This window comes from Pseudomonas sp. B21-023 (genome assembly GCF_024749165.1).
GTDB lineage: Bacteria > Pseudomonadota > Gammaproteobacteria > Pseudomonadales > Pseudomonadaceae > Aquipseudomonas.
On the sequence record NZ_CP087190.1, the window covers coordinates 4,185,269 to 4,241,266 of the forward strand.

Annotated in this window: 54 protein-coding genes, 1 tRNA gene and 1 pseudogene (1 of these 56 running past the window's edge); 20 read left to right on the forward strand and 36 right to left on the reverse strand. The window is 61.3% G+C overall.

Annotated elements, in window-relative coordinates:
• From LOY42_RS18750 to LOY42_RS18760, 3 genes are all read left to right on the forward strand, one after another.
• A protein-coding gene (locus LOY42_RS18750; RefSeq protein ID WP_258598769.1) for a TonB-dependent siderophore receptor crosses the window boundary here: on the forward strand, nt 1-2,116 show its 3' portion. Its footprint begins 14 nt before the window's first position; the window shows 2,116 of its 2,130 coding nt (coding positions 15-2,130); its start codon lies beyond the left edge, outside the window; the stop codon is at nt 2,114-2,116.
• 203 nt (nt 2,117-2,319) lie between these two features.
• Nucleotides 2,320-3,351, forward strand: a complete 1,032-nt coding sequence (locus LOY42_RS18755) for a hypothetical protein (protein WP_258598772.1) — start codon at nt 2,320-2,322, stop codon at nt 3,349-3,351.
• Between the two features lie 157 nt (nt 3,352-3,508).
• Nucleotides 3,509-5,392 (forward strand): acyltransferase family protein, encoded by a 1,884-nt coding sequence (locus tag LOY42_RS18760; RefSeq protein ID WP_258598774.1) that lies wholly within the window; start codon nt 3,509-3,511, stop codon nt 5,390-5,392.
• Nucleotides 5,393-5,506: 114 nt separating this feature from the next.
• Here the strand turns inward: LOY42_RS18760 and LOY42_RS18765 are convergent.
• Nucleotides 5,507-5,596 (reverse strand) — tRNA-Ser (locus tag LOY42_RS18765).
• Between the two features lie 290 nt (nt 5,597-5,886).
• Here LOY42_RS18765 and LOY42_RS18770 point away from each other — a divergent pair.
• The 3 genes from LOY42_RS18770 to LOY42_RS18780 all read left to right on the forward strand — a co-directional run bounded on the left by LOY42_RS18770 (nt 5,887) and on the right by LOY42_RS18780 (nt 8,534).
• Nucleotides 5,887-6,576 carry a crotonase/enoyl-CoA hydratase family protein gene (locus LOY42_RS18770; protein ID WP_110698132.1) on the forward strand — a complete coding sequence of 230 codons (690 nt, stop codon included), beginning with the start codon at nt 5,887-5,889 and terminating at the stop codon, nt 6,574-6,576.
• Between the two features lie 184 nt (nt 6,577-6,760).
• The gene (locus LOY42_RS18775) at nt 6,761-7,495 is read left to right on the forward strand and encodes a 1-acyl-sn-glycerol-3-phosphate acyltransferase (protein ID WP_139672733.1); all 735 of its coding nucleotides are present in this window, start codon (nt 6,761-6,763) and stop codon (nt 7,493-7,495) included.
• A 67-nt stretch (nt 7,496-7,562) separates the two neighbouring features.
• Nucleotides 7,563-8,534 (forward strand): magnesium and cobalt transport protein CorA, encoded by a 972-nt coding sequence (locus tag LOY42_RS18780; RefSeq protein WP_102684204.1) that lies wholly within the window; start codon nt 7,563-7,565, stop codon nt 8,532-8,534.
• A gap of 73 nt (nt 8,535-8,607) precedes the next feature.
• On the opposite strand, the gene LOY42_RS18785 is transcribed toward LOY42_RS18780, so the two are convergent.
• Nucleotides 8,608-9,342, reverse strand: a complete 735-nt coding sequence (locus LOY42_RS18785) for an amidotransferase (RefSeq protein WP_139672736.1) — start codon at nt 9,340-9,342, stop codon at nt 8,608-8,610.
• 528 nt (nt 9,343-9,870) lie between these two features.
• Between LOY42_RS18785 and LOY42_RS18790 the strand changes: the two genes are divergently transcribed.
• A complete protein-coding gene (locus tag LOY42_RS18790) occupies nt 9,871-10,674 on the forward strand; it encodes a cytochrome c (protein ID WP_139672739.1) in 804 nt (267 codons plus the stop codon).
• Nucleotides 10,675-10,694: 20 nt separating this feature from the next.
• On the opposite strand, the gene LOY42_RS18795 is transcribed toward LOY42_RS18790, so the two are convergent.
• The 4 genes from LOY42_RS18795 to LOY42_RS18810 all read right to left on the reverse strand — a co-directional run bounded on the left by LOY42_RS18795 (nt 10,695) and on the right by LOY42_RS18810 (nt 14,048).
• Entirely contained in the window at nt 10,695-11,027 is a 333-nt protein-coding gene (locus LOY42_RS18795; RefSeq protein WP_102684201.1) for a ribonuclease E inhibitor RraB, read from the reverse strand.
• Nucleotides 11,028-11,212: 185 nt separating this feature from the next.
• A complete protein-coding gene (locus tag LOY42_RS18800) occupies nt 11,213-11,449 on the reverse strand; it encodes a hypothetical protein (RefSeq protein WP_102684200.1) in 237 nt (78 codons plus the stop codon).
• A gap of 145 nt (nt 11,450-11,594) precedes the next feature.
• The gene (locus LOY42_RS18805; RefSeq protein ID WP_139672742.1) at nt 11,595-13,670 is read right to left on the reverse strand and encodes an LTA synthase family protein; all 2,076 of its coding nucleotides are present in this window, start codon (nt 13,668-13,670) and stop codon (nt 11,595-11,597) included.
• Nucleotides 13,671-13,856: 186 nt separating this feature from the next.
• Nucleotides 13,857-14,048 carry a PLDc N-terminal domain-containing protein gene (locus LOY42_RS18810; RefSeq protein ID WP_023629733.1) on the reverse strand — a complete coding sequence of 64 codons (192 nt, stop codon included), beginning with the start codon at nt 14,046-14,048 and terminating at the stop codon, nt 13,857-13,859.
• A 127-nt stretch (nt 14,049-14,175) separates the two neighbouring features.
• Between LOY42_RS18810 and LOY42_RS18815 the strand changes: the two genes are divergently transcribed.
• Nucleotides 14,176-15,114 (forward strand): ZIP family metal transporter, encoded by a 939-nt coding sequence (locus LOY42_RS18815; protein ID WP_173862452.1) that lies wholly within the window; start codon nt 14,176-14,178, stop codon nt 15,112-15,114.
• Nucleotides 15,115-15,162: 48 nt separating this feature from the next.
• Here LOY42_RS18815 and LOY42_RS18820 read toward each other — a convergent pair whose 3' ends face one another.
• Together LOY42_RS18820 and LOY42_RS18825 are read right to left on the reverse strand one after the other, a co-directional pair.
• Nucleotides 15,163-15,693: a hypothetical protein gene (locus LOY42_RS18820; protein WP_102684198.1), complete on the reverse strand. Its 531-nt coding sequence runs from the start codon at nt 15,691-15,693 to the stop codon at nt 15,163-15,165.
• Between the two features lie 59 nt (nt 15,694-15,752).
• The gene (locus LOY42_RS18825; protein WP_258598779.1) at nt 15,753-16,274 is read right to left on the reverse strand and encodes an ankyrin repeat domain-containing protein; all 522 of its coding nucleotides are present in this window, start codon (nt 16,272-16,274) and stop codon (nt 15,753-15,755) included.
• A 269-nt stretch (nt 16,275-16,543) separates the two neighbouring features.
• Here LOY42_RS18825 and LOY42_RS18830 point away from each other — a divergent pair, with 269 nt between their 5' ends.
• Nucleotides 16,544-16,816: a DUF3509 domain-containing protein gene (locus LOY42_RS18830; protein ID WP_046856587.1), complete on the forward strand. Its 273-nt coding sequence runs from the start codon at nt 16,544-16,546 to the stop codon at nt 16,814-16,816.
• A 76-nt stretch (nt 16,817-16,892) separates the two neighbouring features.
• Here the strand turns inward: LOY42_RS18830 and LOY42_RS18835 are convergent, their stop codons facing one another.
• The 3 genes from LOY42_RS18835 to aroC all read right to left on the reverse strand — a co-directional run bounded on the left by LOY42_RS18835 (nt 16,893) and on the right by aroC (nt 19,808).
• Complete coding sequence (locus LOY42_RS18835; protein WP_139672748.1) at nt 16,893-17,429, reverse strand: oxidase; 537 nt, start codon at nt 17,427-17,429, stop codon at nt 16,893-16,895.
• Nucleotides 17,429-18,583 (reverse strand): MFS transporter, encoded by a 1,155-nt coding sequence (locus LOY42_RS18840; protein ID WP_139672751.1) that lies wholly within the window; start codon nt 18,581-18,583, stop codon nt 17,429-17,431. The genes LOY42_RS18835 and LOY42_RS18840 overlap by 1 nt, the downstream gene beginning before the upstream one ends.
• Before the next feature lie 133 nt (nt 18,584-18,716).
• The gene (gene aroC / locus LOY42_RS18845) at nt 18,717-19,808 is read right to left on the reverse strand and encodes a chorismate synthase (protein WP_139672754.1); all 1,092 of its coding nucleotides are present in this window, start codon (nt 19,806-19,808) and stop codon (nt 18,717-18,719) included.
• Nucleotides 19,809-20,018: 210 nt separating this feature from the next.
• On the opposite strand from aroC, the gene LOY42_RS18850 reads away from it, so the two are divergent.
• Together LOY42_RS18850 and LOY42_RS18855 are read left to right on the forward strand one after the other, a co-directional pair.
• Complete coding sequence (locus tag LOY42_RS18850; protein WP_139672757.1) at nt 20,019-20,978, forward strand: alpha/beta hydrolase; 960 nt, start codon at nt 20,019-20,021, stop codon at nt 20,976-20,978.
• 101 nt (nt 20,979-21,079) lie between these two features.
• Nucleotides 21,080-21,862: a hypothetical protein gene (locus tag LOY42_RS18855; RefSeq protein ID WP_139672759.1), complete on the forward strand. Its 783-nt coding sequence runs from the start codon at nt 21,080-21,082 to the stop codon at nt 21,860-21,862.
• 139 nt (nt 21,863-22,001) lie between these two features.
• Here the strand turns inward: LOY42_RS18855 and prmB are convergent, their stop codons facing one another.
• On the reverse strand, nt 22,002-22,910 hold the full coding sequence (prmB, locus tag LOY42_RS18860; RefSeq protein WP_110698108.1) for a 50S ribosomal protein L3 N(5)-glutamine methyltransferase: 909 nt from the start codon (nt 22,908-22,910) through the stop codon (nt 22,002-22,004).
• A 179-nt stretch (nt 22,911-23,089) separates the two neighbouring features.
• Between prmB and LOY42_RS18865 the strand changes: the two genes are divergently transcribed.
• From LOY42_RS18865 to LOY42_RS18885, 5 genes are all read left to right on the forward strand, one after another.
• A complete protein-coding gene (locus LOY42_RS18865; protein WP_046856594.1) occupies nt 23,090-23,680 on the forward strand; it encodes a cysteine hydrolase family protein in 591 nt (196 codons plus the stop codon).
• Nucleotides 23,681-23,768: 88 nt separating this feature from the next.
• On the forward strand, nt 23,769-24,089 hold the full coding sequence (locus LOY42_RS18870) for a hypothetical protein (RefSeq protein ID WP_110698106.1): 321 nt from the start codon (nt 23,769-23,771) through the stop codon (nt 24,087-24,089).
• Between the two features lie 82 nt (nt 24,090-24,171).
• Nucleotides 24,172-24,732 (forward strand): Smr/MutS family protein, encoded by a 561-nt coding sequence (locus tag LOY42_RS18875; protein WP_023631547.1) that lies wholly within the window; start codon nt 24,172-24,174, stop codon nt 24,730-24,732.
• Nucleotides 24,733-24,801: 69 nt separating this feature from the next.
• Nucleotides 24,802-25,347, forward strand: coding sequence for a GTP cyclohydrolase I FolE (folE, locus tag LOY42_RS18880; RefSeq protein WP_023631546.1), 546 nt, complete (start codon nt 24,802-24,804; stop codon nt 25,345-25,347).
• 58 nt (nt 25,348-25,405) lie between these two features.
• Entirely contained in the window at nt 25,406-25,777 is a 372-nt protein-coding gene (locus LOY42_RS18885; RefSeq protein ID WP_258598785.1) for a glutathione S-transferase N-terminal domain-containing protein, read from the forward strand.
• Between the two features lie 94 nt (nt 25,778-25,871).
• Here the strand turns inward: LOY42_RS18885 and LOY42_RS18890 are convergent, their stop codons facing one another.
• Nucleotides 25,872-26,474 carry a glutathione S-transferase family protein gene (locus LOY42_RS18890; protein ID WP_139672769.1) on the reverse strand — a complete coding sequence of 201 codons (603 nt, stop codon included), beginning with the start codon at nt 26,472-26,474 and terminating at the stop codon, nt 25,872-25,874.
• A 144-nt stretch (nt 26,475-26,618) separates the two neighbouring features.
• On the opposite strand from LOY42_RS18890, the gene LOY42_RS18895 reads away from it, so the two are divergent.
• Complete coding sequence (locus LOY42_RS18895; RefSeq protein WP_139672772.1) at nt 26,619-27,809, forward strand: benzoate/H(+) symporter BenE family transporter; 1,191 nt, start codon at nt 26,619-26,621, stop codon at nt 27,807-27,809.
• Nucleotides 27,810-27,824: 15 nt separating this feature from the next.
• Here LOY42_RS18895 and LOY42_RS26690 read toward each other — a convergent pair whose 3' ends face one another.
• The 3 genes and pseudogenes from LOY42_RS26690 to LOY42_RS18905 form a co-directional block, all read right to left on the reverse strand.
• On the reverse strand, nt 27,825-28,697 hold the full coding sequence (locus LOY42_RS26690; RefSeq protein ID WP_372241247.1) for a methyl-accepting chemotaxis protein: 873 nt from the start codon (nt 28,695-28,697) through the stop codon (nt 27,825-27,827).
• 33 nt (nt 28,698-28,730) lie between these two features.
• A pseudogene (locus tag LOY42_RS26695) lies at nt 28,731-29,858 on the reverse strand (methyl-accepting chemotaxis protein); the annotation flags it as partial.
• 21 nt (nt 29,859-29,879) lie between these two features.
• A complete protein-coding gene (locus LOY42_RS18905; protein WP_258598788.1) occupies nt 29,880-31,277 on the reverse strand; it encodes a PLP-dependent aminotransferase family protein in 1,398 nt (465 codons plus the stop codon).
• 116 nt (nt 31,278-31,393) lie between these two features.
• On the opposite strand from LOY42_RS18905, the gene LOY42_RS18910 reads away from it, so the two are divergent.
• The gene (locus tag LOY42_RS18910) at nt 31,394-32,575 is read left to right on the forward strand and encodes an MFS transporter (RefSeq protein WP_139672778.1); all 1,182 of its coding nucleotides are present in this window, start codon (nt 31,394-31,396) and stop codon (nt 32,573-32,575) included.
• On the opposite strand, the gene LOY42_RS18915 is transcribed toward LOY42_RS18910, so the two are convergent.
• Nucleotides 32,526-33,287 carry an SDR family oxidoreductase gene (locus tag LOY42_RS18915; RefSeq protein WP_258598790.1) on the reverse strand — a complete coding sequence of 254 codons (762 nt, stop codon included), beginning with the start codon at nt 33,285-33,287 and terminating at the stop codon, nt 32,526-32,528. The genes LOY42_RS18910 and LOY42_RS18915 overlap by 50 nt on opposite strands.
• Before the next feature lie 179 nt (nt 33,288-33,466).
• On the opposite strand from LOY42_RS18915, the gene LOY42_RS18920 reads away from it, so the two are divergent.
• Nucleotides 33,467-34,468 carry an NADP-dependent oxidoreductase gene (locus tag LOY42_RS18920; RefSeq protein ID WP_258598792.1) on the forward strand — a complete coding sequence of 334 codons (1,002 nt, stop codon included), beginning with the start codon at nt 33,467-33,469 and terminating at the stop codon, nt 34,466-34,468.
• A gap of 47 nt (nt 34,469-34,515) precedes the next feature.
• On the opposite strand, the gene pyrF is transcribed toward LOY42_RS18920, so the two are convergent.
• Nucleotides 34,516-35,217, reverse strand: a complete 702-nt coding sequence (gene pyrF / locus LOY42_RS18925) for an orotidine-5'-phosphate decarboxylase (protein WP_102684183.1) — start codon at nt 35,215-35,217, stop codon at nt 34,516-34,518.
• A 182-nt stretch (nt 35,218-35,399) separates the two neighbouring features.
• Between pyrF and LOY42_RS18930 the strand changes: the two genes are divergently transcribed.
• The gene (locus tag LOY42_RS18930; RefSeq protein ID WP_258598795.1) at nt 35,400-35,567 is read left to right on the forward strand and encodes a DUF2897 family protein; all 168 of its coding nucleotides are present in this window, start codon (nt 35,400-35,402) and stop codon (nt 35,565-35,567) included.
• A 49-nt stretch (nt 35,568-35,616) separates the two neighbouring features.
• Here LOY42_RS18930 and LOY42_RS18935 read toward each other — a convergent pair whose 3' ends face one another.
• The 18 genes from LOY42_RS18935 to LOY42_RS19020 all read right to left on the reverse strand — a co-directional run bounded on the left by LOY42_RS18935 (nt 35,617) and on the right by LOY42_RS19020 (nt 55,632).
• On the reverse strand, nt 35,617-35,940 hold the full coding sequence (locus tag LOY42_RS18935) for a ComEA family DNA-binding protein (RefSeq protein WP_258598797.1): 324 nt from the start codon (nt 35,938-35,940) through the stop codon (nt 35,617-35,619).
• A 279-nt stretch (nt 35,941-36,219) separates the two neighbouring features.
• A complete protein-coding gene (locus LOY42_RS18940) occupies nt 36,220-36,582 on the reverse strand; it encodes a hypothetical protein (RefSeq protein WP_258598799.1) in 363 nt (120 codons plus the stop codon).
• A gap of 178 nt (nt 36,583-36,760) precedes the next feature.
• On the reverse strand, nt 36,761-37,063 hold the full coding sequence (locus tag LOY42_RS18945; protein ID WP_258598801.1) for a hypothetical protein: 303 nt from the start codon (nt 37,061-37,063) through the stop codon (nt 36,761-36,763).
• Between the two features lie 106 nt (nt 37,064-37,169).
• Nucleotides 37,170-37,364: a hypothetical protein gene (locus LOY42_RS18950; RefSeq protein ID WP_258598803.1), complete on the reverse strand. Its 195-nt coding sequence runs from the start codon at nt 37,362-37,364 to the stop codon at nt 37,170-37,172.
• A gap of 188 nt (nt 37,365-37,552) precedes the next feature.
• Nucleotides 37,553-39,547, reverse strand: coding sequence for a nucleoside-diphosphate sugar epimerase/dehydratase (locus tag LOY42_RS18955; RefSeq protein WP_258601276.1), 1,995 nt, complete (start codon nt 39,545-39,547; stop codon nt 37,553-37,555).
• Nucleotides 39,548-39,713: 166 nt separating this feature from the next.
• Nucleotides 39,714-40,889: a DegT/DnrJ/EryC1/StrS aminotransferase family protein gene (locus LOY42_RS18960; protein ID WP_258598805.1), complete on the reverse strand. Its 1,176-nt coding sequence runs from the start codon at nt 40,887-40,889 to the stop codon at nt 39,714-39,716.
• A 226-nt stretch (nt 40,890-41,115) separates the two neighbouring features.
• A complete protein-coding gene (locus tag LOY42_RS18965) occupies nt 41,116-41,751 on the reverse strand; it encodes an acetyltransferase (RefSeq protein WP_258598806.1) in 636 nt (211 codons plus the stop codon).
• Nucleotides 41,748-42,341 carry a sugar transferase gene (locus LOY42_RS18970; RefSeq protein ID WP_258598807.1) on the reverse strand — a complete coding sequence of 198 codons (594 nt, stop codon included), beginning with the start codon at nt 42,339-42,341 and terminating at the stop codon, nt 41,748-41,750. The genes LOY42_RS18965 and LOY42_RS18970 overlap by 4 nt, the downstream gene beginning before the upstream one ends.
• Nucleotides 42,338-43,567, reverse strand: coding sequence for a glycosyltransferase family 4 protein (locus LOY42_RS18975; protein ID WP_258598808.1), 1,230 nt, complete (start codon nt 43,565-43,567; stop codon nt 42,338-42,340). The genes LOY42_RS18970 and LOY42_RS18975 overlap by 4 nt, the downstream gene beginning before the upstream one ends.
• Before the next feature lie 16 nt (nt 43,568-43,583).
• A complete protein-coding gene (locus tag LOY42_RS18980) occupies nt 43,584-45,353 on the reverse strand; it encodes a hypothetical protein (protein ID WP_258598809.1) in 1,770 nt (589 codons plus the stop codon).
• A gap of 240 nt (nt 45,354-45,593) precedes the next feature.
• The gene (locus tag LOY42_RS18985; protein WP_258598811.1) at nt 45,594-46,718 is read right to left on the reverse strand and encodes a glycosyltransferase; all 1,125 of its coding nucleotides are present in this window, start codon (nt 46,716-46,718) and stop codon (nt 45,594-45,596) included.
• Between the two features lie 206 nt (nt 46,719-46,924).
• Entirely contained in the window at nt 46,925-48,064 is a 1,140-nt protein-coding gene (locus LOY42_RS18990) for a glycosyltransferase (RefSeq protein ID WP_258598812.1), read from the reverse strand.
• A gap of 64 nt (nt 48,065-48,128) precedes the next feature.
• Nucleotides 48,129-49,583, reverse strand: coding sequence for a hypothetical protein (locus LOY42_RS18995; RefSeq protein ID WP_258598813.1), 1,455 nt, complete (start codon nt 49,581-49,583; stop codon nt 48,129-48,131).
• 65 nt (nt 49,584-49,648) lie between these two features.
• Entirely contained in the window at nt 49,649-50,887 is a 1,239-nt protein-coding gene (locus LOY42_RS19000) for a lipopolysaccharide biosynthesis protein (RefSeq protein ID WP_258598815.1), read from the reverse strand.
• 168 nt (nt 50,888-51,055) lie between these two features.
• Nucleotides 51,056-52,447: a polysaccharide deacetylase family protein gene (locus LOY42_RS19005; RefSeq protein ID WP_258598817.1), complete on the reverse strand. Its 1,392-nt coding sequence runs from the start codon at nt 52,445-52,447 to the stop codon at nt 51,056-51,058.
• On the reverse strand, nt 52,447-53,406 hold the full coding sequence (locus LOY42_RS19010) for a GNAT family N-acetyltransferase (RefSeq protein ID WP_258598819.1): 960 nt from the start codon (nt 53,404-53,406) through the stop codon (nt 52,447-52,449). The genes LOY42_RS19005 and LOY42_RS19010 overlap by 1 nt, the downstream gene beginning before the upstream one ends.
• A gap of 196 nt (nt 53,407-53,602) precedes the next feature.
• Nucleotides 53,603-54,349, reverse strand: a complete 747-nt coding sequence (locus LOY42_RS19015) for a methionyl-tRNA formyltransferase (RefSeq protein WP_258598821.1) — start codon at nt 54,347-54,349, stop codon at nt 53,603-53,605.
• Complete coding sequence (locus LOY42_RS19020) at nt 54,346-55,632, reverse strand: oligosaccharide flippase family protein (protein ID WP_258598823.1); 1,287 nt, start codon at nt 55,630-55,632, stop codon at nt 54,346-54,348. The genes LOY42_RS19015 and LOY42_RS19020 overlap by 4 nt, the downstream gene beginning before the upstream one ends.
• Nucleotides 55,633-55,998: the final 366 nt, after the last annotated feature.

Genomic DNA, 55,998 nt, shown 5'->3' on the forward strand with positions numbered 1-55,998 from the left:
CCCCCGCCTACCCTTGGGCCTGCTCGGCCTGGGCCTTGCCCTGCACAGTGGCCATGGCCTTGCCGACGACAGTGTGGCCCTGGCCCCCGTGCGCATCTCGGATGTTCAGGACAGCGGCTACCAGGCACGCGAAGCCCAGGTCGGCGGCCTGCACAGCACACCGCTGCTCGACACCCCGGCAGCGGTCAGCGTGTTCAGCCGCCAGCTGCTGGACGACCGCCAGGTGCGCAAGCTGAGCGAGGTGCTGCAGAGCGATGCCTCGGTGGGCGAAAGCTATGCGCCGATCGGCTACTACGAAAACTTCAACGTGCGCGGCTTCGAGCTCAACGCCGCCAGCAGCTACCGGGTCAACGGCCAGACCATCGCCGGCGAGCAGAACGTGGCGCTGGAGAACAAGCAGCAGGTGGAGCTGCTCAAGGGGCTGTCCGGGTTGCAGAGCGGCGTGTCGGAGCCCGGCGGATTGGTCAACTATGTGACCAAGCGCCCGGAGGATGTACGCAGCCTCAGCGTGTCGAGCAACGAACAGGGCGAACGCTACCTGGCCACCGACATGGGCGGCTGGTTCGGCGCCGAGCGCCAGCTGGGCCTGCGGGTGAACCTTGCTCACGAGGATATCCGCTCGTATGTCGATCATGCCGACGGCAAGCGCGATTTCGCCTCCCTGGCCCTCGACTGGCAGCTCAACCCGAATGCCGTGCTGGAGCTGGATGCCGAATACCAGCACCGCGAGCAGTATTCGGTGCCGGGGTATCAACTGCTCGGCGGCACCCAACTGCCCCATGGCGTCGACCCCAAGGATCACTTGGCCTGGCAGTCGTGGGCCAAACCCGTGCAGAACGACTCGCTCAACCTGGGCGGGCGCTTCAAGTACCAGTTCAACGACAACTGGAACGGTACCTTGAGCGCCTCGCGCAGCAAGGTGGTAATCGATGACTACAGCGCATTCGCCTGGGGTTCGAGCGAAGGGTCCTACTTCGGCAGCAATGGCGACTACGACATCTACGATTTCCGCAGCCCTGACGATACCCGTCGCATCGACGATGCCCAGGCCACGCTCGACGGGCGCTTCGATGCCTTGGGCGTGAGCCATGAGCTGACCGTCGGCACCAGCGCCCAACGCCGCACGCTCGATCAGCGACCGGGCTACAACGAGTGGCGAGGTACGGGCAACATCCATACCGGTGCGCCAGCCGTGGAGCCATCGGACAAGCCCATTGGCAGCAGTGAGCGTCGCCTGGACAGCCGCCAGTACGGCCTGTTCTTCAGCGACCGCATCACCTTCAACGACAATTGGCAGACCGTGATCGGCGCACGGGAAGTGCGCCTGGACGAAAAGACCTGGGACCAGAATGGCGTTGCCGGGCGCCACACCCGACAGTACCAACTGCTGCCCAACGCAGCTTTGATCTACAAGCCGCAGCCGGACACCACCTTGTACGCCAGCTATGCGAAAGGCTTGTCCTCAGGTGGCACCGCCCCCTGGTATGCCAGCAACGCGTTCGAAATCCTCGCCCCCACCCTGTCGCGCCAGCTCGAAGTCGGCATCAAGCGTGACTGGCAGGGCATGAGTTTCAGCGCGGCCCTGTTCCAGATCCGCCAGGCCTACCAGTACGCCCGCCCCGATGAAAACCCGGCGCCGACCTACGTGCAGTCGGGCCAGCAGAAAAACACCGGCCTCGAACTCGGCGCCAGCGGCTGGGTCACCTCCAACCTGCAGATCCAGGCCAGCGCCGCGGCGATCCGCGCCCGGGTGCAGAACAGCGACACCGTCGCCTACGAAGGCCACCAGGCGATCAACGTGCCGCGCCTGCGCGCCGCGCTGCAGGCCGACTACGCCCTCCCCGTCCCCGGCCTGGCCCTGCTCGGCGGCGCCCGCTACAGCGCCAGCAAGTACGCAAGCTCAGCAGGCAATGTCGAAGTCGGCGGCTACACGGTGTTCGACATCGGCAGCCGCTACCGCACGAACATCGGCGGCTACGACACCGTGCTGCGCCTGACCGTGGACAACGTCTTCGACAAGCGCTACTGGCGCGACGTGGGCGACTACCTGGGCGACAACTACCTATTCCAGGGAGCGCCGCGAACCGCCCGCCTGTCGGCCAGTGTCAGTTTTTGAGAACCGCGCCGGACTATCAGACAAACACGGCCCCCACCTCGCGGTCGAACGGCGCAGGGGGCCTTCTCCACTGGCCGTTGCAGCCTCCAGCAGCACGAAGGTCGCTAAACCTGCTGAAAGCCGTTTGGAGGCTTTCACACGCATATGGCATTATGCCACCCACTAGGCGCGGAGCCGGATAGGGATATTGGAATTCAGTTTTTATGCAGTCGAATCATCTGTTGTACCTCCTGTACGGAAAGAAAACCGCTTATCTGCACGAGGCAAAGTTCAGCATTCTCTCCGCCCTGCGCCACCAAGCTGATCGCGAGAGTTTCAGCATTACCGTGTTCACCGACCATCCCGAAGCCTTCGAAGACTGGCCGGTTCGCACGGTTTTTCTGGACGAGGCGACACTGGCGCAGTGGATGGGGCCAGCCGGGTACGTTCATCGACGCAAGGCCATGGCGATTCGTCAGGGAATGGAACTGGCCGAAAAAACGATCTTCGTCGATACCGACACCATATTCGTGAAAGACCCGGCAATTCTCTTCGATCGCGTCAGCGATGAGCATTTCCTGATGGACCAGTTCGAGTTCTGCTGGCAACACGCGTCGCAGCGCGACGACTACACCGGACTGGTCGCAGAACTGGCGGCGAACAAGCGCTCCCCCAGCCCTTCGCTGCGTCTCTACAACAGCGGTATCTGTGGAATGACGCGCCATCACACCGGGCTGTTGGACGAGGCGATCACCCTGATCGACCAATGGTCACACTTGCATACGCAGCTGCACACCATGGAGCAGATCGCCGTTTCCTTCATGCTGGGTGACAAGCAGGTGGTCGAGGCCCGCGACTGCGTGCATCACTACTATTCACAGAAGTCCTATTACCACGCCATGGTGGGGCTGTTCTTCCAGCGTTTCGATGAACAGTTCAGCCGCGCACTGGTCGAGGTGTCGCGCGGAGTGCCCAGCCACATACCTCCTCCCAACCTGACGCACAGGGTCGGCAACAGGTTCAGGCTCATGGGTCTGAGCAGCGAGCTGCGCAAGGTCGGGCGGTACTACCTGCTCGGCCGCAAGCCAAGCACCTGCGTCTACCTGGATGCGACCCGGTATGTGTTTTGGGACAAGGCACTTGAAGCACTGAAAACAATTTCCACGCCGCAGAAACGCGACGAAGCGAACAAACTCTGGGCCCAGGACCGGGATTTCCACGCCTTTGCAGAACGTCGATCCAGAGCGGTCAATTAACGCCCATTCGCATGGCCCGACCCGCAACGCGTCGGGCCTACATTCAATCAGGCCTGTCTCATCGGGCAAAACCCGCTAACCCCCGCTTCGTCACGCCCCGTATAATCGCCAGCCGCCCGCCCCTGGCGACACCTGGCCCCCTGACGAATACCGGCCCATGCAGACGACCGTCCCCGTAATAAGAAACGACATCCAAGGCTTGCGTGCGCTCGCAGTGCTCGCCGTCATCCTGTTCCACATGAACAGCAGTTGGCTGCCAGGGGGCTTCCTCGGCGTCGACATCTTCTTCGTCATTTCCGGCTTCATCATTACTCGGCTGCTGCGCGATCAGCATGCCTCCGGCCGCTTCAGTTACCGGCAGTTCTACCTGTCCCGTGCCCGGAGAATAATACCGGCCTACCTGGCCCTGATCGTCATCAGCTCATTGGGCTTCGCCGTACTGCTGACCAAGGGCGACTTCCGTGCCTTCTTCGACAGCGCCAAAGCGGCACTGATCTTCAACAGCAACCACTATTTCGCTAGCTACTACGACTACTTCGGCCCCAAGGCCTTCGAACTGCCGCTGCTGCACACTTGGTCGCTGGCGATCGAGATGCAGTACTACCTGCTGATGCCGGTTCTGTTCCTGCTGCTGCCCGACAAATGGCGGCGACCGGTCCTGGTCGCACTGTTCGTCCTGCTCACTGCCTATGCGACGTTTCGGGGCAGACAGCAGGATTCCACCGGGCTCTATTACTCGCTGCTCGCCCGAGTACCGGAATTTCTGATCGGCAGCGTGACCGCCCTGATCCGCCCTCCAACCCAGGCGATGTGGCAGCGCCTGGCCTGTGCAGCGGGGGCTGTCCTGATGCTGGCCAGCCTTGTCCTGATACAGGAGGACACCTTCAAACCTGGGCTGCCGATGCTGCCAGCGTGCTTCGGCGCAGCCCTGGTGATCTGGGGCGCCATCAACCAGCGCGGCAACCCGTTGTGCCATCCGCTGGCCGTTGTCGTCGGCAACCTGTCCTATTCGCTGTATCTCTGGCACTGGCCAATCCTGGCGGCGCTGCGCTACATCTATGGCAGCTACGAGCTTCCCCCAGCCGCCCTGGCAAGCGCGGCCGTACTGACCCTGGCGATCAGCTGGCTCTCCTACCGCTTCATCGAAAACACCATCCGCTTCAAACGCAACCTGTCGCCATCGCTTGGCCTGACAGCCTTGATCATGATCGTTGCACTGGGGACGATCTGGTCGGCGCGCAAAGTCAACAAGGTCGTGTACCCACGCCCACCCATCGAGTTCACCCGCTACGCCGACCCGGCGCTCATTTGTCATGGCCAGATAACAGGCGACTGCATACGGGGCGCCCGGGATGGCAGCCAGGAGATCCTGGTGCTCGGTGACAGTCATGCCGCGCAGCTCAATCTGTTTTCCGATGTGGTAGGGCGCCATATCAACGCACGCCTGAAAGTCATCAGCGCCAGCAGTTGCCTGCCGATCCACGGCTTCAACCTTCAGTCTGTTCCGGAAAACGCACGCGCCGCGTGCGTAGCACAGACACAGCAGGTGGAAAAGGCGCTGGCCACGACCAGCACGGTGATGCTTGCCGGCCGCTGGGATTTGCACGCCAACGATCCGGTGTCCATCGATGCGATCGACAAGCTGTTCAGCGATGCCGCTGGTCGGCATCAGGCCGTGTATGTGCTCATGCAGATTCCCAACCTCACGGCCGACCTGCAGCGCGCTATGCGACTCAAGGCGCTCGGCCTCACCCCCGCCGTGGAGGTTGATGATAAGTGGCGACTGGCAAATATCAGGATCGGCGAAATGGCCAGGCAACATCCGAACGTCAGGGTCCTGGACTTCACTGATCTGGACCTCTGGCGCGACGCGCCCTTCCACGGGGTAACGCCGCTGTACTCGGACAGCGACCATCTGAACGAGGTCGGCTCAAGACTCTATGGCGAGGCCGCCAAGGAAAGGATACGTGAAGCACTGAAGCTGCCAGCATTGCCACAGCCCTCCACGGCGGCAGCTTCCTCCGCCCATACGCTGCGGTAGCTGCGCAAGGGTGGCGGCGCCAACAGCGCACGCCACCCTTGCCAGGGCGATACAAATTACACAGGCAAACAAAAAGCCCCCGAACCTTTCGATTCGAGGGCTTCTCGTAGAATGTGGCGGTGAAGAAGGGATTTGAACCCTTGATACGATTTCTCGTATACACACTTTCCAGGCGTGCTCCTTCGACCACTCGGACACTTCACCGTTTTCTCTTCAAGCTATTCAGCCTGTCGAGGCGCGCTAATTTAGTAGAAGAGCTTTTACTTGGCAAGCATTTTTTTCAGAATTTTCATGCGCTTAAGGCAATCGGCCGAAAACTCTGGCCAATCAGGGCAATGCTGCCATTGTGCCCAGCGCTTTTTCCCACCCGCTCAGCGCTGCCCAGATGGCGCAAGGCACGGCGGCGCGGCGCTGACCGACCAGTCAGCCTTGGTGCTTTACCTGGCCGGCGCCGCTGGGTAACGTCGTCGCCACGCCATCCAAAGGACTCTGCCATGAGCGAGCTGATTACCTACCACGCCGAAGACGGCATCGCCACCCTGACCCTGAACAACGGCAAGGTCAATGCCATCTCCCCGGATGTGATCAAAGCCTTCAATGCCGCGCTCGATCGCGCCGTCGAGGAACGCGCGGTGGTGATCATCACCGGCCAGCCGGGCATCCTCTCCGGCGGCTACGACCTCAAGGTGATGACCGCCGGCCCCAAGGAGGCCGTGGGCCTGGTCACCGCCGGCTCCACCCTGGCCCGGCGCCTGCTGTCGCACCCCTTCCCGGTGATCGTCGCCTGCCCCGGCAATGCCGTGGCCAAGGGCGCCTTCCTGCTGCTGTCGGGCGACTACCGCATCGGTGTTGAAGGCCCCTACAAGATCTGCCTGAACGAAGTGCAGATCGGCATGACCATGCACCACGCCGGTATCGAGCTGGCCCGTGACCGCCTCGGCCGTGCGGCATTCCAGCGCTCGGTGAACAATGCCGAAGTGTTCGACCCGCAGGGTGCCCGGGAAGCCGGCTTCCTCGACAAGGTGGTGCCAGCTGAAAAGCTGCACGAAACCGCCCTGGCCGCCGCCCGCGAAATGAAGAAGCTGAACATGCTGGCGCACAAGAACACCAAGCTGAAGGTGCGCAAGGGCCTGCTGGAGGCGCTGGACGAGGCGATTCTCGCGGACCAGAACCACCTGGGCTGAGTCCGTCCAGGGATTTTCCTCACAGGACTTTGTGGGAGCGGGCTTGCCCCGCGATGCGATCACCCAGTGTGACGCCATCGCCGGGCAAGCCCGCTCCCACTTGACCTCCCACGCTACAGCAACGTTTGCCCCCACCAGTGCACACCCGTACACTGCGCCGCGACTGTCCGGTGTGAGTCGTACCATGCTTTATATGCTTCGCATGCTCCTGTTGGCGCTGCACTTCCTGCTCGTGGGTGTCGTCGGCCTGGTGATCGGCCTGCTGCGCCCGTTCAATCCCGACAACAGCCGCCTGTTCGCCCGCCTGTACAGCGTACCGGCCGCCTGGTTGCTGCGCATCAAGGTCAAGGCCGAGGTCGGCCCGCTGTGGGACCAGCCCCCCGGCTGCGTGATCATCGCCAACCACCAGTCCAACTATGACCTGTTCATCCTCGGCCAGGTGGTGCCCCGGCGTACCGTGGCCATCGGCAAGAAGAGCCTGGGCTGGATCCCGCTGTTCGGCCAGTTGTTCTGGCTGGGCGGCAATGTGCTGATCGACCGCAAGAACGCCTATCAGGCACGCAAGGCCATGCAGACCACCACCCGGACCCTGCGCGACGATACTTCGATCTGGATCTTCCCCGAGGGCACGCGCAACCCCGGCGAACAGTTGCTGGCGTTCAAGAAAGGCGCTTTCCACATGGCGATCGAGGCCGGCGTGCCGATCGTACCGGTATGCGTCAGCCGCTACACCAGGCGCCTGAGCCTGAACAGCTGGCGCCAGCGCACAGTGGTCATCCGCTCGCTGGCCCCCATCGCCACTGCGGGCCTGACCCAACAGGACCTGCCCGCGCTGATCGAACAGTGCCGCAGCCAGATGCAGCATTGCATCGACCATATGGAAAGCGAGCTCACCGCGCCCTGCCCCTCTGTCCCATAGCAGACTTGCCCCGCGCCGCTACACAGCCCAAGCTGTGTAGCGTGTTCAATCGAATAAGCGGACAACCATGGGTCGAGTCGTCGCGGCGGCGGTCTACAGCGCCGGCAGGAAGGTCACCAACATCAGCCTCGACGAAGGCGCCGACTGGGCGCGCAAGCCCGGGCACTTCGTATGGATCGGCCTGGAAGAGCCCAACGCAGAGGAACTGGCCAACCTGCAGCGCCAGTTCGGCCTGCACGAGCTGGCCATCGAGGACGCCCTGGAGAAACACAGCCGGCCAAAGCTGGAAACCTTCGGCGATGCGCTGTTCATCGTCACCTATTCGCCGGTGCGGCACGAAGGCCGGCTGGAATTCATCGAAACCCACATCTTCGCCGGCAACGGCTACATCATCACCTGCCGCAACGGCCACTCAAAGTCCTACGCCCTGGTGCGCCAGCGCTGCGAGGCGCGCCCCTTGCTGCTTGAGCACGGCGAGGACTTCGTGCTCTACGCCCTGCTGGATTTCGTCACCGAAAACTACCAGCCGGTCAGTGAGGCCATCCACGGCGAGATCGAGGAGCTGGAGCAGAGCGTGCTCAGCAACTCGCTCAAGGAAGAAGACATCCAGCGCCTGCACAGCCTGCGCCGGGACATCCTGCGCCTGCGCCGCTACGTGGCGCCGATGGTGGAGGTCAGCGAAGAGCTGCAGCGCCTGAGCTTCCCGTTCATCGACAAGAACATGCGCCCGTACTTTCGCGACGTGCAGATCCACGTGACCCGGCAGATGGAAGATTTGGCCGGCATCCGCGACATCGCCAGCCAGACCATCGAGATCGGCATGCTGCTGGAGTCGTCACGGCAAAGCATCACCCAGCGCAAGTTCGCCGCCTGGGCGGCGATCCTGGCGTTTCCCACGGCGATTGCCGGGATCTACGGGATGAATTTCCAGAACATGCCAGAGCTGGGCTGGCACTACGGCTACTTTGCCGTGCTGGGGGTGATCGGCCTTGGGTGTTCGGGGCTGTATTTCAGTTTCAAGCGCTCGGGGTGGCTTTAGGATCGCCGGGAGCGCTTTCAACCCTGTGGGAGCCGGCTTGCCGGCGAAAAGGCCGCAAAGCGGCCTCGCTTGATCAGGCAATGCTATCCCCGGCCTTCACCGACTGCTGGACGAAGCGCAGCATCCACTCGCCCACCAGATCCCCCTGGTGCTCGGTGGCAAGGCTGGCCACCGCCTTGGCATAGACCTCGTCGCCCAACGAGGCCTGGCGCGCGTCGAGCAGCGCCCGGGAATAGTCGTGGACGAACTCCGGGTGCCCCTGGAAGCACAGCACCTGGTCACGGATATGGTAGGCGGCGTTGGGGCAGAAATCGCTTGAGGCGATCACCGTGGCCCCTTCGGGCAGCTCGGTGACCTGGTCCTGGTGGCTGATCAGCAGGGTCAGCTCGGACACCTGCGGGTCCATCCACGGCGCATGGGCCGCCAGGCTGTAGCGGTGGATGCCCACGCCCCAGCCCTTGTCGGCGCGCTCGGCCTTGCCGCCGAGGGTCAACGCCAACAATTGGTGACCGAAACACACCCCCAGCAACTTCTCGCCCCGCTCATACAGCTTGAGCAGGTAGGCCTTGAGCGTCTGGATCCACGGATCATCGCCGAACGAGTCGGCCTTGCTGCCGGTCACCAGGTAGGCATCGAAAGTCCGCTCAGCCGGCGGATAGTCGCCGTTCATCACGTTGTACACATCAAACTCGGCGGCGATCGGCTGGCGTGAAAACAGCTGCTCGAACATCCTTCCGTAGCCCTGGTACTGCGCGATCAACTCCGGCCGCAGGACATCGGTTTCAAGGATGCAGATGCGTAACGACATAGCGGTAGTCCTGAACGACATGTGGGTGGGATTTGCTGTAGAGACTGACGCGAAAGGGCTACACAAGCAAGTAGGATGTCCAGACGAACGGTAGGCCCTGTAACCCTTGGTAACCCTTGCCGCGCACTCGTCTAGCGTCAGCGTGCCAGCGGGGTGGCCAGTGGCCTTAAAGCCATGAGGAATCGACATGATTTTTTTTAGAGCAAAGGGTTCTGAAACAGGGATGACGCGGGCCCTAGTGTTGGTTGTATATCCACAAACACGCGGCAAGCAGTGAGGGCGTTCGATCACGCCACTGCGATCGACCCGAAGCCAGACAAGGAAGCCAAGGGTTATTCAGGAATAACAACAAGAAGGCGGTCCGCCATGTTCAGACAATCCAAAGTACGCCAAGCCGGGCTCATACTCTTCGCCACGACCCTGCTGCTGATCCTGCCCAACCTCACCCGGTTGTTCGGTTGATCGCGGCAGTGGCCTTTTCCGACCGTGCATGGGTAACCTGCCGACCTTGATGGTTGGAGATCACCCATGCGCCTGTGCCTTACCCTGCTCTGCTTGCTGATTCCCCTGCCAGCAGCGGCCGCGCAACTGACCCTCGAACTGGGTAACGGCAGCCGGCACTGGCAGAGCGAGCAACTGCTCAACCATCCCCAAGCGCGGGACGTCACTATTGAACAGGACGTTGCCTACAAGCGCACCATGCATTACCGCGCCGTACCGCTGGCGGCGTTGCTCGAGGGCGTGAAACCGACCGCCCACCTGCAGGCGGTGGCCCTCGACGGTTTCGCAGCAGAAATGCCTGCCGGCCCGCTGTTGCAGCCAGGCCCGGCACAAGCCTGGCTGGCCATCGAGGACAACGCCCAGCCTTGGCCGCCACTCGGCCAAGGCAAGCCGGGAGCCGGGCCGTTCTATCTGGTGTGGACCCAACCCGAGGCGGGCGGCATCCGCCCAGAGCAATGGCCGTTCCAGATCGCCAGGATTCGCAGCCTGGCACCGGTCGAGGCGCGCTTCCCCGCCCTGTTGCCCGCCCCAGCGCTGCCCGATGCGGATCCGGTGCGCCAGGGTTTTGCCCTGTTCCAGCAGAATTGCCTGGCCTGCCACCGCCTCAATGGCGCTGGCGATGCGCACCTGGGCCCGGACCTGAACCTGCCGCACAACCCCACCGAATACTTTCAGCCGGCATTCCTGCGCCAATACATTCGCGATCCGCAGAGCCTGCGGCACTGGCCGCAGGCCAAGATGCCCGGGTTCTCCACCCAGGTGCTGAGCGATCAGGAACTCGATGCATTGCTGGCATACCTGAAACATATGGCCGGGCGCAAACAACGGTAGGGTGCACGGGGCCGCATTGCCTAGGCAATCGGCCGTTCCTGCTTGACGCCCCACCCCTCGACCTCGCCGCCATGGGGTGACACGAGCCGTTCGAAGGCCTGCTCGAAAGCGCCGATGCCGCCATGGGTGGCGTACATCACCTTGCTCAGCTCAAGGTGCCAGGCACCATCATCGCGCTCGCTCACCTGGGCGCTGAGCGACTCGCCACGGAACTGCACCGCCGCCCGGCGCGCGGCGGCCTCGTCGGGAAACACGGCATAGAACTCGATGGGATGGATGCGGGTGAAATCGAAACCGCCAGCTTTCATCTGGCGCAGGACATTGCTGCTGACGTCGTCGTATTGGCTGCTCATGAAACGTCCTCCTGCAAAGCAATGGATAGACTTTCAGTGCACAAGGCACCTGCCTGGCAAGCGTGCCATGCCTGGCAATTCGAGCTGATGCAAGACGCGAGTGGAATCGACGCGGACCCGCAGATTTGGCCGGCGCCTGTCTCCAGCGTAGTGCCTGTGCAGGCACTGCGCCAGAGCGAGGCGGCTCAGGGTAGCTGGCGAATGGTGGTGATGGTCACGCCGCTCTGCTCCTTGAGCCAGCGTGCCGTGGGGGAAAAGCTGCGGTCCTGGAAGTCATTGAGGTCAAGCTCATCCATAAGCGGGAACAAACTCGAACGGATGGCGCGTGCGGCGTCTTCCTCGCTGGGGCATTGCTCGGCGTTGAGCAGCAGCGTCTTAAGCTCGCCCTTCTGGTCGGCAAAGCTGACTTCCCATGCTTTCATCGATCAGCCCTCGCTGGCACAACGGTGAATTGAACTGCGTACTAGCTTGACCATCGCACAGCGGCAAATGTTCAGCCGCATGCATGAAACCGCATGAAAAAAGCCCGCCGGTCAACGGCGGGCTTCCTGAGACCACTGGGCGCTGCTACTTCGGCGTGCCGTGGACGACACCGGCGGTATTGTCCAGCAGGCTCTTGGTTGCCGTCTGGATGTAGGCCTCGAGTTTCTTGAGCATTTCCGGCTGGTCGGGGCTGTCGATCAGCTCGGCCTTGAACTCGCGGCCCAGCTGGTAGCGGTACATCCGCGGGGTCATGTCCTTGGACTCGATGAGGATGCGGTCGCCCTGCACCAGGCCGACGATCTGCTCGCTGCCCGACGGTTTGATCATGCCCACGCCCTGGTCGCCCTCAGGCAGGTTGAGCAGGTCGCGCCCCCAGCACTGATGGCGGGCCTGGCCACCGAGACGGCCCATGATGGTCGGCACGATGTCGACCTGGGTGCCCACGGTATGGTTGACCGCGCCGAACTTCTCCTGGATGCCTGGGGCGATCAGCAGCAGCGGCACGTTGAAGCGGCCCAGGTCCAGCTCGGTGACCTGCTGGTGGTTGCCGAAGCCGTGGTCGCCGACGATGACGAACAGGGTGTCCTTGAAGTACGGCTCCTTGCGCGCCTTCTCGAAGAACTGGCCCAGCGCCCAGTCGGAGTAGCGCATGGCGGTCAGGTGCTCGTCCAGGCGGCCCTGCCCGGTGACCTTCTCCACCGGCAGGTCCTTGGGCAAGGCGTACGGGGTGTGGTTGGAGAGGGTCTGCAGCAGCGCGTAGATCGGCTTCTTGCCGTCATGCTTGGCCAGCTCTTCGTTGCCGCGGTCGAACATGTCCTGGTCGGACACGCCCCAGGTCGGGTCGGAGAACACCGGGTCGACGAAGTCGTTGCGGCCGATGAAGGTGGTCATGCCCTGGTTGCCGAAGAATCCGGACTGGTTGTCCCAGGCGAAGTCGCCGTTGTAGACGTAGACGTCGTCATAGTCGCGGGCACTGAGCAGCGCCGGCAGGCCGGACAGCTTGTGGCCGCCTTCCGGGGTCTGCATCAGGTATTCGAAGCCCGGCAGGTTGGGGAAGCAGGCCATGGTGGCGAACATGCCCTGGTGGGTATGGGTGCCGTTGGAGAAGAAGCGGTCGAACAGCAGGCCCTCCTTGGCCAGCTTGTCGAAGTACGGGGTGATATTGTTCGGGCTGCCCAGGGCACCGACCGAGTGGCCGGCGAAGCTTTCCATGAGGATCACCACGACGTTCTTGACCCCCAGCGTGTTCGCCGCGGGCGGCACGAAGTCACGGCGGATCGCGGCCTCGTCGGCATCGACCAGGGTGTCGTTGGCGGTCAGCAGCTGCTCGCGCACGGTCTGGGTGGCCAGCGGTTGGTCAAGTACGGGCTTCCAGATATTGGAGCGGTCCTCGCCAAAGCGGCTCTTGGCGGCATCGATCAGGGTCAGGGTGCCGTTCAGGCCCAGTTGGTTGACGAAGTTGGAGTCGGTGGTGAAGGCATCACCCCAGCGCATCGGCGGGCCCTGGCGCAGGGTGCCGCGAGCGGCGACCACGGCCACCAGCAGGACCACCATGAACACCGCCAGGCGACCGTACCAGGGCGCCAGCTTGCGGCTGCCCGATAGCTGGGCGCTGCCGTTGCCGCGGGTCAACCGGTCGATGCCCTTGAACAGCAGGCTCAGCAGCCAGGTGCCGACCAGCCAGGCCAGCAGGTAGCGGACCACCGGGAAACCGTACCAGAGCATGCTCATGACGGTCTTGGGGTCTTCCTTGATGTACTGGAACACCAGGCCGTTCAGGCGCTGGTGGAACTCGCGGTAGAAGTCCATCTCCATCAGGCCGAGGAACATCACCACGCTCGAGGCGATGGTCAGCCAGAAGCGGAACAGGCCACGCCGGGCCATCAGCCAGGGGCTGAGCAGCGCCAGCAGCAACGGAATGCTGATGTACACCACCACGCGCAGGTCGAAGCGCAAGCCGTTGAAGAAGCCTTCGGCGACGGTGGAGTACGGCGTGTCGCCGATCATGTCGCTGTTGTAGGCCAACAGCGCCAGGCGCACCAGGCTGAGCATCAGCATGATCACCAGGCCACTGAGCAACGTGTAGGCCAGGTGGGATTTCAGGGTCGGCGAGAACGAGCCTCGCACGCCCTGTTGCTTCAAGGCGTCCGTGTTAGCCATGAATGGAGAGGTCCTAGGATTGCGGTTTGCGGGAAGGCGAAAGCGCCAATAGCCTGGTGGTCTGGACCTCGTGGGCAAGGTGAGACCAAGGCCGCATTGTGCGGCGCGGATTTTCAGAAATCGAGTGTGAAAATTTTGTCGAGAGTAGCCTGCCCTTACAAAGTTACACAGTTGGGACGTGAGGTTTCAGATCCGCACATTGCCCCGCGGCCCGGCGATCGCCCAGATGATCAGCCCCAGCACTGGCAATAGCAGGATCAGCAGGATCCAGAGCACCTTGATCCCTACCTCGGCGCCGCTCTTGAGCACATTGAGAATGGCCCAGATGTCCAGGGCCAGGATGATCAGGCCGACCAGGCTGTTGAAGGTAGACCCCATGGTGCCGCTCCTGCACGGTGTGTGTGCTGCAGAGCATAGCTGGCTATGGCCCCTATAGAAGGGAATCCTTGGTCGGGAATGCCGGTCAGTGGATAGACTGCTGTTATCCACTGCCCTAGAGGTTCGCATGCCCCCCGCCCACACTCAAAGCGCCGCCCCTGACTCCCTGCTCAGCGCCTGGCGGCAACAGGCCCTGCAGACACCCTGGCTCAGCGCCGGCCTGGTGCTGAGCCTGCTGGCCATCAGCGCATTGCTGCTGGCCAGCATCTGGAACGCGGTCAACGGCGACCATGCCGATCACCTGCACCTGGCACTGCTCGGCGGCCTGTCCGGTTTCGGCGCCACCGCTCTGGGCGCGGTGCTGGCGGTGATCCTGCGTGATGTCAGCGCGCGCACGCAGGACGTCATGCTCGGCTTCGCCGCCGGCATGATGCTCGCCGCCAGTTCGTTTTCGCTGATCCTCCCCGGCCTGGACGCCGCCCGCGAGATCACCGGTAACGGCCCGGCGGCGGCCTTCACCGTGGTGCTGGGCATGGGCCTTGGGGTGCTGCTGATGCTGGGCCTGGACCGGTTCACTCCGCACGAGCATGAAAGCACCGGCCCCTGCGGCCCGCAGGCCGAGCGGGTGAGCCGGGTGTGGCTGTTCGTGCTGGCGATCACCCTGCACAACCTGCCCGAGGGCATGGCCATCGGCGTGAGTTTCGCCAATGGCGACATGGCCATCGGCCTGCCGCTGACCAGCGCCATCGCCATCCAGGATATCCCCGAAGGCCTGGCCGTGGCCCTGGCCCTGCGCGCCACGGGGCTGTCGAACTTCAAGGCGATGATGGTGGCGATCGGCTCGGGATTGATGGAGCCGCTGGGCGCGGTGATCGGCCTGGGCATTTCCACCGGCTTCGCCCTGGCCTACCCGATCAGCATGGGCCTGGCGGCGGGGGCGATGATCTTCGTGGTGTCCCACGAGGTGATCCCGGAAACCCACCGCAACGGGCACCAGACCGCGGCGACGCTGGGGTTGATGGGCGGTTTCGCGGTGATGATGTTCCTCGATACCGCGCTGGGTTGACGGGCCGGTCGCGGAGCCCTTTCCTACGGGCTCCGCGACGGCAGCGGCTCAGATGTGCACTGCCACCTTCAGCGCTTCCAGCGCCGGCTCCACCTTGATACCAACGGCCTCGCCCAGCTCCAGCACACGGGCCAGGTCGTGCTGCCCGACCATGATCATCTGCAGCTCATCGTCGAGCAATTGGCTGAAGTTCAGCAGCACGTAGCCACCGGCTTCCTTGTTCAGCGCGCCCATCTGCACCTGGATGCGGTTGAGCGCAGTCAGCGCCTCGGTGCGCGCCAGCTGCTTCGGTTTGAGGGTGAACGGCACGCTCTTGTCGAACGAGTCGCTGATCTGCTGGAACAGGTCCTGGTAGCTGTCGGCCTGGAACAGCACGGTATCGGGCAGACTGCCGACCACCACCCATTCACCCAGCGGGAACGGGAAGCTGTCGTCGTAGTTGATGTCCGGATTGGCGGCGAGGAAGGCGGCGGGGTCGGCGTAGGCCTCGGCGGCCTCGGCGGCGATGCGCTCGATGTCCTCATCGCGCATGCAACCGGCGCCGATGAGGCTGATGAATTCGAGCAACTGGTCTTTCATGGGGGGGCCTGCGGTTGACGTGAAAGGCGCCAAGGATAGCCGCAAAAGCCCCCGGGCAGTTAGCCGGCCAATGCTTCGAGCCGTGCCGCGCTATTCACCGCACCCATGGTGCGGGCTGCCATCAGCGCAGTGGCGCCGGCGGCATCGCGGTGCGCGGGGTCGGCACCCTGGGCCAATAGATAGTCGATGATCTCCAGGCGGTTGAACATCGCCGCCAGCATCAATGCGCTACGGCCGTCCGCGGCAACGGCATCCACCGGTACGCCGTATTCCAGCAACAGGCGGATCATCGTCAGGTCGCCCTTGAAGGCGGCGCCGGCGATGGGCAACTGGCCGTTGTCATTGGCGATCAGCGGGTCGGCACCATGGGCCAGCAGCACCTGCACGGCGTCATGGTGACCGTGGTAGCTGGCCAGCATCAGCAAGGTGTCGCCCTTGTGGTTGCGCAGGTTGGCGGGCAGGCCGTTATCGAGCAGGCGGCCGAGCATTGTCGCGTCGCCGCGACGGGCGCGCTCGAAGACCTCCTCGGCGAAGGCTGCGGTTTCTTCTGGGGTCATGGTGGCGGGCTGGTGATCGGACATCGGGAACCTCCTGGCATCTGGCAATGGGCCAAGTTTCCATCAGGCAGCAGCGACAGGTCCAAGGTTCAGATTCTATCGGCGACAGAGAGCCAGGCTATGACCCGTGCAAAATGCACTGTGCAAAATGCACGGGCGTGCAGAATGCAATGGAGGCGCCTCCAAAAATAAACATAACCTATTGTTTTTAAAGGATTTTATTTTCATAACAGGCTGGCACGGTCACTGCAATCTTCAACTCAAGTCTGCCAGTACAACAGTCAGGAGTTGATATGGACCTCATCCAGCAAAAATTCGCCTCGCTCTTCGCCGCCTACCAGGTTGCCACCCAGCCACGCCCCGACGGCGGCGTGCTGCTGACCCTGCGCGCCAGCGACGGCGTGGTGACCCGCCGGGTGCTGTCCTACGCGCAGCTGCACAGTGCCGAGCAACTGTCGTGGGCCATCAGCGCCATCCGCCGCGACCTTGCCGAACAAGCCAGCGAGCTGCCGGTGATCTCCATGCTGCAGAGCCAGCAGCGCTTCGCCCTGCCGACCTACCGCTAAGCGCGCAACCTGTTCGCGGGGCAGCCTTTGTTCACCCTCGGAGGGTGTGTGAGCAAAAGCTGCCCCGCGAATCCGTTCAGAGCTCGTCGAAACCGGCAAATTGCCGCGCCATGGCGTCTCCGGTGAAGCGTGGCGGCACACCCTGCTCGCTGCCGAACAGCCGCAGGGCCAGGCAGAATGGGCTGGCCCCCAGGTCCAGCCAGCGGCGCGTGCCGGCCGGCACCAGCAGCACGTCGTCCTTCTCGCACAGCACGGCATACACCGCGCCGCCCAGGCGCAGGGTGACCTGTGCACGCCCGCTGATCATCGCGAACACTTCATCGCTGTCATGCACATGTTCATCACGCAGGTCGGCCTGGCTCAGGTCGGCGCCATCGCGGCTGAGCACGCCAAATACCACGCTGCCATGCTTGGTCATCAGTTGATCGAGCGGCCCACGGCACGCCGCGACCACTTCATCCTGGCTGCTGCCCGGGCGCAGGCGCGCGCCGGACTGCCAGCGGCCGAAGCGCACGCCCTGCTCGGCCAGGGTCGCGGCGATGTCGTCGTGGTGGGTCAGCACCTTGTGCGGCAGGTCCGGACTGGACAGGTCGAATACGCTGAGGATGCTCATCAGGGGTGGTTCCTGCTTTCTTTGAGTCGGAAGGCAATGATAACGGCTGCCGCGAGCGCCGCGACGCTGGCCATACCAAAGGTGAAGTGTGGGCCCAGCAGTTTCCAGCTGTAGCCCGAGTACAGGGCACCCAAGGCACCGCCGGTACCTGACAGCGCCGCATACAATGCCTGGCCCTGACCCTGCTGGCGAGCGCCGAAGCTGGCCTGGACAAAAGCGATGGCCGCTGCATGGAAACAGCCGAAGGTGGCCGCATGCAATACCTGGGCGAACACCAGAACCGCCGGGATTTCGGCCAGGTTGCCCAGCAACAGCCAGCGCAGCGCGGCCAGCAGGAAGCTGGCCAGTAGTACCTTGCGCACCGAACAGCGGGCAAAGATCCGGCTCATGACCAAGAACACCAACACTTCAGCCACCACGCCAAGCGCCCACAACAAGCCGATGGCGCCGCGGCTGTAGCCCAGGTGCTCCAGGTGCAGGGTGAGAAAGGTATAGTACGGGCCGTGGCTGAGCTGCATGAGGGCCACGCACACATAGAAGGCCAGGACCCCAGGCGCCCGCACTTGCCTGAGAAAGCCCCCTGCCCCGCGCTGCTCGGCCTGCTCGACGGGTTGCGCATTGGGCACCCAGAGGCTGGCAACGACGATACCGGCCATGATCGCCACCAGCGCCAGCGGGTAGATGTCCAGGCTCAGCCATTCGAACAGGCGCCCAAGCCCCACCACGGCGAGGATGAAGCCGATCGAGCCCCATAGCCGTACCTGGCTGTAACGTGCAGTCTGGCCGTGCAGGTGGGCCAGGGTGATCACTTCGAACTGGGGCAGTACCGCATGCCAGAAGAAGGCGTGCAACGCCATGACCAGCGCCAGCCAGGCGTAGCTCTTGCCGAAGAAGATCAGCGAGAAGGTCGCCAGGGTCGACAGCGCGCCCAGGCGCACGATCAGCAGGCGCTGGCCGCTGCGGTCACCGAGCCAGCCCCACAGGTTGGGGGCCACGCAGCGCATGAGCATGGGGATGGCCACCAGCTCGCCGATGCGCGCCGGGGAGAAGCCCAGGTGGTCGAAGTACAGGGCCAGGAACGGCGCGGTGGAGCCGAGCAGGGCGAAGTAGAAGAGGTAGAAGCTGGAGAGGCGCCAGTAGGGGATGGAGGACATCGTTCGGCCCTTGGTGATGACCTGTTCCTGCCCTATCGCCGGCAAGCCGGCTCCCACAGGATTACCGCAGGCTTGAGCCCTGCAGCGGACCTGTGGGAGCCGGCTTGCCGGCGATAGGGCCAGCGCAGGCGGATCAGAGCTGGCCCAGTACCGGGGTGCCCACCTTCACTTCGGCATTCTGCGCCCGGTGGCGCAGCAGGTGATCCATCAAGGCGATGGCCATCATCGCCTCGGCGATCGGCGTGGCGCGGATGCCGACGCAAGGATCGTGACGGCCCTTGGTGATCACCTCCACCGGATTACCGTCGACGTCGATCGAACGGCCCGGGGTGGTGATGCTCGAGGTTGGCTTGAGCGCCAGGTGGGCGACGATCGGCTGGCCCGAGGAAATACCGCCGAGAATGCCGCCGGCGTTGTTGCTGAGGAAGCCCTCGGGCGTCAGCTCGTCACGGTGCTCGCTGCCGCGCTGGGCGACACTGGCGAAACCGGCGCCGATCTCCACGCCCTTGACCGCGTTGATGCTCATCAGGGCATGGGCAAGCTCGGCGTCCAGGCGGTCGAAGATCGGCTCGCCCAGGCCCGGCATCACGCCTTCGGCGACCACGGTGATCTTCGCCCCCACCGAATCCTGGTCGCGGCGCAGCTGGTCCATGTAGGCCTCGAGCTCCGGCACCTTGTCCGGATCGGGGCTGAAGAAGGCGTTTTGCTCCACCGAGTCCCAGGTCTTGAACGGGATTTCGATCGGCCCGAGCTGGCTCATGTAGCCGCGCACGCGGATGCCCTGGGTGGCCAGGTACTTCTTGGCGATGGCGCCGGCCGCCACGCGCATGGCGGTTTCGCGCGCCGAGCTGCGGCCACCGCCACGGTAGTCGCGGATGCCGTACTTGTGGTGGTAGGTGTAGTCGGCGTGGGCCGGGCGGAACAGGTCCTTGATCGCCGAGTAGTCCTTGGACTTCTGATCAGTGTTGCGGATCAGCAGGCCGATCGAGCAGCCGGTGGTACGACCTTCGAACACGCCGGAGAGGATCTCCACTTCGTCCGGCTCCTGGCGCTGGGTGGTGTGCCGGCTGGTGCCGGGCTTGCGCCGGTCGAGGTCGTGCTGCAGGTCGGCAAGGGAGATTTCCAGGCCTGGCGGGCAGCCGTCGACAATGGCGACCAACGCCGGGCCATGGCTTTCGCCTGCGGTGGTGACAGTGAACAGCTTGCCGTAGGTATTGCCGGACATGGACGCTCCGCGAATCAGCCTGAAGTGAACGAAAGCGGCAGTATACGGAAAACCGCGTGGCTGTGGTTGCCTGTGGGCCCCATCGCGGGGCAAGCACGCTTCCACAAATCAACACGACTGCGTGGGAGCGGGCTTGCCCCGCGATGGGGTCCGCGAACCTTCAGGATGACCCACGGTCGAATCAGCAACGTCCCACGTAGTACCCCGCCCATGAAGTCGCGCCTCGCCGCCCTGCTCCTGCTGTTTTGCACAAGCCTCGCCCAGGCCGCCCCCACCGTGCTGCAACGCCCCATCGACCTGGACACCGGCCAGGGCGTGCTGCACGGCAGCCTGCTGCTGCCGCAGCAGGCCACGCCGCCCCCGGTGGTGCTGATCATCGCCGGCTCCGGCCCTACCGACCGGGATGGCAACAACCCAGCCTCCGGACGCCTCGACAACCTCAAGCGCCTGGCCTTGCTGCTGGCCGGCGAACACATTGCCAGCGTGCGCTTCGACAAGCGCGGCGTGGCCGCCAGCCAGCCGGCCACCCCCGATGAACGTGACCTCAGCGTCGAGCGCTATGTCGCCGACGTGGTGGCCTGGGGCCGCGCGCTCAAGCAGGACCCACGCTTCGGCCCGCTGATCCTGGTCGGCCACAGCGAAGGCGCACTGATCGCCAGCCTCGCCGCGGAGCAGGCCGGCGCCAGCGCGGTGATCACCCTGGCCGGCAGCGGTAGGCCGGTGGCCGACGTGCTGCGCGAGCAGCTGGCCCAGCGCCTGCCGCCGGCGCAATTGCCCGCTGGCGTGGCGCTGATCGACCGGTTGCAGGCCGGACAGACCAGCCTCGACGTTCCCGCGCCGCTGCGCCAGGTGTTCCGCCCCAGCGTGCAGCCGTACCTGATCACCTTGCTGCACCAGGACCCGGCGGCGGCCTTCGCCCGGCTCAAGGTGCCGGCGCTGATCGTCCAGGGGCGCAACGACATCCAGGTAGAGGTGGCCGATGCCGAGCGCCTCAAGGCAGCCAAACCCGACGCGCAACTGGCGTTGATCGACGGCATGAACCACGTGCTGCGCATCAGCCCCCGGGACATGAGCCAGCAGCGTGACAGCTACCGCAACCCCGAGCTGCCGCTGGCGCGTGAGCTGGGCGAGCGCATCGTCCTGTTCATCCAAGGGTTGCCGCAGGCCTGAGACCTGCCCTCAGGTATTGCCCAGGCCTGCCGATAACGCGGCTGAGAAGGCAGTGATCCGCGGCCCACGCGCCCGGCCGCCGTGCACCTGAGGAACCCCTGATGACCGATGCCCCCGCCGCCGAGGCGACCGAAGAACAAGCGCCGGAAAGCGCCCCGCAGCCCTGGGCGGACCTTGCCGCCGAGCACTTCCAGCTGCTGCGCCTGGCGCCGATGCCGACCGACCGCAACAGCGGCGCCCGCCCGCTGCGCTTCGTCCAGTTCGGCTACGCCGAGCGCCACGACAAGGCCCACAGCCTGTTGCGCATGGAAATCCGTCTGCCTGGGCAGAAGGTGCGCAAGGAACAGAACCAGCTGGACATCCGTGTCGACCATGAGCTGCGCACGGTGCGCATCGGCGACCCGGCCGGCCTGCAGCTCGAGCCCCTCAACCGTGGTGTTGGCCGCTACCTGCTGGCGCAGGCGGTGCAATGGCTGCAGCACCGCTGCTCGCACTACCAGATCGAAGGCATGAGCCTGCCGAACAAGGACGCCCTGAACGAAGACACCCGTCTGCGCCGCGACCATGTGCTGCGCAGTGTTGGCCTGGAGGTGGAATACACCGATGGGCAGCTGCTCAAGGGGCGCCTGGTGGAAACGCCGGTGGGCCAGCTCAAGGGCGGCTGGAACACCGAGAAGGTGCAGCGCGTGGACAACCTCGAGGCCGCCGGCATGCTGCAACAGGCCGAGCAGAACCTGATGGAGAAGGAAGCGCAGTTGCGCGAGCGTGACGAACGCGTGGCCAAGTACCGCCGCGAAGACAGCGGGCTGCGCTTTACCATCACCTGCCTGGTGGCCTTCGCTGTGTTCCAGGCCGGTTTGCTGATCTGGATCGCCACCCGCTGACAGCCTGGGGCCGCCAAGCGGCCCATCGCCGGCAAGCCGGCTCCCACCCCGACCGGGCCGCCTTCAGGCCAAGCGCCATCCTGTGGGAGCCGGCTTGCCGGCGATGGGCTGCGCAGCAGCCCTGGCTACTCAAGAAGGGTCAGACCCGCGCCTTGAACAGCTCCTGATGCTGCCGGCACTGCTCGGCCGTCAGCATGAACACCCCGTGCCCACCGCGCTCGAACTCCAGCCAGGCGAAGTCCACCTCGGGATAGAGCGACTCGACGTGCACCTGGCTGTTGCCCACCTCGACAATCATCAGGCCCTTGTCGGTCAGGTGGTCGGCAGCCTCGGCCAGCATCCGCCGCACCAGGTCCAGGCCATCGTTGCCGCAGGCCAGGCCCAGTTCGGGCTCGTGGTGATACTCGGCCGGCATGTCGCCGAAGTCCTCGGCATCGACATACGGCGGGTTGGACAGGATCAGGTCGAAGCGCTGCCCCGGCAGCCCGGCGAAGCCATCGCCCTGCACGGTGTACACACGCTCCTCCAGGCCATGGCGCTCGATGTTCTGGTTGGCCACCGCCAGCGCGTCGAACGACAGGTCGGCCAGTACCACCTCGGCGCCCTGGAACACATCGGCGGCCACGATGCCGATGCAGCCGGAGCCGGTGCACAGGTCGAGGATGCGCGCAGGCTCGGCGGCCAGCCAAGGCTCGAAGCGTTTCTCGATCAGCTCGCCGATGGGCGAACGCGGTACCAGCACGCGTTCGTCGACGATGAACGACATGCCGCAGAACCAAGCCTCACCCAGCAGGTAGGCGGTCGGCACGCGTTCTTCGATGCGGCGCTTGAGCAAGTGCTGCAGGCGTACCCGCTCATCATCCTCGAGTGCGCAGTCCAGATAGCTGTCGGCCACCTCCCAGGGCAGGTGCACCGCGCCGAGCACCAGCAGGCGGGCCTCGTCCCAGGCATTGTCGGCGCCGTGGCCGAAGAACAGTTCATGCTCATGGAAGCGGCTGACCGCCCAGCGGATATGGTCGCGCAGGGTGCGCAGGCGGGATGTGATCACGGGGTACTCCTTTTCAGACAGGACAAAAGTCTAACAGCCCACACCGCACAAATGTTCCCTCCGATGGCCGAATGGATAGCCACAAGCCAGTAACCATGCCGCCTGCGCTGTCAACCATTCACATTGGCGCCAAGGCAAGGGAGAATAGGTACACAAAAGCCCTACCCAAGGAGCCCTTGATGTCCGTTCCAACCACGATGTTCCGCCTCACTGGCCGCGACTACCCGCCGGCCAAGCTGAGCCAAGCCAGCCTGATCGTCATCGATGCGCAGAAGGAGTACCTGAGCGGTCCGCTGGCGCTGTCGGGCATGGACGAGGCCGTGGCGAACATTGCCAGGTTGCTCGACGCCGCCCGCAAGGCCGGCCGCCCGATCATCCATGTCCGCCACCTCGGCACCGTTGGCGGTCGCTTCGACCCGCAGGGCCCGGCCGGCGAGTTCATTCCTGGGCTGGAGCCGCGCGAAGGCGAGGTGGTGATCGAGAAGCGCATGCCCAACGCCTTCAAGAACACCAAGCTGCACGAGACCCTGCAGGCCTTCGGCCCGCTGGACCTGATCGTCTGCGGTTTCATGAGCCATTCCAGCGTCAGCACCACCGTGCGCCGTGCCAAGGACTATGGTTATCGCTGCACCCTGGTCGAAGATGCTTCGGCGACTCGTGACCTGGCCCTGAAGGACACCGTGATCCCCGCCGCGCAGATCCACCAGTGCGAGATGGCCGTGATGGCCGACAACTTCGCCTGTGTCGCCCCCACCGCCAGCCTGGTCTGAACCACGACCGCCCGGCGGACGGGCGGAACCCCAAGGTGACCCGCAGGTCGAAATCCGGATCAGCACCACCCGATCCTGAGGAATTCGAATGAAGCTCAAAGGCAGTTTCGATGCCAAGCGCCTGCGCCAGCGCGAGCCGAGCAACTGGGGCGCGCGTATCGCCGCGGCACTCTCGGTGCTGCTGGCCACCCTGGGCATCCTGCTGGCCATGGCCGGCTTCGCCGGCTTGCTGGGCAACTACGCCGCCCTGGCCGAACTCAATGCCAACCGGCCATTGTCGGCGGTCCTGACCATTGTCGGCCTGACCCTGCTGTACTTCGGCGTGCGCCTGTGGCGGCGCAGCCGTATCCGCCTGCGCCGCGGGCGCGAACTGAACCTGTCGCCGCACCTGATGAAGAAGCACGACTGACGCGTCTCGTACCGTGGCCAGGGGGAGCGGGCTTGCCCCGCGATGACAGTCGCGTAAACTACGCCGCCCACGTGGAGGCACCATGCAAGACGACGACTTTTCCCTCTTCCGCAGCCAAGTGCAGGGCGTCAAGCCAATCAAGCACGATCGCGCCGAAGTCGGCAAACCCAAGGCCGACCGCAAGCAGCTGGCAGGCCTGCGCCAGGCGGCGACCATCCGCAGCGACCAGACGCTGGTGATCGACGGCCTGTCCGACCAGTTCGTCATCGATGTCGGCGCCGAGGATGAGCTGATGTGGCGGCGTGACGGCGTGCAGGAAACCCAGCTGCGCAAGCTCAAGCTCGGCCAGATCGCCTTCGAGGGCAGCCTTGACCTGCACGGCATGAGCGTCGAGAAGGCCCGCGAGACGCTGTGGGCCTTCATCGCCGAAGCGACCAAGCTGGAAGTGCGCTGCGTGCGGGTCACCCACGGCAAGGCCGCGCGCCTGGACGGCAAGCGCCCGATGATCAAGAGCCACGTCAACACCTGGCTACGCCAGCACCCGCAGGTGCTCGGTTTTACCTCGTGCCAGGCCCGCCACGGCGGCACCGGCGCGGTCTACGTGATGCTCAAGCGAACCATGCTCGAAGGCCGCGACGAGTGACATCGCGCTTGCAGCGCCGCCGTCGCCGCCGTACCCTTCGCCTTTGCGAAATTTTCCACAGGTAGATCCATGTCCCTGGAACAGAACTACACCGCGATCCTCAGCCAGATCGGCGAGGATGTCTCCCGCGAAGGCCTGCTCGACACGCCCAAGCGGGCAGCGAAGGCCATGAAGTACCTTTGCCGCGGTTATGAGCAAACCCTGGAAGAAGTGACCAACGGCGCGTTGTTCACCTCCGACAACAGCGAAATGGTGCTGGTCCGGGATATCGAGCTGTATTCGATGTGCGAACACCACATGCTGCCGTTCATCGGCAAGGCCCACGTGGCCTACCTGCCCAAGGGCAAGGTGCTGGGCCTGTCGAAGGTGGCGCGGATCGTCGACATGTACGCCCGCCGCCTGCAGATCCAGGAAAACCTCAGCCGCCAGATCGCCGAGGCCGTGCAGCAGGTGACCGGCGCCGCAGGCGTGGCAGTGGTGATCGAGGCCAAGCACATGTGCATGATGATGCGCGGTGTCGAAAAGCAGAACTCGACCATGCTCACCTCGGTGATGCTCGGCGAGTTCCGCGAGAACGCCGCCACACGCAGCGAGTTCCTCAGCCTGATCAAGTGATCGGCCTGTTTTCCGAGCCGACCCTCTGGGGTCGGCTTTTTCATTTCAGGAGTTGCCCATGATCGTCAAAGCCCTGCGGGTCGGCCTCGGCCAGCTTATCGTGTTCGGCGACTGGATCAGCCGTCCGGCCAAGACGCAGCGCGATGCTGCGGCCCAGGCCCAGGTCGAACAGCAGGCCAAGGGCCTGGCGCTGTACCAGTTCCATGCCTGCCCCTTCTGCGTGAAAACCCGCCGCGCCCTGCACCGCCTCAATGTGCCGGTGGCGCTGCGCGATGCGAAGAACGATGTGCAGCACCGCCAGGCGCTGCTTGAAGGCGGTGGCCGGGTGAAAGTGCCGTGCCTGCGGATCGAGGAACAAGGCGAGGTGACCTGGATGTACGAGTCCAAGGACATCATTGCCTATCTGGACAAACGCTTCGCGGCGGTCTGAGAGATCGCCATCGCGGGGCAAGCCCGCTCCCACGCAAGCCAGAACCCATGGGGCGGGTCTGCGTGGGAGCGGGCTTGCCCCGCGATAAGGCCGGTCAATCCACCATCGGCACATGCCGAGGATGACTGGCCACCCGCGCCAACCAAGCCTGCACCGCCGGGTAAGGCGCCAGGTCGAAGCCCCCCTGATGCGCCACATGGGTATAGGCGTACAACGCCACGTCGGCGATCGAGTACTGCTCGCCGACCAGGTAAGGCGTCATTTCCAGCTGCTTGTTCATCACCTTGAGCGCCTTGTAGCCGCCCTTGTGCAGCCCCCTGTACTCCTCCAGCCGCTCTTGCGGCAGCCCCAGGTAGAACTGGATGAACCGCGCCACGGCGATGTAGGGCTCATGGCTGTACTGTTCGAAGAACTGCCATTGCAGCACCTGGGTGCGCAGCCGCGGCTCGCTGGGCAGGAACTCGCTGCCATCGGCCAGGTAGTTGAGAATCGCGTTGGATTCCCACAGGCAGGTGCCGTCCTCAAGCTTGAGCACTGGCACCTTGCCGTTGGGGTTCATGGCCAGGAACTCGGGGGTTTGCGTCTCACCCTTGAGAATGTCCACCGGGTGCCACTCATACGGGCGGTCGAGCAGGCTCAGCATCAGCTTGACCTTGTAGCAGTTGCCCGACTGGTAATCCCCATACACCTTGTACATCGCCCCTCCCCTTTCACGCAGTTGCGTAGTAATGCCCCATAGTTGGCGACTGTACGGCTAAATGCAATGCCTGCTGTATGGCAAGGATCACGCCATGGCACGGTAGCCTGAAAAAACTGCTTACACCTGCACAAGGAATTCCCTATGACCGATGCCACCTCAGCGCGCCTGCGGCCGCTGGCGGACAGCTCGCCGTCGGCGATCGTCGCCGGCTTTATCGCCATGCTCACCGGCTACACCAGCTCGCTGGTGCTGATGTTCCAGGCCGGCCAGGCGGCCGGTCTTACCAGCGCGCAGATTTCCTCATGGATCTGGGCCCTGTCGATCGGCATGGCAGTGTGCAGCATCGGCCTGTCGCTGCGCTACCGTACGCCGATCACCGTAGCCTGGTCGACACCCGGCGCGGCACTGCTGATCACCAGCCTTGGCGGGGTGAGCTACGGCGAAGCGATCGGCGCCTACATCACCTGCGCCGTGCTGGTGCTGATCTGCGGCCTGACCGGCAGCTTCGAACGCCTGGTACGGCGTATTCCCGCTTCCCTGGCCTCGGCCCTGCTGGCCGGCATCCTGTTCAAGATCGGCAGCGAGATCTTCGTCGCCGCTCAACATCGCACGGTACTGGTGCTGGGCATGTTCTTCAGCTACCTGCTGGTCAAGCGCCTGTCGCCGCGCTATTGCGTGCTGGCCGCCCTGCTGGTCGGCACCGCGCTGTCCGGCGCCCTGGGGCTGCTGGACTTCAGCGGCTTCCAGCTGGAAGTTGCAACCCCGGTGTGGACCACGCCAAGCTTCTCGCTGGCGGCGACCATCAGCATCGGTATCCCGCTGTTCGTGGTGGCCATGACCTCGCAGAACATGCCCGGCGTCGCTGTGCTGCGCGCCGACGGTTACCCGGTGCCGGCTTCGCCGCTGATCTCGGCCACCGGCTTCGCTTCGCTGCTGCTGGCGCCGTTCGGCTCCCACGGGATCAACCTGGCGGCGATCAGCGCGGCGATCTGCACCGGGCCGCATGCCCATGAAGACCCGGCCAAGCGCTACACGGCGGCGGTCTGGTGCGGGATCTTCTACGGTATCGCCGGCACCTTCGGCGCCACACTGGCGGCGCTGTTCGGCGCCCTGCCCAAGGAGCTGGTGCTGTCGATCGCGGCGTTGGCGCTGTTCGGTTCGATCATGAACGGCTTGAGCGTGGCCATGGGTGAGGTGCGCGAGCGCGAGGCGGCGCTGATCACCTTCATGGTCACGGCGTCGGGGTTCACCCTGTTCTCGATCGGATCGGCGTTCTGGGGGATCGTGGCGGGGGTGCTAACCTTGCTGATCCTCAGCCCGCGCAAGGGCTGAGACAAGCACAGGCATTCACAAGCGGAAATGCCCCACCATTCCCTTCAGGTCATTGCCCAGCTGCGCCAGCTCTACGCTTGAACGGGCATTGTCCTCCATCGCCAGTGCCGCCTGGTCGGCGCTGCCGCGAATCTGCGTGACGCTGCGGCTGATCTCCTCGGCCACCGAGCTCTGCTGCTCGGCCGCCGCGGCGATCTGCTGGTTCATCTGCTGGATCAGCGACACCGCCGCCGCGATGCTGCCCAGGGCGCTCTCGGTCTGCAGCGTGTCGGCCACCGCCAGGCGCACCAGCTCGGTGCTGCCGCGGATCTGCATCACCGACTGCTGGGCATTGCCGCGCAAGCTGGCAACCAGGCGCTCGATCTCCTCGGTGGATTGCCGGGTACGCCGGGCCAGGGCACGTACCTCGTCAGCCACCACCGCGAACCCGCGCCCCTGCTCCCCGGCACGCGCCGCCTCGATCGCGGCATTGAGCGCCAGCAGATTGGTCTGCTCGGCCACGCTCTTGATCACCTCAAGCACGTCACCGATGGTATGGATCTCGGCACTGAGGCTGTCGATGCCACTGCTGGCGGTTTCAGCGGCCAGCGCCAGTTGCTCGATGCGCTGCATGCTCTGACGCACCACCTGCTGCCCTGACCCGACCTTGTCGTCGGCAGCCTGGGCCGCCAGGGCTGCCTGCTCGGCGTTGCGCGCCACATCGTGCACGGTCGCGGTCATCTGCTGCATGGCGGTGGCCACCTGCTCGGTCTCGTCCTTCTGGCTACCGACTTCGCGGTTGGTCTGCTCGGTGACCGCCGACAAGGCCTGGGCACTGCCGGCCAACTGGTCGATACCCTGCTGCAAGCCACTGACGATGCCGGACAAGCCTTCGGCCATCTGCTGCATGGCCTGCAACAGCTGGCCGACCTCGTCGGCACGCGGCGGCTCGGCCTCGATACCCAGTTCGCCTGCGGCAATGCGCCGGGCCCGGCTGATCACCCGCTTGAGCGGCGCGACCACGGCGCGGGTGATCAGCCAGGCCGCCAGCACGCCTACCAGCAGCGCCAGCGCCGTGGCCGCAGTAATGGCGACGGCGTTACGTGCCAGTTCGGCCTGCATGGCCTGCTCCTGATCGGCATACACCTGGTCGACACGCGCGGTGACCTGCTCGGCACGCGCCTGCAACTGATCCTTGATACCCCGCTCCTGGCCCAGCAGGTCGGTGTACTCGTTGAGCTTTTCGGAGAAACTGCCGATATGCCCGGCCACTTCGCCCAGCACGCTCTGGTAGCCGGCGTCGGCGACCGAAACCTTGAGCTGGTCGACCAGGGTCGCCGCTTCGACGGTCTGGGCGATGCGGCCCTCGGCGCTGGCTTCACCGCCCTTGCGGCTCTGGTCCAGGCGCACCCGGGCCTCGTCCATGGCCTGCAGCATCAGCCGCGACACCTGCGCCACCTGCCCGGCCTGTTCCAGGTACTCACCACCCTGCTGCCCCTGGGACTGCTTGAGGGTATAGGTGCCATCGTCGGCCAGGCCGGCCTGCAGCACATCGAGGTTGTTGGCCACGCTCGATACCGACCAGCTGGCCATGTCCAGGGCCAGCTCCTTGGCCTGCACCGCCTGGACGAACTGGTCGAAAGCTTGCGCATAGGCATTCAGATCGGCCTCGGTCGAGGCCAGTGCCGGCACGGCCCGGGCCCGCTCCACCAGCCCCTGCAGCCCCGTGCGCAGGGCATCGGCCTCCTTGATGTCCGAGCGCAGGGCGAAGGCCTGTTCGTGCTGGCGCAGCTTCAACAGGTCGGTATTGAACTGAGCCATCTGCCGCAACCCATCGAAGCGCTGGCCGACATTGGCCAGGGCGTACACACCGATAGCAGCCACCACCAGGGTGAGCAGCAACACCAGGGCAAAGCCCAGGCCGAGCTTGCGCGCCATGCCCAGATTGGCCAATACACCGTGCTTGGTCGCCGCCATCACCAACCCCCTCGCCTTGTCGGACTTTACCGACAGCAAGAGTGACAATGGCGCCGACTCCGTCACAAGAGCCAGACGCGCCAATGGTGTCATTTAGCTATGAGCGTGTCGCTTTCAGACCGCCGGAGGTCGCCCCGCATGCCGAAAGAACGCCTCGGCCCGGGAATCCTGCCCATAGGCGACATTGATGCGCAGCCAGTCACTGGCCCGGCCGTGCGGATCGAAGGCGCTGCCCGGGGTGAGCAACACGGCATGCTCCAGCGCCAGCCGCTCCAGCTCGGCAAAGTCGCGCCCGGGCACCCGGGCCCAGACGAACATGCCGCCGACCGGCTCGCAGAACACCTCCCAGCCGCAGGCCTCCAGCTGCCGCAACGTCCTGGCCCGGTGCTGGCCCAGGCGCAACCGCAGACGCTGCACGCTCTTGCGATAGCCGCCATTGGCGAGCATCTGCCCGACCACCTGCTCGGCGAAGCGCGAGGTGCCGATGCCCGCGACCATCTTCAGCTCGGCCAGACGCGCCACCAAGGGCGGATCGGCCACCACATAGCCGACCCGCAGCGAACTGCTGAGGGTCTTGGAGAAGCTGCCCAGGTAGATCACCCGTTGCTCACTGTCGAGGGTAGCCAGCCGCGTCGCCGGTCCGTCCTGGAAGTCGGCATAGAGATCATCCTCGACAATCCGCAAGTCATGCCCGCGGGCCAGCTCCAGCAGGCGATAGGCGACCTTGGGCGTCAGGCTGGTGCCGGTCGGGTTCTGGTACAGGCTGTTGATGAACAGACAGCGCGGTCGGTGTTCGGCGAGCAACTGCTCGAGCACGGCCAGGTCTGGACCACTGGCAGTGCGCGGCACCTCAAGCATGTGCACACCGTGCAGGCGCAACAAGTTGTACAGGTTGTAATAGCCGGGGTGCTCCACCAGCACTGTATCGCCCGGCTTCAACAAGGTTCGCACCAGCAGGTCGAGGGCATGGCTGGCACCCTGGGTGGTGACGATTCGCTCCGGCTCGGCGGCGATATCCAGCCGCGCCAGCCCCTTGTGCAGTTGCAGACGCAGGCTGGCCAGGCCCTGGGGCGGGCAGTAGTCGAACAGCGCCTCGGGCGCGCCACGGCTGACCTGGCGGATGGCCTGGGCCAGTTCAGCCTCGGCTCGCCAGGCCACGGGCAACCAGCCGCAGCCGAGCTTGAGCAGTTGCTCATGCCCTTCGCGGAACTGCCGCCAACTGCCGTCGATCGCCTCGCCCCACGGCTCGCCGGGGTCGGGCCGCAGGCCCGGCTTGCGCTCGGCGACGAAAAAGCCTGCGCCATGCCGCGCCTCCAGCCAGCCATTTGCCGCCAGGCGGTCGTAGGCCTCGATCACGCACGACGCGCTGACCGCCTGGGCCTTGGCCAGCGCGCGGATCGACGGCATGCGAGCTCCGGGACGCAGGCGCTGCTGTTCGATCCAGGCCTGCAGGTGCTCGGTCAGTTGCTGGACCAACGGGGTGGGGAGTTCGCGGTCAAGATTGAAGTGCATGGCAAGTGTTCGGAGATTTCAGACAAACAGTTAAGCACAAAAAACGGCAGAGTGTGCCTTGGCGAACAGCCGCCCTAGATTGGATGCTGGGCGCAATCGATCTTGCGGATATCCCTATGCCCACTCGCCACGCCCCGGCCCTGCTGGCCTTCGCCCTGTGCCTGATCACCCTTGCCGTCAATCTCCAGGCCCCGCTGTACATCACCTACGCCGACCTCTCCGGGCAAGGCGCCGCAGCGACCGCCGTGGCTTTCTCCGGGTACGTGCTCGGCGTATTGCCAGTGCTGCTGGCCCTCGGCGGCCTGGCCGATCGGGTCGGCCGACGCCCGTTGATCCTGGTCGCACTCGCCCTGTCGATGATCGCCACCTTGATCATGCTGCTGTCCCCCAGCCTGGCCTCCCTGGGCGTGGCGCGCTTGTTCCTGGGCCTGGGCACCGGCTTGGCGTCGGCCACGGCCACCGCGTACATGAGCGAGCTGATGCGGCCCGGCGAAAGTGACCGCGCCGCGATCTGGGTCACCGCCAGCACTTCCTTGGGTTTTGGCCTCGGCGCGGCGTTGACCAGCCTGTTCCTGCTGCGCGGGCAGACACTCACCCCTGGCAGCTTCCATCTGCAACTGGCGCTCGCCACCTTTGCCCTCGCGCTGGTCTGGCGCCTGCCAGACCCACGCCCGACGCAACGCAGCGCCATGCTGCGCCTGCCGTGCTATCCCAGCGGCAGCCTGGCCTATGGCCTGGCGATCCTGCTGGCCTGGGCCTGTGTCGGGCTGGTCATCGCGTTGCTGCCGGGGATCCTGCGCCAGCACGGCCTGAGCGCCTGGTCGGGATTCTCGACCTTCTGCGTGATCAGTTGCGGCCTGCTGTTCCAGCCCCTGGCCCGACGCATGGCCAGTGCCCGGGCGACCTTGGTCGGACTGCTGATCCTGCCGTGCAGTTACGCGCTGCTGGCCTGGGGCGCTGACAGTGGCAACCTGCTGGGCGTTTTGATGGGCGCCGTGGCCGCCAGCAGCGCCTGCTATGGCTTCCTCTACCTGGGCGGGCTGGCGGCAGTGAATCAGTTGGCCGGCCAGGAAAAAACCCGGGCCAGTGCCGGGTTCTTCCTGCTGGCCTACCTGGGGTTCAGCCTGCCGGTGATCTTTACCGGGCTGCTCAGTGACCGGCTGGGGTCACGGTTGGCCTTGATCGTGTTTGGTGGCGTGTTGCTGCTGGGCTGCGCGGCGGTGGCGCTGGCCCTGTGGCTGGTCTCGGTCAGATCGCCAGCGCGCCACCGTCGACCGTCAGGCTGTGCCCCGTCGTGAACGCCGCGCCATCGCTGCACAGGTACAGCACCGCGCTGGCGATCTCCTCGACCTTGCCGATACGCCCGACCGGGTGCATCGCCGCAGCGAACTCGGCCTTGCGCGGATCAGCCTCGTAGGCGCGGCGGAACATGTCGGTGTCGATCACCGCCGGGCACACCGCATTGACCCGGATACCCTTCTTCGCGTACTCGATGGCCGCCGATTTGGTCAGTCCTATAACCGCGTGCTTGGAGGCGGCATAGATGCTCATTTTCGGCGCCGCCGACAGGCCGGCCACCGAGGCCGTGTTGACGATAGCGCCGCCGCCTTGGGCCAGCAGCAGGGGCAGCTGATACTTCATGCACAGCCAGACGCCCTTGACGTTGACGCCTATGATCGCGTCAAACTCCGCCTCGCTGCCCTCTGCCAATCGCCCCTTCTCGATTTCGATGCCGGCATTGTTGAAGGCGTAGTCCAGACGCCCGTATACCTCGACTACCCGCTCGTGCAATTGCCGCACATCTTCGTCACGGGTAACGTCGCAGGCAACGAACAACGCTTCGCCACCACTCTGGCGAATCAGCGCCACGGTGCCTTCGCCTCCGTTCGCATCACGGTCGGCCACCACCACCTTGAGCCCCTCGCCGGCGAATGCCTGGGCCGTAGCCCGGCCGATGCCCGCCGCGCCACCGGTGACCAGGGCAACCTGGCCGGAGAAAGTCATGCTCATCACTGGCTCCTGCAAAAGGATGGGAAGTCGTGGCTGAGTCTAGCCAGGGCACCGCTGAGCTGGGCAGCATCATCAAGGGTACGGTTGGACTACTATCGTTCGCAGTGATCTTGCGTGACGCGGCCCATTCAACCCGCCGATCATCCCCCCTCACACTCGTTCGTTCAGGAGAACTCGCCATGCCCCACACCAACCGCCGTTTCCTGCTGACCAAGCGCCCGGTCGGCGCCGTGCGCCGTGACGACTTCACCTATGAGCAGGCACCTGCCGCCGAGCCAGGCGAAGGTCAGGTGCTGGTGAAGAACCTTTACCTGTCCCTGGACCCTGCCATGCGCGGCTGGATGAACGAAGGCAAGTCTTACATCCCCCCGGTGGGCCTTGGCCAGGTGATGCGCGCACTCGGCGTGGGCGAAGTGGTCAGTTCCAAGCACCCGGACTACAAGCCCGGCGACCATGTCAGCGGCGCCCTGGGCGTGCAGGACTACTTCACCGGTGAACCTCAGGGCCTGCACAAGATCGACCCGCGTCTGGCCCCCCTGCCGCGCTACCTGTCGGCACTGGGCATGACCGGCATGACCGCCTACTTCGCCCTGCTCGATGTCGGCCAGCCCAAAGCCGGCGAAACCGTGGTGATCTCCGGCGCCGCAGGCGCGGTCGGCAGCATTGCCGGGCAGATCGCCAAGCTCAAGGGTTGCCGCGTGGTCGGCATTGCCGGTGGCGCGCAGAAGTGTCAGTACCTGCTGGATGAACTGGGCTTCGATGGGGTCATCGACTACAAGGCCGAAGACGTGCTCGCCGGGCTCAAGCGCGAATGTCCCAAGGGCGTGGATGTGTACTTCGACAACGTCGGTGGCGATATCCTCGATGCCGTACTGTCGCGCCTGAACTTCAAGGCCCGGGTGGTGATCTGCGGCGCCATCAGCCAGTACAACAACAAGGAAGCGGTCAAGGGCCCGGCCAACTACCTGGCGCTGCTGGTCAACCGCGCGCGCATGGAAGGCTTCGTGGTGATGGACTACGTCAAGGAGTACGGCAAGGCCGCGCAGGAAATGGCCGGCTGGCTGGCCAGCGGCAAGGTCAAGAGCAAGGAGGATGTGGTGGAAGGCTTGGAAACCTTCCCCGAGACGCTGCTCAAGCTGTTCAGCGGGGAGAATTTCGGCAAGTTGGTGCTGAAAGTCTGATCATTGCGGGCTGCGCTCAGGCGCAGCCCGCTCCCACGATCCCTGATTTAACCGCGAATCTCAGCCACCACAGCAGCCAACGCCTTGGCCGGATCCGCTGCCTGGCTGATCGGACGCCCGATCACCAGGTAATCGGAACCGGCGTCCAGAGCCTGGCGCGGGGTCAGGATCCGGCGCTGGTCATCCTGGGCACTACCCGCCGGGCGAATACCCGGGGTCACCAGCTGCAGCGACGGGTGCGCCGCCTTCAGTGCCGGCGCTTCCAGCGCCGAGCACACCAGACCGTCCATGCCGGCCTTCTGCGCCAGCGCCGCCAGGCGCAGCACCTGCTCCTGCGGGTCGACATCCAGGCCGATACCGGCCAGATCCTCACGCTCCATGCTGGTCAGCACGGTCACGCCGATCAGCAGCGGCTGCGGACCGCTGCGCTTGGCCAGCTCTTCGCGGCACGCCGACATCATGCGCAGGCCACCGGAGCAGTGCACATTGACCATCCACACGCCCATCTCGGCCGCAGCCTTGACCGCCATGGCGGTGGTGTTGGGGATATCGTGGAACTTAAGGTCGAGGAACACTTCGAAGCCCTTGCTGCACAGGGTCTCGACGATTCCCGCAGCGCTGCTGGTGAACAGTTCCTTGCCCACCTTGACCCGGCACAGGGCGGGGTCGAGCTGGTCGGCCAGCTTCAGGGCGGCGTCACGGGTGGGGAAATCCAGGGCGACGATCAGGGGCGTCTGGCAGGCGGACATGGGCAGGGTCTCTTGGCAAGTCGTAAACGGCGCGCATTGTAAACGAAGTGGGGCGGGGTTTGGGGGCCGCGGGTCATGAGAATTGGCCTGGGGGGGGGTGGCTCCTATAATGGAACCAACGGCTGCGGCAATGGCTCGAATGCCATGTAAGCGGTGCCCTGTACGCTTTCTGGAGAATCTCGATGCCTTGGTATGCCTGGTTGATACTGCTTGTTGCGCTTGGGTCGATTGTGGGTGGCTTGATGATGCTGCGCGATACGGCAAAGAAGCTGCCATTGACCGAAGAACAGCTGAAGAAGGTGCGTGAGCGCAATGCCGAAGCCGATGCGAAAGATGCACAAGATCGCTGAGTGATCGACAAGCCGACCGGACAAAAAGCCTGATCGGCTGCCGAATACCTTACTCGACCGTCAACCGGTCCCGGTTACGCTCGAGCAACGCGCTGCCGATGCCCTTTATCTCCAATAACTCATCCACTGAAGTGAACGGACCGTTCGCCTCTCGATAGGCAATGATCGCCTGGGCCTTGGCCTGGCCAATGCCGTCGAGCGCCTTTTGCAGGGTCTGGCTATCAGCCTTGTTCAGGTCGATGCGATTACCCTCGCCCTGTGGGCTCACCACCGCGGCGACAGGCTGTCCGTCCACACTGGAAGCTGCATTGATGTTAAAGGGAAGCGCGGCGAAAAACGGAAGCAACAGGTATGACAGTACGGTATTACGCATGAGGTATCACTCCTTACGGCTGAAATGAAGCAACGTTCCTTGGTTGCCCCCTCACGTTAGATCGCGATATCGCACGCGGCAATCGCCGCGCCCACCCAAGCTTTTACCGGATGCTTCTGCCCCCAGATAACCACGGCCAAGCCCCGCCGCCATCCGGAAATGCGACCAACACGTCGCAACAGTCGACCTGTTACAACGTATTGGTCGCGTCACAGTCAACCCGCGCTCGTCGAGCCCGGCCTCAGTTGTCTTCTAGCGAAAGCCAGGTGCAGTTCGTCATCACTGACTATTTGCATAAATTGTCCTACAACCCTGCCGTGTCACCTTGTAGAGCGCTCCGTACTCGGCCAGCCTGGTTGGATCCATCACATCGGGAATGGCTGCACTGCTTGTCCAGGTGCGCAAGTTGGAGGTCGCCACGTACAAGGCCCCTTCATAGGGCACCAGAGCTGTGATTCGTTGGCCGAAGAAAGCTTGATCCAAGGAATCGGTAGGGCGCCTGGCATAGGGGATGAACGGCTCACCCTCCACAGAGCTGAAAAATCGCTTGAAGAGCGTCCATTCCCCGGTCTGGTAGCCATAGCGCCATACTTCACCCTTGGGCCAGTATCCGACATACAGGTCTCCGTAATACTCAGCCATCGACTGGGCTTCGTAACCGAGCCGCAAGGGTACTTGCTCCGCAATCCGGGGGGCGTCATGTCCGAAGGTTTGAGTTGTGTTCCATCGAATTCGTAGATCCGCCCGGTCGGCCACTCACCAAGCAATTGCTTGCCCCGGTAGGCCACGGAACTGTAGAACTGGATTTCCCGGGGATGGGTCAACGGCTCGAGGCCGGCCGCGCACAGGCATAGACGTCGTTTTCCATTGACATGCGGCACCACTTTCCGCGCCTGAAAAGCAGAGCGTCGCCGTAATTGGTGACGGTAATGACCGCACCGTTGGCATTGGCATTGGCATAGACATAAGGGAACGTACCGACCTTCACCTGAATATGTTCACAGGGCCGGTTCCCGGAACTCGGGCATGCCGACCTCGCCAGTCTCGTAGTCAAAGCTGAAGACATGCTTGAAAGCTCGATATTCATCGTGCCGATGCAGTTCAACTTGCCGATAACTGCCATCGCCCAGCACGCGGTACTGGATATGATTACCGAGATCGTCCAGGTACAGATTGCCTTCATGAATGAAGGCGTAGCCGGTATGGAACGCCTCGGAAGGAGAGGTTAGTCACTCGATTTGGTAGTCGAACTGCCCTTCGACAAATTCATGCACTCCAGTTTCGGGACTTTGTGAATATGATTGCCAGAACACAACCGGAGACTGTTTGACGTCATCACTGCCTTGCGGACCACTCAGGGCATACACCAGAAACAAACCCGCCAGCACCAATACAGCCAAAAAACCGCACACACGCTTAAACATCAACACCCACCCTGACTTCTCCTTATCACCTCATCGACGGATTCTTGTCTGACACCTCCTTTGCCATTTTTTGGAGCAGCTCCTGGCCCCATCATACCAATCGCCGTCGAATTGTGAAAAAGTGTAATCGAGCAGAAGCAAAAAAAAGCCCGACATACAGTCGGGCTTTCCAGGCTCAGCGGTGACGCTCAAGGGTCGAGTCGCCGTTGCTGGTAGATCCAGTCGACGATTTCCCCATCTGGCGAGTAACCGCTCACCACCTCACGCAGCAGTTGCCGTACTCGTGCATAGTCATCTTCGGACACTGCGGCCACCAATTGGTCAAGGCGCGCCTTGAGGGTATCCCAGGCAAGGTAATCCTCGTGGGCACTCATGATCATCGGATGCCTTGTCGCTTCCACGTTGTCCCCGATCAGTAGCTCTTCGTACAATTTTTCACCCGGCCGTAAACCGGTGAACTCGATAGCGATGTCTCCCGTCGGGTTTCGCTCCGAACGGACACTGAGCCCTGAAAGATGCACCATCTTTTCCGCCAGCTCGACGATCCTGACCGGCTCCCCCATGTCCAGCACGAAGACATCCCCTCCCAACCCCATGGACCCGGCCTGGATCACCAACTGCGCAGCTTCCGGGATGGTCATGAAGTATCGGGTGATCTTCGGGTGCGTCACGGTCATCGGCCCGCCGGACTTGATCTGTTGACGGAACAGCGGAATCACCGAGCCGGAAGAACCCAGCACATTGCCGAAACGCACCATGGTGAAACGCGTGGAGTTGATATGCGGAATAGCATTCCTGTCCCCCCAGAGCGTCACCGAGCTCTCCCGGCTCAATGCCTGCAGGACCATTTCAGCCAAGCGCTTACTGCTGCCCATTACATTGGTAGGACGCACGGCCTTGTCGGTCGAAATCAGGACGAAATTAGACACTCCAGCCTGCAAGGCTGACTGGGCAGCATGCAAGGTTCCGATCACATTGTTGAGCACACCCTCGGCGATGTTGTGCTCGACCATCGGCACATGCTTGTAGGCTGCCGCGTGATAGACGGTTTCCACATGCCATGTACGCATGATATGCAGCAGCTTGCCCTGGTCACGTACCGACCCCAGTATGGGGAGCACATGAACAGTCAATGCCTCTCGCTGGCAACGTTGTTCCAGCTCGGCAAGTATGCTGTAGAGGTTGAATTCACTGTGCTCGAACAACAAAAGCGTGGTGGGACCCAGTTCGAGAATCTGCCGGCAGAGTTCTGAACCTATGGAGCCTCCCGCCCCTGTCACCAGCACCACCTTCCCGGTGATGCAACGTTCGAGCAGGCCTTCCTGCGGAGGCACGGCATCGCGCCCCAGGAGGTCGGCGATATCGACTTCCTGGATGTCGTCGACCTTGACCCTGCCACTGGCAAGATCCATCAGCCCCGGCACGCTGCGCACATGCAGCGGGAAAGCCTCAAGATAGGTCAGAATCTCGCGACGTCGTCCGCGGCTGGCCGACGGTATGGCCATGAGCACTTCCTGGGCGCCGGTGACATTGATCAGTCGCTGGATATTGCGCGATTTGTAGACGTGCAGGCCGGAGATCACCCGCTCGGCGATATCCGGGTCATCATCAATGAAGGCCACTGGACGCATGGTACGCCCCATGCGCAAGGCAGCGACGAGTTGATTGCCCGCAGCCCCGGCACCATAGATCGCCACCCGCGGCAAACCGTCGTCCTGGCTGGCAAACGGGACATGCTTCACCGTCGAGAACCAGTCGCCAAGGAAATACTGGCGCATGATCAGGCGCAGTCCACCGAGCATGACCATGCTCAGCCACCAGTAGTTGAAGATGATCGAGCGCGGCACCAGGGTCGCATGGTTGCTGTACCAATAGACCACCAGCGCCAGCGCCAGCGACGACAACCCCACCGCCTTGAAGATGACGATCAAGGCGTCGTTGCCGAAATAACGCATGACAGCTCGATACATGCCGAAGCGGATGAACGTGGGAATGGCAATCAGCGGCGCGGCAGCGAACAGCCATGGGTGACTGAGCATCGGATTGCCCGCATCCTCAAAGCCCAGGCGGACGATGAACGACATCCACAGCGCGCACCAGACCAGCAGCAGGTCCACCACCACTTGCAATGCGCGTTTTTTTCGACGAGGCAGGCCCAGGAGGGCAGCCCTCAATTTATCCATCATCAGAGTTCGTCCCGCTTCCGCTTCCCGCGGATGTTATACCGTGTTGGCCAGGCAGCGGCCGACAGCATCAAGTAGATTGCCTGACACACATCGGCATCGAACACGTCAGCTGAAGGCAGGCGATGCCAACCTTCACTCCGACGGGTCGTGTACCTTGAATCGCTTACAAACTTGCCTGCTGCAAAACATTGCGCAGCACGTCGCACGTTTTGCTGATCTCATCGTCCGTCAGGGTTGGATGTACCAGGAACATCAAGCTGTTTTCTCCCAGCTCCCGGGCTACGGGCAAGCCCGGCTCAGGCCGCCAGTCGGTGCCATCGAAGGCTTTCTCCAGATAGACCTCCGAACACGAACCAGAAAACGCAGGGACGCCCTGGGCGGTGATTTCGCCTAGTATGCGGTCCCGACTCCAGCCCTCCTTGAGTGCAGACGTTTCGACGAAGACATAACACTTGTAGGCGGCATGGATGATGTCATGGGGTACCGATGGCACGCGCAGGCCGGGCAATTGCGCAGCCGTACTCCAGATTCGCCGAGCGTTGGCCAGTCGACTGGCCTGCCAGTCCGCCATCCTGCGCAACTGGATCCGCCCGATCACCGCCTGGACTTCGAGCATCCGCCAGTTCGTCCCGAAGCTTTCATGCACCCAGCGGAAGCCGGGGGCGTGCTGGCGCTCGTAGACCGCCTCCCAGCTCTTGCCATGATCCTTGAACGACCACATGCGCGACCACAGCGCCCGGTCATTGGTCGTGACCATGCCGCCCTCGCCGCCCGTGGTCATGATCTTGTCCTGGCAGAAGGACCAGGCTCCCACATGTCCGATCGACCCCACCGGGCGCCCTTTATAATGGGCGCCATGGGCCTGGGCGCAGTCTTCGATGACCTTCAGGCCGTGTTTTTCAGCCAATGCCATGATCGGGTCCATGTCACATGGCCAACCCGCCAGATGCACGCAGATCACCGCCCTGGTGCGCGGCGTCAGTACCGCTTCGATCGTCTGCGCAGTAATGTTCTGTGAGTCACGATCCACTTCGGCGAAAACCGGGACCGCGCCGGCATTGACGATCGAAGACACCGACGCCAGGAAGGTCCGAGGGGTGACCACCACCTCGTCTCCTGCCCCCAGGCCCAGCGCCTCGAGGGCCACATCCAGCGCCACCGTTCCATTGGCTAACGCTACCGCATGTTCGGTACCCGCCCAGGCAGCAAATTCCTTTTCGAACTCCCGGCACGCCTGTCCCGTCCAATAATTGACCTTATTGGACAGAATCACGTCGCGTACCGCGTTCGCCTCTTCCTCGGTAAAGGAAGGCCATGGGGAGAAGGAAGTGTTCAACACAATTGAGGCTCTTCAGTATTTGGTCGAAATAGAGGGGTTGCGCACAGGTCGCCCCTCAGTTGAATTCCATTGCACATCTCGAAAACCTCGGCAGCCACACGCAACCTTGGCGGCCACCTTTACCGACAACTCTTGCGCGAATGCTTCTCGGCCAGCCAATCCAGGAGGTTGCGCCAGGTACGGCTTGGAGACAAGAAGAATCGGCAGCGACCGGTGTGCAACGACGCTAAGTCGCAGTCCGACCTGCCAGGGGCCTGGCAGGAACGCCCACTACGGTCAATCCGTCCAAGACATCGGTCGTGACCGCAGCGCCTGCACCCACCGTAACGGACACACCAATTGTTACAAGCTGACGAACACTAGCACCGATGCCAACCCAGCTCAAATCGCCGACCCTGACGCCACCGGCAAGGTGCGCGCCGGGACTGATATGCACACCGTCCCCGAGCACGCAGTCATGATCCACACTGCATCCAGTGTTGAGAATGCTGCCGGGCCCGACCTGTGCATCGGCGTTCACAACCGCCCCGGCAAAGATCACCGTCCCCTTGCCGATCAGTGCGTGACGGCTGACGGTCGCCGCAGGATGTATCAACGTGCACAACCGACCACCTGCCGATTCCAGCTCAAGCAGCTTGCGAAAACGGATCGGGTTGTTGCCGATGGCCACCACCACGCCGTCGTACTCATGCAGGCGCTCGCGCAGCAAGGCGCTGTCACCCGCAACTTGCCAGGGGCCATTGCATTGCCGCACTGGCCAGGCGTCATCGTAAAACTCCACCGCCTGCCAGCCACAGCATTGCGCGGTATCGGCCACTACCTTGCCATGCCCACTGGCACCGAGAATCGCGAGACGCTTCATGGGCGTTTACCAGTGAACTTGGACATGGTCGCTTCGCCGGCGCCATTGATTCCCTCGCGAATGACCACCTTCTTCAGGGTCAGGAAAATGATCTTGAGATCCAGCGTCAATGAACGGTTGTCCACATACCAGACGTCCAGGTCGAACTTGTCTTCCCAGCTCAAGGCATTGCGGCCATTGACCTGGGCCCAGCCGCTGATACCCGGCCGCACCTCATGACGCCGGTACTGTTCGGAGCTATAGAGCGGCAGGTACTCCATCAGCAAAGGGCGTGGGCCAACCAGGCTCATGTCGCCCTTGAGGACATTCCACAATTCCGGCAACTCGTCGAGACTGCTGGCACGTAGGAAATTCCCGAAAGGTGTCATGCGCTGCGCGTCTGGCAACGGGTTGCCATCGGTGTCGAACGCATCACGCATGGTACGGAACTTCACCATCTTGAACGGTTTGCCATGCAATCCCGGACGGACCTGGGAAAAAATGACCGGCGAACCCAAACGCCTGCGAATCGCAATCGCGACCAACAGGATGACAGGCGCAAGCACGAGCAGGCCAAGCGAGGCCAGTACGACATCAACCAGGCGCTTCACTTGGCATTGCCCTGAAACAGTATCGAGAGGTAATCGTTGGCCAGGGTCGAATAGTTTCGATTCTGCAACAACCATTGGCGCCCGCGTATGCCCATCTGGGCGCGCTCCTCGGCACTTTTCGATTTCATATCGACAATCGCACTTACCACGGCACCGACATTGTTCGCCGGTACGAATACACCGCAGTCCGCTTCATTGATCATCGATGGGTAGCCATTGTAAGAGGCCACCACAGGTTTGGCCGCGAGCATGTAGTCGATGACCTTGTTCAACGACTGTCCGTAATCCCAGACCTTCGAGTCGTGCACCGAGAAGTACAGCAGGTCGCCCTCGGACAGCACCGACTGGACCATGTTGCGCGGAACCTTTGGTGCAAACACGAGATTGGACAGATCGCCATACTGCTTCTGGTAGCTTTCCCGTAACGCACCATCACCGACGATCACAAACTCGACGTCCGCGTGCTCGCGCATGGCCCTGGCCGTTTCGAAAAAAACGTCCAGGGCGTTGGTGATGCCGATAGTGCCAGCATGCACCACCTTGAACTTGTCACTGCCCAGATAGCGCTCGGCATAGTCCGCTGGAACCTCTGCCACATCGTTCAGATGTTCCTGGCTGACGCCCATCGGCACGCAGTAGACCGGCCGATCGTGGCCCAGCTCCGCCCGGACATGAGCGGCCAGGTTCGGCATGGTACCCACGATGGCATCGGACTTCCGGTAGGCGAGCCGCTCCAGCCAAGATAATCCCTTCACAAACAGGTTTGCGTTGCTGAAGCCACCTTCCTCGACGATGGTAAGCGGCCATATGTCCCGAACCTCGAACACCAGGCGGCACCCATACTTGAAGCGCATCAGCAAGCCATTGACGATGGTCAGCAATGACAGACTGGAAATGATCACCACGTCCGGGCGCGGCAATGCGCGCTTGTTGAGCCAGAACAGATTCCACTCGAAATGGAACCAACTCAGGATCCTGCGCAGGGACTTGGCGACCGAGTACTTCATCGTCTTCAGCCAGACGATCTTGACCCCATCGGTTTCTTGCACCGTAACCCGGCCCTTCAGCACCGGAAGATCCACCAGATTATTGGAGTCCGAGCTGATCACAACGACTTGATAGCCGGCGCGCCTCATTTCGTCCACCAGGAACCAGCCCCGTCCTCCGGGGCTGGTGGCGGTCTTGGGAGAAAAGTACTTCGTTACATACCAGATCGTCTTGTTCATCTAGGCAAACAGCTCATCAATCTTTGTAAAGGCGGGGAATGGAATTGACGATCTTGATTACCTCGGTGAAGTCCATGCCCAGCGCATCCAGGTACCAGCGGATATTCTGGTAACGCGGGCGGTTCTCCTCACGCACCAGTTCAAGGGCACGCTCACGAGTGATTTCGCCTTCGCGTACCTGGTTGCTGCGGAACGTGTCGTGCTCGGAGAATCCGGCCACAAGGTAGTAGATGTAGTTGTACAGGCCGGCCGTACCATCTCCGATCCGCCAGGTAGTGCTGGTATCCACCGCCAACTCCCAACCGTAATCGTTGATCAAGGTGTCGTCGATGGTCTTCTCGTCCCAACGCCAGTAGTCGAAGATGTGGTAGTAGTCCTTCTTCTCGGTGAAGCTGCGGTAGTACTCGCCCGACAAGGTGTCCCACAGCGAGCTGTTGAAGTAGCCGGGGCTCTTGAGCATCGCCTTGAAGCGCAGGCTCTGGTACTCCATCTGCTTGCGCCAGCCGTGCATGTAGACCCGCTTTTCTTCGAACGCGGGCGGCACACCGAGGAACCCGGCCTTGAAGTGAGTGACTTCGAGAGGGTTGACACCCCACAGATTCAGGCTGACGCCGGTCTGCTGCTTGACCGTCTCGATATGACGGAAGAAGTGTTTGTCGCCAGCGGTCAGGATGCTGATCATGCCCAGGTGCGGTGCCTTGAGCCACGCCTTGAGGTTGATGGCGATGTTGCGGCGCTTCTGGGCGATATCGTCTGCGACGATGATGTTCTCGACACCCAGCTCGGCACTCATCCGGCTGATGTTGCGCCGCCCCAGGTCGGTGACCATACCCCAGTCGTAGGTATAGGTGACCGGGTTCATCTTCAGTTCCTTGACGATCAGGTGCAACCCGTAGCAGCTGTCGCGTCCTCCCGAGAACGGCACGATGCAGTCAGTAACACCCGCACGGCGATAGCCCTCTACCAGATTGAACAGTTCCTCTTTCGGCTTGGGCACGTTGCGAGGGCTGTAGTTGTGGCAGTAGTTGCAGACACCTTCGGCATCGAAGGTGATGAACGGCATGGTCTCAGGAAGGATGCAACGGGTGCAGCGACGCAGGTTGGGCTGCGGGTAGAGCAGTTGCTTTTCTTCGGAGGTGATGAACTGGAAGGGTGGAATCAGGTTGTGAACGCGCTGATTGTTGTCGGACACGCGAATGTCCGAAGCCGCTGGCAGATCAATGACTACGGCTTTCTCCCTGACCTGGAGAATGTCGCTGCAGCCAACCTGGGTGAGTGGGAAGCGCTCCGAGGAGAAACAACGCCCGCCCTCCACCGTGCCGACATACAGGCTGCCGTTATTGGAGAACAGCACGGCCTTGCCCAGGCGCGGCACGACGATCGCGCAGGCGATGACACCGACGCACAGCGCCAGGACCTTTTCCGCCAGGCCTTCAAGCGTGTCGCCTGCTTCTTCCAGATGCTGCTCGGTGATCGCGGCGATCACCTCGCTGTCGATCTCGAGGGTTCGCTTGGGCTTGATGTGATTCCATACATCGGCGTCGTTCACGATGATTCCGTTGTGGATCACGCAAACACCGCCGCGCACGACGGGCTGGTTGTCGGCAAGGCCATTGGTGATCAGCCGGCTGTGGCCGAAGACAAAGGCGGAATCGAAAGGCTTGACCTGCGAGATCAACTTCTTGATGTCGTAGTCGGCCCTGCTCACCTGGTAGCCCGCGCCATCCGCGTAGATCAGGCCGCTGGAGTCACGACCACGCTGCCTGGCATGCAGCGCCAGAGTCATCAGACTTTCCTTGTTGACTTTTTCCTTGCCGATGTAGCCAAAAATTCCACACATATTGCAGCCCGTATCAATTAGTTATCCCACCACGCGAAAGGCGGGTTGTGATCTAGCTGGCAGACGAAGCGTGTTGAAGCCCCCACATCAATACTCCCGAGCAAGACGATTTGCCCCCGGACATCGTAATGGAACACCTTCAACACAACCGGTGCATACCCAACCTGTATCTCATCAATTTGCCCCTTATAGGGCCTGCTGGTACAGCGTAAGTAGTTTGTGCTCTTGCGCCTGCCAGCTCAAAGGGTACAGATCCGAGAACCGGAAGCTCACCTTAGAACTTTCCAAAGCCCGTATGGCGTCCCTGATACTGTCGACGTCCAGTTTACAGCACTGGCCGATGCCATACTCCGAAATCACGGCACTGATGTCGGGAAAATCAGAGGCCAACACAGGAATGCCGGCAAAGCAATACTCAAAAAGCTTGTTTGGCAAGCAGTAATAATCACTTAACGAGACATTTTGGACGAGACATAGCCCAAAATCAGCAGATTGCACAATCGGAACAACCTGGGCATGCGGTACCGCTGCATGCACGTGAATATTCGGGTACTCCGCAGCCTTGTGCTTCAACTCGCTGCCTAAGTCGCCATAGCCCATGAACACAATGTGCGACGACACGTCGGGAGCACTGAAAGCTTCGGTCAGCAGGTCGATGCCACGCCCACGGGCGAGGATGCCAACGTAGATGAAAATCTTGTGCTGCTTGGGGATGGAAAAGACTTCGCGCAGGTAATCCTGGTTGTGCGTGCCGGCTTGTGAAATAAGCGGTGAGTTGAGTATGACCGCTGTAGGCTTGGGCCCAAACCTCTCCCGATACCAGGACTCGATGGAGGGACTCACGACGATCAAGGCGTCCACGAAACGCCACAACAGCTTCTCCACGCCAAACGTCAACGCGCCCTGCATGCGGCTAAGGCCGTTACGATCGGACTCGAGTTCATGTGCGTCATAAACGAGCTTTGCCCCGGTCAGCAGCTTGACCACGACACCTAGAGGTAGAACTAACGTGTCATGGCAATGCACAACATTCGGGCGCTGCCAGATAGCATAGGGCAGCATCTTGAAAACCAGTTCGATAAGTGAAGCAATGTGCCTAAGCGTTCTCGGCAAGAACAACAGCTTACGCGATATGGTTTTGATGGCTTTTATTTGACTTTCAAACTGCACCGAAGACTGATGCGCCCCTTCGTTCAGCGCAACACCTACGCCATTGACTTTGTACCCAGCCGCTACCAAAGCCCCCATTTCCTTGAGAACTCGAGAGTCCGATGCGATGTCTGTATGAGTCAAGTGTAAGATCTTTTTCATATATTTTCTTAAGCAAATATCATGAAAGCGCTAATTAATCAAAGCACTACAGTAAACCAGAAACCGAAACCCGCATCAACGCGCAAACCACCGCGCCAGAACTAAAACCTCATCGCGTCAACCTCGGATTTCGAGCGATCATCTCTTGACACTTTCCACCCTAGCATCACGCAACGCGATTGAAAAACCTGACCAAACTGACAACCTTACCCATGCGCGCCGACTAGCATCCGCTGATACAACGCCAACAGCTTCCGCTCCTGTGCCTGCCAGCTCAGAGGCCGGAGATCAGCAAACTCAAACCTGTCTTGGGAGCCTTCCATCCTCAGCACAGCCTCACGAATGCTGCCGACCTCAAGCTCACAGCACTCGCCGATGCCATACTCCTGAAGCACCGCTCGAATATCAGGAAAGTCCGATGCGAGCACGGGAATACCGGCAAAGCAATATTCGAATAGCTTATTTGGCAAACAATAGTAGCTGCTCAAAGAAACATTCTGGATCATGCACAGACCGACATCAGCCGACTGCACAATCGGTACCACCTGCGCGTGTGGCACAGCCTCGTGCACATGCACGTTTGGCCTTTCAGAAGCCCGTTGAGCAAGCTCACCGTGCAGCGCTCCATAGCCCATGAATACGATATGCGCATTAACCCGTGGGTCGCTGAAGGCATCGACCAGCAAATCAATGCCGCGCCCCTTCACAAGAATGCCGACATATATAAAGATTTTTTTGTCTGAGGGTATAGAAAAGCGCGTTCGCAAATACTCGCCCTCAAACTGAGAGCCCGCCGCGAATACCGGAGAATTAAGTATCACTGCCGAGGGCTTCTGACCTAAATTGTCGTGATACCAACGCTCGATTGAAGGACTCACTACAATAAGCGTGTCGACGAAGCGCCATATTAACTTTTCGACTAGCAGGGTCAGTTTCCCCTGTATTGGCGCGATACCATTTCGGTTCGACTCCAGCTCATGAGCATCATAAACAAGCCGCGCCCGCGTGATACCTTTGAGCAGCCAGCCCAGTGGCAAGACCAACGTATCGTGACAATGAATGACGTCAGGCCGCATGCGAATGACACGCGGCAATACTCTTGCAAAGAATTCGAGAAAAATCAGAGCATGTTTGAGCGCGCGCGGCACAAACGTCAGCTTTCTAGACCGAATGTCAAGCGAAGCGACTTCCGCACGCACCGATTGATCAGCTATTGCTGTCGCCTCATCCCGCATAATACCAACACCACTCACCGCATACCCGGCCCTGCCGAGTACGTCCATTTCTTTCAATATGCGCGAATCGGAGCGGATATCAGTATGCGTCAAATGAAAAACTTTCTTCATCACGAACCTAAACACGAAAAGTCTTATAATTTATATACAGCACAGACCCCCATACCAGCCGGTGCTACAGGCTCCGCCTCGGCACGGAACTCAACGCCACGAGCAGACTGGCAACAACGCCTGGCAAAGAAAATACTGTGTCGCCTGAAATCAGGGAGTATGGCAGAGCCATCATCAGCAAGGCGATATGAATAACACTCCCCTGGCGCCAAACCACCCACAACGGCCACACATAGAACGCAACTGCAACAAGTCCAAAAAAGAACCCACCAATCAACCATTCGGTCATGATGGCCATGTGCGGATAATGAAACTTATCACAGGAGGAGAATGTGCAGGAAAAAAGCTCATGATGACGCCAGCCCTGCGGCAGTAACCCCAGGTTTGAGAAGGCCAACTTCCAGTAACTTAAACGGGACCCCGCACCCAATGCCCCGTCCGACATGGTACCCAACATCGCGGATGGTGCAGAACGATTGATCTTGATAATCGCGTTCGCACCAGCACCTGGACTTGACTCTGCTTTCGCGTCCGCAGCTGCCCCCAAACTCAACTCTGCTTCCGCGATTGCACCTGCACCTGTACCTGTACCTGTACCTGTACCTGTACCTGTACCTGTACCTGTACCTGTACCTGTACCTGCACTCAACTCTGTTTCCGCGCTCGCACCCGCACTTAACTCTTCTTTTGCACTTCCGCTTAATTTTTCTTTATCGAAGCTTAAAATCTTAGAGTAAGGCTCTTTTCCGTACCTGAATCGCTCGAACGACTCACTGTCGGCAATTGCGTAAACTGCCAACGTACTCACCACGACCAAAAGCGATGCCCTGAGCCATGCTGCCCGCCCCTCCAGAAGCACCATCACGAACGGCAGGAACACCATGAGCACGAGAAATCTTCGGGAACTCGAAAGTGCACCTGCAGCAATCAAAATCGGCAAGCCGAACCAGAGTCGATTCCTCACACAGCCTAAAGCCGCAACCAACCAAAGAAAACCAAGATTATTGTAGTTAACGCACAACGCAGAACCCGCGGGATAACTGCCACAACTATCGAGCAGAAAACCAATCAGGTAACCTCGGTACAGCAGGGCAGCCTTGGCAAGCCCAAACAAGGCGGTAACCAAACCCAATGGTATCAGCACCGCAAAAAAGCCTTTCGACACGTCCTCGCCGGCTAAAAAATAAATAAACAACAGGCCAGACGCTATGATCAGTTCTTTAATGACTAGGTGCGCATATGCCGTGTCGGTAACGCCCAATGCAACGACATGAAGGCTGATCAACAGCACCATCGGCAAAATTGCAGCAGAGGGGAACTTGACAGGACGGCGCCAGAGAAAGGCCAGCAGAATAAAAGGCAGAAGGCCGACCAGCAGCCAACGCAAAGAAAAAAACTCCGCATAAAAGGGGAACGCCAGCGCAACGCCAGCCCAAAAGCTTTTGTTCAACCAAGGAGCTTTATCCAAACGCAGGTTGCTTGCGTCGCGTTGATCTGTATTCATCTGCAATGCCGTCACTTTTGCGTCCCTACCGAATTTTCATTGCACTCAGCGAACCTACGAACATGTGCCCGCACACGCCCCTACGCCACGACATCAACGACGCTTCCACGCGCCGCCTTGTACTGCAAAAAGGAATGAACCATATAAAAAAACGAAACCACACACACGTATGCAACAATTGCCAACTTGTAACTTCCGCCTAATGAATCAGATATATAAAACACCGCCACCACCGACAACACCCGAAGCAATTGCCAGATTGAGTCCAGCATCAACCAACCTCGCAACAGCAGGGTATTGCTCAACGGCAGAGAAAGCGTCTGAAAGAACATGAGCACCGCGACTACCGCAGCGATTTCACCAGCGCCACGCCAGGTCTCACCGAACACAAACGCAAAAATATCTGGCCCGAACAGCAGTATTGGCACCATCGGCAGAAACGCATAGAAAAACAGGCGCTTGAACGAAAACAGAAATATACCCAAGCATTCCCCGCGCGCCACAAACTCCTCGGCCGCACGCTGCCGGTACACATCACCAATGGCATTGGCAAACAGACTCAACGGCGCAGTCATGACGCGCTGGGCAAGCGAATACAAACCCGCAACACTAGGGCCGTAAAGCACGGTAAGCAACAGCAGGGGTAGCTCATTCGCCCCCACATTCATGACTTGCCCCGGAACCATGAATTTGGGATAGCTTTTATACTTGCGTGCAACGCACAGTATGCGAATGAAGTTGACGCGCCGAAGCTTCCCGCGGCCCTCCTGACGATAAGAAACGAAAAAAAACAGTACCGAAACGAACTGCCCTAGCAACTGACCGACAATCAAGCCTGCCAATCCGAACCTGGCCAGCCCTGCCATCAGTTGCACTACACCCGCACAGCCACTTTGCACCACTCGACTGACCGCCATATTTTTATAGTAACCGTGGCGATTAGCCCAAAAATTCAGCGCGTAATAGCACCCGAGAATAAAGGTGGCACAGGGCACTAGGTACAGCCATGGTCCAATGGCGGGATGGCCTAGCAGCGTAACGATGGCGTTGTCGCTGATCACCAGAAGAGCCATCAGCAGCAGGCTGATCGACAAGCTAAGCAACAACGCCAACGCAACCAGATTGACCGCCTCGTTTTCGTACTTGGGTACGACGATGGCCAGGTCGTACTTCCCGGTGACCAGTACCGTCAGCATCGCACAAATAGAGGCGTACAGGGCGAATATGCCGAAGTCTTCGGGCGTATACAGCCGCGTCAGGATAGGCGCTAATGCAATAGGTAGCGCCTGAGCCAAACCGGTACCGGTCATCAACGTCATGACGCTTCTGGTAAAACTATTCTTTGGCATATTCACATCAACACATGAGCCCGGCGCTGCTTTGGCGCACGACAGCCCCCAATCAACCACTGTCACGGTTCGGGTTACGGGGCATCCATGACAAGAACCGTCGTCTGCAGAGATGCAAACAGATGCTCAGGAGCAGGATCACATCGACACACGGTTGCTGACATCCATTCTCGCAACATTGCAATACAGTTCACGCTGCGCACGCTCGTGGAAGGACGAGTTATGCCAAAGCAAGGTGAAACAGCCGTCAACCATAGCACAGGCCGACTTCAATTCATCGAATTTCTTCTGCGCTCGCTCACCGAGCCCCAGACCGAGGTACATCGAACTGATAATCGTGCATTCCATGGCAATGAGCGGCCGAATCCGCAGCGGCAGTATTTGCCCGGCAACCGGATCGAATGCGGGGTACTCGAAGCACGTACCACACCGGAAACCCGGACGGTCTGCATAACCCAATGTACTGTCGTAGTCCATGCCAGCATCAGCCCAGCCACGCAAGGTAACAGGCTGCTGCCAGCGCAGGTAATGCATTCTCCCTCCCCACTGCGCCTGGACAATCCCCTCTTCCCTGGCGATGCCACGTAATCGCGAGACTTCATCCAAGATGACCTGCGGATTGCGATAGCTGCCATAGCTGGGATGCAAGCCTATCTCGTGCCCACGTGCGTGTATCCGACGCATCAACTGCCGGATGGCGGGATGCTCAGGATAGTAATCGGCATCGCGCCGAGCATCCGTTCGGCCGCAGATGAAATAGAACGCGCTACGCAGGTTGTGCGCCTCGGATTGATCCATGATCCAATCAAAGGTATTGAACGGATCAGCAGCGTGCAGTGCCTTACGAGTACCCAGTTTGACCAGGGGAGCCGCTATACAGGCGCGAACGTCGCGACGCTTGAGCAGATCGCCCGCCATCATCCGCCCGATCATTGACCAGGGCTTGAAGCCGTAAAGGCTAGGCGTATCGACATCGTGAGACAACTTAACGCTGAACGCATGCTTGCTGAGTTTGAGTCCAGGCCAGACCTTACGTATTACTTGGCCAAGCACATGCAGCCACTCGTCAACGATTGGGCGCTCCAGATAGCCCTGCCTATAGGCATGTGAGGCAGTCGCGGGAAACCGCCCATGATTGTCTAGGTCGCAACGACCTATTTCTTCCTGACGGGTCAGCATCCAATAGACAAAGCCCAGGACATCGTAGCCAATGTGGTATCCGTGCCCTGTTGCCCTGATCAATGGCAGATCGAGGCTGCATACACCCGGTGCCGGCAACTCACCATGCAAGGCTGTCGACCAGCCTTCGGCACTACCGCTCCACTTCGTACAGGGCAGATCAGAATCGGCGCGCACAAAAGTGGCACCGTCGAGCGCGAGCGTAATTTCACCGGGTTCACTCTGGCGACTGATCACCAGCGCACTGCCATCTCCAACGCGAAGCCAAAAGCGCTGCCCAAATCGCTCCTTCAGCACTACCTCCAACCAGAGAAGTGCCGCCGCAGTGTGCCAAGACATGAGTTCGCGCATCAACCGGCCCTAATAGTCCTTATGAATTGAAGGGTTCTTATGACTCTGGAATTGGTCTTGCTGATCACCGAGTACGGCGCCTGAGTGGCACCAAATCCACGGAAAAAACGCTCGACCGGCTCGATCATTGAGCCTTCAAAATCAAATTTTCTGGTGACAGTGGCGGCAAATTGGATGGCATGCCACATGCATAGGCTGGTCGCTCCACTGTTACGTAGGTCCGGATCACCACCACCGAGCAGATAATAGGCACTATTGCTGTCCCAGAGAATAAATACGCCAGCATGCTCCCGACCTTGGTCATCGACAGCCACAAACAGCTTGCAGGCATTTTGCGCCATCGCCGCCGCGTGAATTCCCAACGCTACTTCACTGGAGTATGGGACCTGCAGCGACTGGCGGTCGAAGACCTTCTTGTTCAACGCAAGGAAACTTTCAAACGAGCAATCGGTCCGCACCTTAACAGCAAATTTTTTTTCGGCTTTTCTGATGTCGGTTCGAATATTCGTGTCGAAGCCGCTCCATATGGCCTCCAGGTCGTCCAACTGCTCAATTCGGTAGGTGTAGCGCGTACTTTGCTCGTAACCCAACCAATACAGAGGCAGCCAATTGTTGCGCTCACAGTACCAATTCTGTTTGTATTGGGCATAGGCGGGCAGCGACTGATAGAGACCCTGCAGAAGATTTTTTTCCTTGGCCAAACGACGAGCACTTCTGGCCTCACCTGAACGCAGCCAAGGCCCGAGATGCGGCGTCAATATCGGCTGGCCGATAAGCCTCAAACCAAAACGCATGCGTGTGACATAGGGAAGCGACGCGACTATGACACCCTCGTGTTCGAGCAAAGCAACGTCCCACGCATCGCCAGCAACTGCATCCAACCACCAGGCCTGGCTGAATAAAGGAATTCTCAACTCCTGTGAGCATAGCGCGCGGTATTTATCTCTATTTGTACTCATCTCTGCAAAATACCAACAATCAGCCGCTTCAAACTAAACTTGCGCGACAGAAAAATATAACCACCCCGTGCGGCAACGCAGTGCCTTCCCTGAAACCTGACCAACGAACCTTCCTTGTCTAAATGCTCAATCTTTATGAACTCTTCAACACACCACCGATGCCCAATGTACAGGCCAGTTGGCTGAGCGATGGCATTCAGCCAGAGCTCGGTCCCACGTAGCACGTGCCACACACGCTCGATGGGCCAACGCGCCCAATCGATGATGGTACCATGTTCGTCGGTTCGCAGATTACGGGCCCGGGGGTAGGGCTTACAGCCTGCCGCGTGCGCGTGGCGTTGCCACGCTCAATCGCATTCAGCGCATCCAACATCAGAGGAACCCCCACCTTGCCGATCAGCGTGTCAAGAACAGCGGGCGATTTCTCTCCCAATGCAATCGGTACGCGCCGCTGCGCCACAATATCCCCGGTGTCTTCACCAGCATCGAGATAGTGAACCGTAACCCCTGGATTCAGCTCCATATCATAGTATTGCCAAAATGCGGGGTTAGGACCTCGATAAGCTGGCAAGTAGGAGGGGTGCATATTTATCACCCCAAGACGGGGCAACGACAGCAGCGATTCCTTCAATAACTGAGACATACTGAAGACTACGATGACGTCAGGACTCAAGTCCGCCACCCATCGCGCAACCTCGGCGTCTCTCCCTTTGCACAGATAATTATAAGGCGTCTTCCTTGCCAGGCAGTAAGCTTTTAAATTCACGACTGCCGGGGTAAAAAGCTTGTAGACAAGGCTGAAAAATCGAAACAAAGGAGGCTGCGAGAACGAAATACTATAGTCTCGCGGCATGGACTCAATGACCCCGACAACCTCATGTGACGATTCGAACAACGGTTCAACCAATCGCGAAACACCTTGGGTAATCAGTAACACCCTCATGCAGACCTCACACCTTGCAAATTAAAACCACCGCACGCTAGGCGATAGGAAATCAGCAAGTTCACCAGAAAGCAAAATGAATAGGCAATAGTGAAAAACACCAACGCCAGCCATTCTGACCCGAGCCAATAGCCAGCAAGAAATGCAACAACGACCAGCACGAACAGCATGACTTGCCATGCCAGATCCAGCTTTTGCGCTTCAGCTACAATGAAAACCATACTCAGCGGACTGGCAACGAAGCGCAGAAAAAACATCGGCACCAGAATTCTCGCATACTCGCCTGCAACACGCCATGGCTCACCAAATACCAACGCAAAAAAAACAGGCGCCACAAGAAAGAAAGCAAAAAATGGTAAAATCGAAACTATCAGTAAGCGCTTGAGCGTCTTCACATATACAAGCTTGCAGTTGCCAGTATCTATATAAGCACGACTGGCCTCCTGTCGAAAGACATCCCCTAGCGCCCCGGCCACTAGAGTGATAGGCGCCCCCAGTACACGCTGCGTCAAATTATAAAAACCTACGCTACTTGCACTGAACATGACACTAAGAAGCATAATCGGCATCTGACTCGACGCCGTATTGAAACCGTGTGCAGCAATGAGGAATTTCGGGAAGTTTATGTACTTTTTCGCCCACACTGCCATTTGACCAAGGCAGATACCCCGCACGAAGCTTCGATCCTCTCGCAACACCATGCGAGCCAAGGCCAACAACGCGAGCAACTGCCCTATCAACTGCCCCCAAACCAAGCCAGTGACACCCGCCCCCAGCGCCCCACCTGCTAGTTGCCCACCTGAAGAACAGCCACTCTGCAAAGTGCGGCTTACAGCAAGACGCTTATATTGCCCCTTGCGATTGCACCAGTAGCTCAGACTTTGATAGCCCCCCATCAGCAAGGTTGATAAGGGAATCCAGTAGAGCCAAGGCGCTACCGCAGGGTTACCAAGGAGTTCGGCAATCGGAGCATTAAAAAAACAGACGAGAACGAACAGCGTGAAACTCAATAACATACTAAGCAGCGTCGACAGCGCGACGACTTGCATGGCATCGCGATCTTCCTTCGGTAGTAGAATGGCTTGCTCATAACGCCCCGTTACCAACACCGCAGCTATCGAGGCAATTGCCATGAACAGAGCAAATAGACCAAACTGCTCTGGACTGTAGATCCGGGTCAGTATCGGACTGACTGCAATAGGTATTGCCTGGGCCAACCCCGTCCCGGTCATCAGCGTAATGACATTGCGCGCATACGCGCTTTGTGGAAGTAAGCGCCGCATGGGTTATTCCATCATCCTTTCGAACTCTTTTTTTCAGCAACCCTGTACATTCCAGCCTCCAGCATGCTCAGAGGAAGCACATCCAGACAGATCAACTGCTCCTGACAATGGCGCCGCCGGAAAAACCCAGCTCTCAAAATACAAGCAGGTTGCGCCTGCATAACGTTGGGCACATCTTCGCCTTCATACGCGGCCTGTAACCATGCATCAAGGACCACAACGTGAGGCCCAGAAGATAAAACTGGATTTCAACAGCCAGCGACCAAGCCTGCTACAGCGGCCTCTCATGACTTTTTGCAAAGAAAGTAACGAAACAAAGGCCGCGTGCCAAAGCAAGCTGGGGCGATGCGCTTAAGCCGAGCGATG

Excerpts from the sequence above, each read along its gene's own strand:
- LOY42_RS18755 (WP_258598772.1), top strand. The coding sequence starts at position 2,320 with ATGCAGTCGAATCATCTGTTGTACCTCCTGTACGGAAAGAAAACCGCT.
- LOY42_RS18760 (WP_258598774.1), top strand. The coding sequence starts at position 3,509 with ATGCAGACGACCGTCCCCGTAATAAGAAACGACATCCAAGGCTTGCGT.
- LOY42_RS18770 (WP_110698132.1), top strand. The coding sequence starts at position 5,887 with ATGAGCGAGCTGATTACCTACCACGCCGAAGACGGCATCGCCACCCTG.
- LOY42_RS18775 (WP_139672733.1), top strand. The coding sequence starts at position 6,761 with ATGCTTTATATGCTTCGCATGCTCCTGTTGGCGCTGCACTTCCTGCTC.
- LOY42_RS18780 (WP_102684204.1), top strand. The coding sequence starts at position 7,563 with ATGGGTCGAGTCGTCGCGGCGGCGGTCTACAGCGCCGGCAGGAAGGTC.
- LOY42_RS18785 (WP_139672736.1), bottom strand. The coding sequence starts at position 9,342 with ATGTCGTTACGCATCTGCATCCTTGAAACCGATGTCCTGCGGCCGGAG.
- LOY42_RS18790 (WP_139672739.1), top strand. The coding sequence starts at position 9,871 with ATGCGCCTGTGCCTTACCCTGCTCTGCTTGCTGATTCCCCTGCCAGCA.
- LOY42_RS18795 (WP_102684201.1), bottom strand. The coding sequence starts at position 11,027 with ATGAGCAGCCAATACGACGACGTCAGCAGCAATGTCCTGCGCCAGATG.
- LOY42_RS18800 (WP_102684200.1), bottom strand. The coding sequence starts at position 11,449 with ATGAAAGCATGGGAAGTCAGCTTTGCCGACCAGAAGGGCGAGCTTAAG.
- LOY42_RS18805 (WP_139672742.1), bottom strand. The coding sequence starts at position 13,670 with ATGGCTAACACGGACGCCTTGAAGCAACAGGGCGTGCGAGGCTCGTTC.
- LOY42_RS18810 (WP_023629733.1), bottom strand. The coding sequence starts at position 14,048 with ATGGGGTCTACCTTCAACAGCCTGGTCGGCCTGATCATCCTGGCCCTG.
- LOY42_RS18815 (WP_173862452.1), top strand. The coding sequence starts at position 14,176 with ATGCCCCCCGCCCACACTCAAAGCGCCGCCCCTGACTCCCTGCTCAGC.
- LOY42_RS18820 (WP_102684198.1), bottom strand. The coding sequence starts at position 15,693 with ATGAAAGACCAGTTGCTCGAATTCATCAGCCTCATCGGCGCCGGTTGC.
- LOY42_RS18825 (WP_258598779.1), bottom strand. The coding sequence starts at position 16,274 with ATGTCCGATCACCAGCCCGCCACCATGACCCCAGAAGAAACCGCAGCC.
- LOY42_RS18830 (WP_046856587.1), top strand. The coding sequence starts at position 16,544 with ATGGACCTCATCCAGCAAAAATTCGCCTCGCTCTTCGCCGCCTACCAG.
- LOY42_RS18835 (WP_139672748.1), bottom strand. The coding sequence starts at position 17,429 with ATGAGCATCCTCAGCGTATTCGACCTGTCCAGTCCGGACCTGCCGCAC.
- LOY42_RS18840 (WP_139672751.1), bottom strand. The coding sequence starts at position 18,583 with ATGTCCTCCATCCCCTACTGGCGCCTCTCCAGCTTCTACCTCTTCTAC.
- aroC (WP_139672754.1), bottom strand. The coding sequence starts at position 19,808 with ATGTCCGGCAATACCTACGGCAAGCTGTTCACTGTCACCACCGCAGGC.
- LOY42_RS18850 (WP_139672757.1), top strand. The coding sequence starts at position 20,019 with ATGAAGTCGCGCCTCGCCGCCCTGCTCCTGCTGTTTTGCACAAGCCTC.
- LOY42_RS18855 (WP_139672759.1), top strand. The coding sequence starts at position 21,080 with ATGACCGATGCCCCCGCCGCCGAGGCGACCGAAGAACAAGCGCCGGAA.
- LOY42_RS18865 (WP_046856594.1), top strand. The coding sequence starts at position 23,090 with ATGTCCGTTCCAACCACGATGTTCCGCCTCACTGGCCGCGACTACCCG.
- LOY42_RS18870 (WP_110698106.1), top strand. The coding sequence starts at position 23,769 with ATGAAGCTCAAAGGCAGTTTCGATGCCAAGCGCCTGCGCCAGCGCGAG.
- LOY42_RS18875 (WP_023631547.1), top strand. The coding sequence starts at position 24,172 with ATGCAAGACGACGACTTTTCCCTCTTCCGCAGCCAAGTGCAGGGCGTC.
- folE (WP_023631546.1), top strand. The coding sequence starts at position 24,802 with ATGTCCCTGGAACAGAACTACACCGCGATCCTCAGCCAGATCGGCGAG.
- LOY42_RS18885 (WP_258598785.1), top strand. The coding sequence starts at position 25,406 with ATGATCGTCAAAGCCCTGCGGGTCGGCCTCGGCCAGCTTATCGTGTTC.
- LOY42_RS18890 (WP_139672769.1), bottom strand. The coding sequence starts at position 26,474 with ATGTACAAGGTGTATGGGGATTACCAGTCGGGCAACTGCTACAAGGTC.
- LOY42_RS18895 (WP_139672772.1), top strand. The coding sequence starts at position 26,619 with ATGACCGATGCCACCTCAGCGCGCCTGCGGCCGCTGGCGGACAGCTCG.
- LOY42_RS26690 (WP_372241247.1), bottom strand. The coding sequence starts at position 28,697 with ATGCAGCAGATGGCCGAAGGCTTGTCCGGCATCGTCAGTGGCTTGCAG.
- LOY42_RS18905 (WP_258598788.1), bottom strand. The coding sequence starts at position 31,277 with ATGCACTTCAATCTTGACCGCGAACTCCCCACCCCGTTGGTCCAGCAA.
- LOY42_RS18910 (WP_139672778.1), top strand. The coding sequence starts at position 31,394 with ATGCCCACTCGCCACGCCCCGGCCCTGCTGGCCTTCGCCCTGTGCCTG.
- LOY42_RS18915 (WP_258598790.1), bottom strand. The coding sequence starts at position 33,287 with ATGAGCATGACTTTCTCCGGCCAGGTTGCCCTGGTCACCGGTGGCGCG.
- LOY42_RS18920 (WP_258598792.1), top strand. The coding sequence starts at position 33,467 with ATGCCCCACACCAACCGCCGTTTCCTGCTGACCAAGCGCCCGGTCGGC.
- pyrF (WP_102684183.1), bottom strand. The coding sequence starts at position 35,217 with ATGTCCGCCTGCCAGACGCCCCTGATCGTCGCCCTGGATTTCCCCACC.
- LOY42_RS18930 (WP_258598795.1), top strand. The coding sequence starts at position 35,400 with ATGCCTTGGTATGCCTGGTTGATACTGCTTGTTGCGCTTGGGTCGATT.
- LOY42_RS18935 (WP_258598797.1), bottom strand. The coding sequence starts at position 35,940 with ATGCGTAATACCGTACTGTCATACCTGTTGCTTCCGTTTTTCGCCGCG.
- LOY42_RS18940 (WP_258598799.1), bottom strand. The coding sequence starts at position 36,582 with ATGGCTGAGTATTACGGAGACCTGTATGTCGGATACTGGCCCAAGGGT.
- LOY42_RS18945 (WP_258598801.1), bottom strand. The coding sequence starts at position 37,063 with ATGGCAGTTATCGGCAAGTTGAACTGCATCGGCACGATGAATATCGAG.
- LOY42_RS18950 (WP_258598803.1), bottom strand. The coding sequence starts at position 37,364 with ATGTTTAAGCGTGTGTGCGGTTTTTTGGCTGTATTGGTGCTGGCGGGT.
- LOY42_RS18955 (WP_258601276.1), bottom strand. The coding sequence starts at position 39,547 with ATGGATAAATTGAGGGCTGCCCTCCTGGGCCTGCCTCGTCGAAAAAAA.
- LOY42_RS18965 (WP_258598806.1), bottom strand. The coding sequence starts at position 41,751 with ATGAAGCGTCTCGCGATTCTCGGTGCCAGTGGGCATGGCAAGGTAGTG.
- LOY42_RS18975 (WP_258598808.1), bottom strand. The coding sequence starts at position 43,567 with ATGAACAAGACGATCTGGTATGTAACGAAGTACTTTTCTCCCAAGACC.
- LOY42_RS18980 (WP_258598809.1), bottom strand. The coding sequence starts at position 45,353 with ATGACTCTGGCGCTGCATGCCAGGCAGCGTGGTCGTGACTCCAGCGGC.
- LOY42_RS18985 (WP_258598811.1), bottom strand. The coding sequence starts at position 46,718 with ATGAAAAAGATCTTACACTTGACTCATACAGACATCGCATCGGACTCT.
- LOY42_RS18990 (WP_258598812.1), bottom strand. The coding sequence starts at position 48,064 with ATGAAGAAAGTTTTTCATTTGACGCATACTGATATCCGCTCCGATTCG.
- LOY42_RS19000 (WP_258598815.1), bottom strand. The coding sequence starts at position 50,887 with ATGACGTTGATGACCGGTACCGGTTTGGCTCAGGCGCTACCTATTGCA.
- LOY42_RS19005 (WP_258598817.1), bottom strand. The coding sequence starts at position 52,447 with ATGCGCGAACTCATGTCTTGGCACACTGCGGCGGCACTTCTCTGGTTG.
- LOY42_RS19010 (WP_258598819.1), bottom strand. The coding sequence starts at position 53,406 with ATGAGTACAAATAGAGATAAATACCGCGCGCTATGCTCACAGGAGTTG.
- LOY42_RS19015 (WP_258598821.1), bottom strand. The coding sequence starts at position 54,349 with ATGAGGGTGTTACTGATTACCCAAGGTGTTTCGCGATTGGTTGAACCG.
- LOY42_RS19020 (WP_258598823.1), bottom strand. The coding sequence starts at position 55,632 with ATGCGGCGCTTACTTCCACAAAGCGCGTATGCGCGCAATGTCATTACG.